The 56,777-nt window shown below is 67.5% G+C and carries 54 protein-coding genes (2 of these 54 cut by a window edge); 28 read left to right on the forward strand and 26 right to left on the reverse strand.

Features of this window, described 5'->3' with window-relative positions; translation table 11 throughout:
• Window positions 1-183, forward strand: partial view of a tRNA (adenine-N1)-methyltransferase gene (locus MJO54_RS10195; RefSeq protein ID WP_064889998.1) — the final stretch only. It extends 654 nt beyond the left edge of the window; the window shows 183 of its 837 coding nt (coding positions 655-837); its start codon lies off the left edge, out of view; the stop codon is at window positions 181-183.
• A gap of 20 nt (window positions 184-203) precedes the next feature.
• Here the strand turns inward: MJO54_RS10195 and MJO54_RS10200 are convergent, their stop codons facing one another.
• From MJO54_RS10200 to MJO54_RS10210, 3 genes are read right to left on the reverse strand one after another with little or no spacing between them, the layout of a single operon-like run.
• Window positions 204-497 (reverse strand): DUF503 domain-containing protein, encoded by a 294-nt coding sequence (locus MJO54_RS10200; protein ID WP_240175867.1) that lies wholly within the window; start codon window positions 495-497, stop codon window positions 204-206.
• A 2-nt stretch (window positions 498-499) separates the two neighbouring features.
• Entirely contained in the window at window positions 500-1,033 is a 534-nt protein-coding gene (gene lppK, locus MJO54_RS10205; RefSeq protein WP_064889994.1) for a lipoprotein LppK, read from the reverse strand.
• Window positions 1,034-1,044: 11 nt separating this feature from the next.
• Window positions 1,045-1,539, reverse strand: coding sequence for an MTB12 family secreted protein (locus MJO54_RS10210; protein WP_064889992.1), 495 nt, complete (start codon window positions 1,537-1,539; stop codon window positions 1,045-1,047).
• Window positions 1,540-1,704: 165 nt separating this feature from the next.
• Here MJO54_RS10210 and arc point away from each other — a divergent pair, with 165 nt between their 5' ends.
• Window positions 1,705-3,528: a proteasome ATPase gene (arc, locus tag MJO54_RS10215; RefSeq protein ID WP_240175963.1), complete on the forward strand. Its 1,824-nt coding sequence runs from the start codon at window positions 1,705-1,707 to the stop codon at window positions 3,526-3,528.
• Between the two features lie 6 nt (window positions 3,529-3,534).
• Here the strand turns inward: arc and MJO54_RS10220 are convergent, their stop codons facing one another.
• On the reverse strand, window positions 3,535-3,948 hold the full coding sequence (locus MJO54_RS10220) for a hypothetical protein (RefSeq protein WP_240175868.1): 414 nt from the start codon (window positions 3,946-3,948) through the stop codon (window positions 3,535-3,537).
• Between the two features lie 84 nt (window positions 3,949-4,032).
• Here MJO54_RS10220 and MJO54_RS10225 point away from each other — a divergent pair, with 84 nt between their 5' ends.
• From MJO54_RS10225 to MJO54_RS10250, 6 genes are all read left to right on the forward strand, one after another.
• Window positions 4,033-4,722: a TetR/AcrR family transcriptional regulator gene (locus tag MJO54_RS10225; protein ID WP_240175869.1), complete on the forward strand. Its 690-nt coding sequence runs from the start codon at window positions 4,033-4,035 to the stop codon at window positions 4,720-4,722.
• Between the two features lie 22 nt (window positions 4,723-4,744).
• Complete coding sequence (gene dop, locus MJO54_RS10230; protein ID WP_065042219.1) at window positions 4,745-6,253, forward strand: depupylase/deamidase Dop; 1,509 nt, start codon at window positions 4,745-4,747, stop codon at window positions 6,251-6,253.
• Between the two features lie 83 nt (window positions 6,254-6,336).
• Entirely contained in the window at window positions 6,337-6,531 is a 195-nt protein-coding gene (locus MJO54_RS10235) for a ubiquitin-like protein Pup (protein WP_024441366.1), read from the forward strand.
• Entirely contained in the window at window positions 6,528-7,415 is an 888-nt protein-coding gene (gene prcB / locus MJO54_RS10240; RefSeq protein ID WP_065042218.1) for a proteasome subunit beta, read from the forward strand. Before MJO54_RS10235 ends, prcB begins: the two co-directional genes overlap by 4 nt.
• Window positions 7,412-8,158, forward strand: a complete 747-nt coding sequence (prcA, locus tag MJO54_RS10245; protein WP_065042217.1) for a proteasome subunit alpha — start codon at window positions 7,412-7,414, stop codon at window positions 8,156-8,158. The genes prcB and prcA overlap by 4 nt, the downstream gene beginning before the upstream one ends.
• A gap of 8 nt (window positions 8,159-8,166) precedes the next feature.
• The gene (locus MJO54_RS10250; RefSeq protein ID WP_240175870.1) at window positions 8,167-8,832 is read left to right on the forward strand and encodes a GntR family transcriptional regulator; all 666 of its coding nucleotides are present in this window, start codon (window positions 8,167-8,169) and stop codon (window positions 8,830-8,832) included.
• Window positions 8,833-8,902: 70 nt separating this feature from the next.
• On the opposite strand, the gene MJO54_RS10255 is transcribed toward MJO54_RS10250, so the two are convergent.
• Together MJO54_RS10255 and MJO54_RS10260 are read right to left on the reverse strand one after the other, a co-directional pair.
• Entirely contained in the window at window positions 8,903-9,298 is a 396-nt protein-coding gene (locus MJO54_RS10255; protein ID WP_105295368.1) for a type II toxin-antitoxin system VapC family toxin, read from the reverse strand.
• 1 nt (window position 9,299) lies between these two features.
• Entirely contained in the window at window positions 9,300-9,548 is a 249-nt protein-coding gene (locus tag MJO54_RS10260) for a type II toxin-antitoxin system Phd/YefM family antitoxin (protein ID WP_046284085.1), read from the reverse strand.
• 121 nt (window positions 9,549-9,669) lie between these two features.
• On the opposite strand from MJO54_RS10260, the gene MJO54_RS10265 reads away from it, so the two are divergent.
• A complete protein-coding gene (locus MJO54_RS10265) occupies window positions 9,670-9,915 on the forward strand; it encodes a hypothetical protein (RefSeq protein ID WP_240175871.1) in 246 nt (81 codons plus the stop codon).
• 51 nt (window positions 9,916-9,966) lie between these two features.
• Here the strand turns inward: MJO54_RS10265 and MJO54_RS10270 are convergent, their stop codons facing one another.
• Window positions 9,967-12,198: a PGRS repeat-containing protein gene (locus tag MJO54_RS10270; protein ID WP_259602905.1), complete on the reverse strand. Its 2,232-nt coding sequence runs from the start codon at window positions 12,196-12,198 to the stop codon at window positions 9,967-9,969.
• A gap of 47 nt (window positions 12,199-12,245) precedes the next feature.
• Entirely contained in the window at window positions 12,246-13,337 is a 1,092-nt protein-coding gene (gjpA, locus tag MJO54_RS10275; RefSeq protein WP_133165009.1) for an outer membrane porin GjpA, read from the reverse strand.
• A 485-nt stretch (window positions 13,338-13,822) separates the two neighbouring features.
• Here gjpA and MJO54_RS10280 point away from each other — a divergent pair, with 485 nt between their 5' ends.
• Entirely contained in the window at window positions 13,823-16,129 is a 2,307-nt protein-coding gene (locus MJO54_RS10280) for a PEP/pyruvate-binding domain-containing protein (protein WP_046286375.1), read from the forward strand.
• Here MJO54_RS10280 and MJO54_RS10285 read toward each other — a convergent pair.
• Genes MJO54_RS10285 through MJO54_RS10300 form a run of 4 tightly spaced genes read right to left on the reverse strand, consistent with a single transcriptional unit; the run spans window position 16,104 to window position 19,179 of the window.
• Window positions 16,104-16,334: a DUF167 domain-containing protein gene (locus tag MJO54_RS10285; protein ID WP_024441357.1), complete on the reverse strand. Its 231-nt coding sequence runs from the start codon at window positions 16,332-16,334 to the stop codon at window positions 16,104-16,106. The two genes, MJO54_RS10280 and MJO54_RS10285, sit on opposite strands and share 26 nt — an antisense overlap.
• 10 nt (window positions 16,335-16,344) lie before the next feature.
• Window positions 16,345-17,547, reverse strand: a complete 1,203-nt coding sequence (locus MJO54_RS10290; protein ID WP_046286376.1) for a lipid-transfer protein — start codon at window positions 17,545-17,547, stop codon at window positions 16,345-16,347.
• Window positions 17,544-17,987, reverse strand: a complete 444-nt coding sequence (locus tag MJO54_RS10295) for a Zn-ribbon domain-containing OB-fold protein (protein WP_046286377.1) — start codon at window positions 17,985-17,987, stop codon at window positions 17,544-17,546. Before MJO54_RS10295 ends, MJO54_RS10290 begins: the two co-directional genes overlap by 4 nt.
• A 49-nt stretch (window positions 17,988-18,036) precedes the next feature.
• Window positions 18,037-19,179, reverse strand: coding sequence for an FAD-dependent monooxygenase (locus MJO54_RS10300; RefSeq protein WP_046286378.1), 1,143 nt, complete (start codon window positions 19,177-19,179; stop codon window positions 18,037-18,039).
• A gap of 70 nt (window positions 19,180-19,249) precedes the next feature.
• Between MJO54_RS10300 and MJO54_RS10305 the strand changes: the two genes are divergently transcribed.
• Genes MJO54_RS10305 through MJO54_RS10315 form a run of 3 tightly spaced genes read left to right on the forward strand, consistent with a single transcriptional unit; the run spans window position 19,250 to window position 24,422 of the window.
• Complete coding sequence (locus MJO54_RS10305; protein WP_046286379.1) at window positions 19,250-20,140, forward strand: LysR family transcriptional regulator; 891 nt, start codon at window positions 19,250-19,252, stop codon at window positions 20,138-20,140.
• Window positions 20,133-22,847 carry a DNA polymerase I gene (gene polA / locus MJO54_RS10310; RefSeq protein ID WP_046286381.1) on the forward strand — a complete coding sequence of 905 codons (2,715 nt, stop codon included), beginning with the start codon at window positions 20,133-20,135 and terminating at the stop codon, window positions 22,845-22,847. The genes MJO54_RS10305 and polA overlap by 8 nt, the downstream gene beginning before the upstream one ends.
• A gap of 54 nt (window positions 22,848-22,901) precedes the next feature.
• Window positions 22,902-24,422, forward strand: coding sequence for an HNH endonuclease signature motif containing protein (locus MJO54_RS10315; protein WP_240175872.1), 1,521 nt, complete (start codon window positions 22,902-22,904; stop codon window positions 24,420-24,422).
• Here MJO54_RS10315 and MJO54_RS10320 read toward each other — a convergent pair.
• From MJO54_RS10320 to MJO54_RS10330, 3 genes are all read right to left on the reverse strand, one after another.
• Complete coding sequence (locus MJO54_RS10320; RefSeq protein ID WP_240175873.1) at window positions 24,419-24,793, reverse strand: nuclear transport factor 2 family protein; 375 nt, start codon at window positions 24,791-24,793, stop codon at window positions 24,419-24,421. The two genes, MJO54_RS10315 and MJO54_RS10320, sit on opposite strands and share 4 nt — an antisense overlap.
• 63 nt (window positions 24,794-24,856) lie before the next feature.
• Window positions 24,857-25,822: an NAD(P)H-dependent flavin oxidoreductase gene (locus MJO54_RS10325; RefSeq protein ID WP_046285752.1), complete on the reverse strand. Its 966-nt coding sequence runs from the start codon at window positions 25,820-25,822 to the stop codon at window positions 24,857-24,859.
• Window positions 25,823-25,840: 18 nt separating this feature from the next.
• Complete coding sequence (locus tag MJO54_RS10330; RefSeq protein WP_046285751.1) at window positions 25,841-26,968, reverse strand: PrsW family intramembrane metalloprotease; 1,128 nt, start codon at window positions 26,966-26,968, stop codon at window positions 25,841-25,843.
• Between the two features lie 174 nt (window positions 26,969-27,142).
• Here MJO54_RS10330 and rpsA point away from each other — a divergent pair, with 174 nt between their 5' ends.
• Both rpsA and coaE read left to right on the forward strand, forming a co-directional pair.
• On the forward strand, window positions 27,143-28,582 hold the full coding sequence (rpsA, locus tag MJO54_RS10335) for a 30S ribosomal protein S1 (protein WP_046285750.1): 1,440 nt from the start codon (window positions 27,143-27,145) through the stop codon (window positions 28,580-28,582).
• Between the two features lie 30 nt (window positions 28,583-28,612).
• Window positions 28,613-29,830 carry a dephospho-CoA kinase gene (coaE, locus tag MJO54_RS10340; protein ID WP_105294371.1) on the forward strand — a complete coding sequence of 406 codons (1,218 nt, stop codon included), beginning with the start codon at window positions 28,613-28,615 and terminating at the stop codon, window positions 29,828-29,830.
• Between the two features lie 17 nt (window positions 29,831-29,847).
• Here coaE and MJO54_RS10345 read toward each other — a convergent pair whose 3' ends face one another.
• Window positions 29,848-30,273, reverse strand: a complete 426-nt coding sequence (locus MJO54_RS10345; protein WP_046285748.1) for a hypothetical protein — start codon at window positions 30,271-30,273, stop codon at window positions 29,848-29,850.
• A gap of 93 nt (window positions 30,274-30,366) precedes the next feature.
• Between MJO54_RS10345 and MJO54_RS10350 the strand changes: the two genes are divergently transcribed.
• From MJO54_RS10350 to MJO54_RS10360, 3 genes are all read left to right on the forward strand, one after another.
• Window positions 30,367-31,005, forward strand: coding sequence for a TetR family transcriptional regulator (locus MJO54_RS10350; RefSeq protein WP_240175874.1), 639 nt, complete (start codon window positions 30,367-30,369; stop codon window positions 31,003-31,005).
• Between the two features lie 72 nt (window positions 31,006-31,077).
• Window positions 31,078-31,467 carry an MmpS family transport accessory protein gene (locus tag MJO54_RS10355; protein WP_240175964.1) on the forward strand — a complete coding sequence of 130 codons (390 nt, stop codon included), beginning with the start codon at window positions 31,078-31,080 and terminating at the stop codon, window positions 31,465-31,467.
• A complete protein-coding gene (locus tag MJO54_RS10360) occupies window positions 31,464-34,361 on the forward strand; it encodes an MMPL/RND family transporter (protein ID WP_240175875.1) in 2,898 nt (965 codons plus the stop codon). The genes MJO54_RS10355 and MJO54_RS10360 overlap by 4 nt, the downstream gene beginning before the upstream one ends.
• On the opposite strand, the gene MJO54_RS10365 is transcribed toward MJO54_RS10360, so the two are convergent.
• Window positions 34,333-34,872 (reverse strand): ribonuclease FAU-1 family protein, encoded by a 540-nt coding sequence (locus tag MJO54_RS10365; RefSeq protein ID WP_046285746.1) that lies wholly within the window; start codon window positions 34,870-34,872, stop codon window positions 34,333-34,335. The two genes, MJO54_RS10360 and MJO54_RS10365, sit on opposite strands and share 29 nt — an antisense overlap.
• Before the next feature lie 103 nt (window positions 34,873-34,975).
• Between MJO54_RS10365 and uvrB the strand changes: the two genes are divergently transcribed.
• Both uvrB and MJO54_RS10375 read left to right on the forward strand, forming a co-directional pair.
• Window positions 34,976-37,156: an excinuclease ABC subunit UvrB gene (gene uvrB, locus MJO54_RS10370; RefSeq protein WP_046285745.1), complete on the forward strand. Its 2,181-nt coding sequence runs from the start codon at window positions 34,976-34,978 to the stop codon at window positions 37,154-37,156.
• A gap of 68 nt (window positions 37,157-37,224) precedes the next feature.
• A complete protein-coding gene (locus tag MJO54_RS10375) occupies window positions 37,225-38,655 on the forward strand; it encodes an MFS transporter (protein WP_046285755.1) in 1,431 nt (476 codons plus the stop codon).
• Here MJO54_RS10375 and arsB read toward each other — a convergent pair.
• Both arsB and MJO54_RS10385 read right to left on the reverse strand, forming a co-directional pair.
• Window positions 38,607-40,109, reverse strand: a complete 1,503-nt coding sequence (arsB, locus tag MJO54_RS10380; RefSeq protein WP_046285754.1) for an ACR3 family arsenite efflux transporter — start codon at window positions 40,107-40,109, stop codon at window positions 38,607-38,609. The genes MJO54_RS10375 and arsB overlap by 49 nt on opposite strands.
• Complete coding sequence (locus tag MJO54_RS10385) at window positions 40,109-40,504, reverse strand: ArsI/CadI family heavy metal resistance metalloenzyme (protein WP_046285744.1); 396 nt, start codon at window positions 40,502-40,504, stop codon at window positions 40,109-40,111. Before MJO54_RS10385 ends, arsB begins: the two co-directional genes overlap by 1 nt.
• A gap of 101 nt (window positions 40,505-40,605) precedes the next feature.
• On the opposite strand from MJO54_RS10385, the gene MJO54_RS10390 reads away from it, so the two are divergent.
• Window positions 40,606-40,965, forward strand: coding sequence for an Rv2640c family ArsR-like transcriptional regulator (locus MJO54_RS10390; protein ID WP_046285743.1), 360 nt, complete (start codon window positions 40,606-40,608; stop codon window positions 40,963-40,965).
• Here the strand turns inward: MJO54_RS10390 and MJO54_RS10395 are convergent.
• Window positions 40,962-42,530 (reverse strand): glycosyltransferase family 39 protein, encoded by a 1,569-nt coding sequence (locus tag MJO54_RS10395; RefSeq protein WP_240175876.1) that lies wholly within the window; start codon window positions 42,528-42,530, stop codon window positions 40,962-40,964. The two genes, MJO54_RS10390 and MJO54_RS10395, sit on opposite strands and share 4 nt — an antisense overlap.
• A 235-nt stretch (window positions 42,531-42,765) precedes the next feature.
• Here MJO54_RS10395 and MJO54_RS10400 point away from each other — a divergent pair, with 235 nt between their 5' ends.
• Window positions 42,766-43,212 (forward strand): universal stress protein, encoded by a 447-nt coding sequence (locus MJO54_RS10400; RefSeq protein WP_240175877.1) that lies wholly within the window; start codon window positions 42,766-42,768, stop codon window positions 43,210-43,212.
• A 12-nt stretch (window positions 43,213-43,224) separates the two neighbouring features.
• Here the strand turns inward: MJO54_RS10400 and MJO54_RS10405 are convergent, their stop codons facing one another.
• Window positions 43,225-43,911 carry an MBL fold metallo-hydrolase gene (locus tag MJO54_RS10405; RefSeq protein WP_240175878.1) on the reverse strand — a complete coding sequence of 229 codons (687 nt, stop codon included), beginning with the start codon at window positions 43,909-43,911 and terminating at the stop codon, window positions 43,225-43,227.
• 57 nt (window positions 43,912-43,968) lie between these two features.
• Here MJO54_RS10405 and uvrA point away from each other — a divergent pair, with 57 nt between their 5' ends.
• A complete protein-coding gene (uvrA, locus tag MJO54_RS10410; RefSeq protein WP_240175879.1) occupies window positions 43,969-46,875 on the forward strand; it encodes an excinuclease ABC subunit UvrA in 2,907 nt (968 codons plus the stop codon).
• A 14-nt stretch (window positions 46,876-46,889) separates the two neighbouring features.
• Here uvrA and MJO54_RS10415 read toward each other — a convergent pair whose 3' ends face one another.
• Window positions 46,890-47,522 carry a TetR/AcrR family transcriptional regulator gene (locus MJO54_RS10415; RefSeq protein ID WP_233428732.1) on the reverse strand — a complete coding sequence of 211 codons (633 nt, stop codon included), beginning with the start codon at window positions 47,520-47,522 and terminating at the stop codon, window positions 46,890-46,892.
• Window positions 47,523-47,611: 89 nt separating this feature from the next.
• Between MJO54_RS10415 and MJO54_RS10420 the strand changes: the two genes are divergently transcribed.
• Window positions 47,612-48,454, forward strand: a complete 843-nt coding sequence (locus MJO54_RS10420; protein WP_082108350.1) for a hypothetical protein — start codon at window positions 47,612-47,614, stop codon at window positions 48,452-48,454.
• Here MJO54_RS10420 and MJO54_RS10425 read toward each other — a convergent pair.
• From MJO54_RS10425 to lysX, 4 genes are all read right to left on the reverse strand, one after another.
• Entirely contained in the window at window positions 48,381-49,556 is a 1,176-nt protein-coding gene (locus MJO54_RS10425; RefSeq protein ID WP_240175880.1) for a winged helix DNA-binding domain-containing protein, read from the reverse strand. The genes MJO54_RS10420 and MJO54_RS10425 overlap by 74 nt on opposite strands.
• Before the next feature lie 3 nt (window positions 49,557-49,559).
• Window positions 49,560-49,799, reverse strand: a complete 240-nt coding sequence (locus tag MJO54_RS10430; protein WP_064888553.1) for a PspA/IM30 family protein — start codon at window positions 49,797-49,799, stop codon at window positions 49,560-49,562.
• Between the two features lie 145 nt (window positions 49,800-49,944).
• Window positions 49,945-51,228, reverse strand: a complete 1,284-nt coding sequence (locus MJO54_RS10435; protein WP_240175965.1) for an alpha/beta hydrolase — start codon at window positions 51,226-51,228, stop codon at window positions 49,945-49,947.
• A 59-nt stretch (window positions 51,229-51,287) separates the two neighbouring features.
• Window positions 51,288-54,635 (reverse strand): bifunctional lysylphosphatidylglycerol synthetase/lysine--tRNA ligase LysX, encoded by a 3,348-nt coding sequence (gene lysX / locus MJO54_RS10440; RefSeq protein WP_240175881.1) that lies wholly within the window; start codon window positions 54,633-54,635, stop codon window positions 51,288-51,290.
• A 345-nt stretch (window positions 54,636-54,980) separates the two neighbouring features.
• Here lysX and infC point away from each other — a divergent pair, with 345 nt between their 5' ends.
• The 4 genes in view from infC to MJO54_RS10460 are tightly spaced (at most 57 nt apart) and all read left to right on the forward strand, a layout consistent with a single transcriptional unit that may run on beyond the window.
• Entirely contained in the window at window positions 54,981-55,643 is a 663-nt protein-coding gene (infC, locus tag MJO54_RS10445) for a translation initiation factor IF-3 (protein ID WP_275564503.1), read from the forward strand.
• 26 nt (window positions 55,644-55,669) lie between these two features.
• On the forward strand, window positions 55,670-55,864 hold the full coding sequence (rpmI, locus tag MJO54_RS10450) for a 50S ribosomal protein L35 (protein ID WP_240175882.1): 195 nt from the start codon (window positions 55,670-55,672) through the stop codon (window positions 55,862-55,864).
• A gap of 57 nt (window positions 55,865-55,921) precedes the next feature.
• Window positions 55,922-56,311: a 50S ribosomal protein L20 gene (rplT, locus tag MJO54_RS10455; RefSeq protein WP_024442881.1), complete on the forward strand. Its 390-nt coding sequence runs from the start codon at window positions 55,922-55,924 to the stop codon at window positions 56,309-56,311.
• A gap of 14 nt (window positions 56,312-56,325) precedes the next feature.
• A protein-coding gene (locus tag MJO54_RS10460) for a TrmH family RNA methyltransferase (protein ID WP_240175883.1) crosses the window boundary here: on the forward strand, window positions 56,326-56,777 show its 5' portion. It continues 331 nt past the right edge of the window; only the first 452 of its 783 coding nucleotides appear in the window; it begins with the start codon at window positions 56,326-56,328; its stop codon lies off the right edge, out of view.

Raw genomic sequence — 56,777 nt, forward strand, 5'->3', positions numbered from 1 at the left:
CAGCAGTGCTGGACCGAGCCGCGGTCCTGGGAGACCATGCAGCGCGGCTGGAACGTCGTCGGCCTGGCGGTGCGGCCCCAGCACGCGATGCGTGGCCACACCGCGTTCCTGGTCTGCGCTCGCCGGCTGGCGCCGGACACCGTCACCCCGACTCGGTTGGGGCGCAAGCGGGGCCGTCCGTAGTAGGTCGAGTGCGAGCCGAATCAGTCCTCGCTGCGGCTCAACCCTCGACGCACCGACAGCAGCTCGATCTCTGGCCGGTCGGCCACCAGCCGCTCGGCCGCGTCCAGGATCTGCACCAGATGCCCGCGGTCACCGGATACCGCCGACACCCCAATTCCGCTGCGCCGGTGCAGATCCGGCGACCCCGTTTCAGCGGCGGACACATCGAACTTGCGACGTAACTCGGCGACGATCGGTCGCACCACCGACCGCTTCTGCTTGAGCGAGTGCACGTCACCGAGCAGCAGATCGAATTCGAGCCAGCCGATCCACATCGTTAGGGCGTCGGTGGCGCCGGCTCAGTGCTGCTGGTCCGGGCGTTGCCGAATGCCAGCAGGCTCTTGGCGGTGGCCTGCGACAGCTGCCAGTCGCCGTGCTTGGGAGTGAACTCCATCGGGAAGAAGAACGTGCCGGTGGCGGGATTGGCCGTGTTGACCGTGACGTCGGCGGTCACGTTGCCTGGGGAGCGGTCTGACCAGCCGAGTGCGGCGGCTTCGAGGCTCAGCGGCAGATAGCCGCCGTCTTTGAGTGCGGTGGCGAACTTGTCGATGGTTGCGGCGTCGGCGGGTTTGGCGCCCTCGATGAGTGCCAGCTTGTCTGCGCCGGGCACCTCGGGGTCCGACAGCCGGTACAGCACATCGGTCAACGCCTCGGGAGCCGGCAAGGCCGACGACGGCACCTGGACCGGCACCGTCGTCGACGTCACCGGAACCTCGGCCACCGGCTCTGCCGGCTGGTGCCCGTTACAGCCCGACAGCATCACCGTTGCCGCCGCGAGCGCGGCGGCAACGGTGATGCGATGCCGGTACATCAGATCCGTGATCAGTTCGACGTCAGCTGCGACAACGACAACAGCGAGGACCGGGAGAGTTTCCAGCCACCCTGGTCGACGAATGTGAGATTCACCGAGTGCGGCTCCAGCTTGGGCCCCGACGCGGTGACGTCGGCGCTGGCCGCTCCGGGGCCGGCCGGTACGACGTTGGACACGCTGATCGACAGCGGGAGGGCGCCCTTCTTGAGCGCCTTCTGCAGTCGGTGGTCGATGGCACCGGTCTCGACCGGGCCCAGGCCGCCCTCGACGAGGTCCGACTTGCCGGCGGCCGGGACACCGGGGTCGGCCAGCGTGTTGAGCACGCTGGCCAGCTGCTCGGGGGCCGGTACGGCGGCGGCCGGGTCCAACGGCAGCGGGGCGAAGAACACCGTCGTGGGTGCCTCGGCGGCGGCGGGCGCCGGCGTTGCCAGGTAGCTCACAGTGGAAACGGCCGCGCTGATGGCCGCGACGGCCGCCATCCCCGTGGCGAGGGATTTCACGTTCATTCGGTTCCTTTCTAGGCCCTGTTGGTCACCCGATTTGAGAGCGAGGCTAGCAGCGGAGCCGGTGTGTCGGATTGCCACAGAGCACGCGAATGCACAATGGCCGGTAGCGTTGAGGTATCCGTCGCTTCAACTTCCAGTTCGGGAAAGGAGCGCACCATGAGCAACATGGAAGATTCGCCGCGTCCTGAGACATTCGACGCGTCCGGGGGGCCGGGCACGCCCGGTGATGACTTCGCCGAGTTGGAAGAACTGCGCCGCGAAGCCGCGGTGTTGCGCGCGCAACTCGACAACACCCCGCAGGACACCACTCGCGTGGGCCGCGATGTGCGCCAGCTCGAAGCGCATATTGACTCGCTGACCGCGCGAAACTCCAAGCTGATGGACACCCTCAAAGAGGCGCGTCAGCAGTTGCTGGCGTTGCGTGAGGAGGTCGATCGACTCGGTCAGCCGCCAAGCGGTTACGGCGTGCTGCTGGGCAGTCACGAGGACGACACCGTCGACGTGTTCACCTCGGGGCGCCGGATGCGGCTGAACATCTCGCCCAACATCGACGTAGAAACCCTGAGGAAGGGCCAGACGGTCCGCCTCAACGAGGCGCTGACGGTCGTCGAGGCCGGCAATTTCGAGTCGGTCGGCGAAATATCCACGTTGCGCGAAATTCTGTCCGACGGGCACCGGGCGCTGGTGGTGGGCCACGCCGACGAGGAGCGCATCGTCTGGCTGGCCGAGCCGCTGGTCGCAGCGGATCTTCCCGAGAGCAACCCGGACGCGCTCTCGGATGACCGGCGTCCCCGCAAGCTGCGCCCCGGCGACTCGCTGCTGGTCGACACCAAGGCCGGTTACGCCTTCGAGCGCATCCCCAAGGCGGAGGTCGAAGACCTCGTGCTCGAGGAGGTGCCCGACGTCAGCTACGGCGACATCGGCGGCCTGACTCGCCAGATCGAGCAGATCCGCGACGCCGTGGAGCTGCCGTTCCTGCACAAGGATCTCTACCGCGAATACGCGCTGCGTCCGCCCAAAGGCGTGTTGCTCTACGGCCCGCCCGGCTGCGGCAAGACGCTGATCGCCAAGGCGGTGGCCAACTCGCTGGCCAAGAAGATGGCCGAGGTGCGCGGCGACGACGCCCATGAGGCCAAGTCGTACTTCCTCAACATCAAGGGCCCTGAGCTGCTGAACAAGTTCGTGGGGGAGACCGAACGCCACATCCGGCTGATCTTCCAGCGGGCGCGGGAGAAGGCCTCCGAGGGCACCCCGGTGATCGTGTTCTTCGACGAGATGGACTCGATCTTCCGCACCCGTGGCACCGGTGTCTCCTCGGATGTGGAGACCACCGTCGTGCCTCAGCTGCTGAGCGAGATCGACGGCGTGGAGGGGCTGGAGAACGTCATCGTGATCGGCGCCTCCAACCGCGAGGACATGATCGACCCGGCGATCCTGCGGCCCGGCCGCCTGGACGTCAAGATCAAGATCGAGCGCCCGGATGCCGAAGCCGCCCAGGACATCTTCTCGAAGTACCTGGTCGAGACGCTGCCGGTGCACGCCGACGATCTCGCCGAGTTCGGCGGGGACCGCGCGGCCTGCATCAAGGCGATGATCGAGAAGGTCGTCGACCGGATGTATGCCGAGATCGACGACAACCGGTTCCTGGAGGTCACCTACGCCAACGGTGACAAAGAGGTCATGTACTTCAAGGACTTCAACTCCGGGGCGATGATCCAGAACGTGGTCGACCGGGCGAAGAAGAACGCCATCAAGTCGGTTCTGGAGACCGGCCAGCCGGGTCTGCGCATCCAGCACCTGCTGGACTCGATCGTCGACGAGTTCGCCGAGAACGAGGACCTGCCCAACACGACCAACCCCGATGACTGGGCGCGGATCTCGGGCAAGAAGGGCGAGCGGATCGTCTACATCCGCACCCTGGTCACTGGCAAGAGCTCCAGCGCCAGCCGGGCCATCGACACCGAGTCCAACCTGGGCCAGTATCTGTAGTCGGAGCTATCCGAACCGTTCGGTGGCGACTCTGGTCGCGCCGATGGCCGCATACGAGCCGGTGAGACCGACCATGGTCACGGCCGCGCGCAGCGGCAGGTCGCGGCGTGCGAGGTGGCCGACGCCGTTGATGGTGTCGATGGTGTCCACCATCAGCGAGAGCCGCTTCCAGCGGTGGCGTTCCGCGGTGCCGCTGGTGAGATAGCCCAGGCCCATCGCAAATGCTCGGGCTCCGTAGATCCTGGTCATGTAGGTGAGTTCTGCCGACGGCGTGACTCCGACGAGCTTGGCGAATTGCCTCGGTGCGCCCAGTGAGAGCACGGCAAGGATCATCCGACCGATGGCCATCACGCTCAATGCGCTGTTCAGATTCTTCGCCACCGGCAGGTCCACACCGGTAGCCGTGTCAGTTGTTGCCATACGAGCCTCCTCCGCGTGTCCGGTTGGATAACTGACTGACCGTCAGTCATATACGGTAGGGTGGAATTTCCGCGGCTGTCAATCGTGTCCGGCACCGTCCACGGCGGTACCGACTCGGGAAAGGACGACGAAGTGGCGCAGCAAGGGTCTGGGCGCCGGCGCACGACGCTGCCGGCGGCGGAACGGGAAAGCCAATTGCTCGAGGTGGCCCGGGATTTGCTCTTGGCAGACGGACCTACCGAGCTGACGGTGGAAAAAGTCACGGCCGCGGCCCAGGTCGCCAAGGGCACCTTCTACCTGTACTTCGAGTCCAAGGATCACCTGCTGGCCCGGTTGTGGGCCGACTACCTCGATACCTTTCTGGACACCGTGCAGGAGCAGCTCGCCGCCGCGCGGCCCTCGGCGCCCGCTTGGCCGGCAGCGCTCGATGCGCTGATCGAGCAGATGATCCGCTATGACATGGCGAATGCCGCCCTACACCGAGCGGTGTTCTCCCAGGCGTCCGGCGACGGGCTGCGCCAATTGCGCCAATCCGACGCCAAAGTCGTCACGCTGCTCGTCGAGGCCGTCGGCTCGGCCGTGGCCGCCGGAGTGGCCACGGTGGCCGACCCGCCCACCACCGCCGCGCTGTTGTACTACGCCGTGGACGGCCTGTTGAACGCCGCCTACCTGGCGGACGCCGAGCCCGACGAAGCCGCCGTCATCGCCGCGGCCAAGGAGATGGTCCACCGGACCTTGGGTACCGCCAAAGCGACGGTGACGCCGGGGAGTTAGGGCCCTCGCCTAGGCTCTAGCCATGCAGCGGATCATCGGGACCGAAGTCGAATACGGCATCGCTTCGCCATCAGATCCCACCGCCAACCCGATCCTCACCTCCACCCAGGCGGTGCTGGCCTACGCCGCCGCCGCGGGCATTCCGCGCGCCAAGCGCACCCGCTGGGACTACGAGGTGGAATCGCCGTTGCGCGACGCCCGCGGCTTCGACCTGAGCCGCTCAAGCGGCCCGCCGCCGATCATCGACGCCGACGAGGTCGGCGCGGCCAACATGATCCTCACCAACGGGGCACGGCTCTACGTCGATCACGCCCACCCCGAGTACTCCGCGCCCGAGGTCACCGACCCGCTGGACGCGGTCATCTGGGACAAGGCCGGCGAGCGCGTGATGGAGGCCGCGGCGCGCTACGTGGCCAGCGTCCCCGGCGCGGCCAAGCTGCAGCTGTACAAGAACAACATCGACAACAAGGGCGCCTCCTACGGCACCCACGAGAACTACCTGATGAGCCGGCAGACGCCGTTCTCGGCGATCATCGCCGGCCTGACCCCGTTTCTGGTGTCGCGGCAGGTGGTCACCGGTTCCGGGCGCGTCGGGCTGGGCGCCGCGGGCGATGAACCGGGCTTCCAGCTCTCGCAGCGCGCCGACTACATCGAGGTCGAAGTCGGCCTGGAGACCACGCTCAAGCGCGGCATCATCAACACCCGCGACGAGCCGCACGCCGATGCCGACAAGTACCGCCGGCTGCACGTGATCATCGGCGACGCCAACCTCGCCGAGACGTCGACGTATCTGAAAGTGGGCACCACCGCGCTGGTCCTCGACCTGATCGAGGAGGGCCCCGAGCACGGGATCGACCTGAGCGATCTGGTGTTGGCCCGGCCGGTGCGCGCGGTGCACGTCATCAGCCGTGACCCGACCCTGCGGGCCACCGTCGCACTGTCCGACGGCCGCGAGATGACCGGCCTTGCGTTGCAACGGATCTACCTCGAGCGGGTGGCCAAGCTGGTGGAGAGCCGCGATCCGGATCCGCGCGCCACCGACATCATCGAGACCTGGGCCCGGGTGCTCGACCAGCTCGAGCGTGACCCGATGGAGTGCGCCGACCTGCTGGACTGGCCGGCCAAGCTGCGGCTGCTGGAGGGCTTCCGGCAGCGGGAGAACCTGAGCTGGTCGGCGCCCCGGCTGCACCTGATCGATCTGCAGTACTCCGACGTCCGGCTGGACAAGGGCCTGTACAACCGGCTGGTGGCCCGCGGCTCGATGCGCCGTCTGATCACCGAACAGCAGGTGCTGGCCGCAGTCGACAACCCGCCGACCGACACCCGGGCCTACTTCCGCGGCGAGTGCCTGCGCCGGTTCGGGGCCGACATTGCCGCCGCGAGCTGGGACTCGGTCATCTTCGACCTGGGCGGGGACTCGCTGGTGCGGATCCCCACGCTGGAGCCGCTGCGCGGCAGCAAGGCGCACGTCGGAGCCTTGCTGGAGTCGGTGGACAGTGCCGCCGAACTGGTCCAACAACTCACCACCTAGACCCCGAGCAACATCGGCGCCGACCGGTAGGGTGGAGAAACCGGCCGCGGTGATGCGCGGCCGATGAGATTCAGGAGGCAGCAATGGCTCAGGAGCAGACCAAGCGCGGCGGGGGCGGCGGAGACGACGACGATCTCACCGGCAGCACTGCGGCGGGCCAGGAACGCCGAGAGAAGCTCACCGAGGACACCGATGACCTGCTCGACGAGATCGACGACGTGCTGGAAGAGAACGCCGAGGACTTCGTGCGCGCGTACGTGCAAAAGGGCGGCCAGTGACCTGGTTGTCGCGTGATCGTCTGCCCCTCAACTCAGCAACCCCAGGAATCGCGCTCACCGGCGTAGGCCTGTCATCGTTTTCGGAGTTCCTCCGCCTGCAGGCACCGGAGCTGTTGCCGACCGGCGCGGGCGCCGCGTACACCGGTGGGGTGGGTGACCAACTGCCACACGGCACCACCATCGTCGCGTTGAAGTACCCCGGCGGGGTCCTGATCGCCGGTGACCGCCGTTCGACGCAGGGCAATATGATCGCCGGCCGCGACGTGCAGAAGGTGTACGTCACCGACGAGTACACCGCGACCGGCATTGCCGGCACCGCGGCGATCGCCGTCGAGTTCGCCCGGCTGTACGCGGTGGAACTGGAGCACTACGAGAAGCTCGAAGGCGTGCCGCTGACGTTCGCCGGCAAGGTCAACCGGTTGTCGACGATGGTGCGCGGCAACCTGGGGGCCGCGATGCAGGGCCTGGTGGCGCTGCCCCTGTTGGCCGGCTATGACATCGACGCCGACGACCCGCAGACCGCGGGGCGCATCGTGTCGTTCGACGCCGCCGGCGGCTGGAACGTCGAGAGCGAGGGCTACCAGGCGGTGGGCTCGGGTTCACTGTTCGCCAAGTCGTCGATCAAGAAGCTCTATAACCAGATCAGCGACGCCGACACCGCGCTGCGGGTCGCCATCGAGGCGCTCTATGACGCCGCCGATGACGACTCCGCCACCGGCGGCCCGGATCTGGTCCGGGGCATCTACCCGACCGCGGTCACCATCGACGCCGACGGCGCCGTCGACATCGCCGAGGAGCGGATCGCCGAACTGGCCCGTGTGGTGGTCGAGAGTCGAACTCGTGGTGGGGATTCGGGGTCGGAGACCAAGCGGGGTAAGAAATGAGCTTCCCGTACTTCATCTCGCCCGAGCAGGCGATGCGCGAGCGCAGCGAGCTCGCCCGCAAGGGCATTGCCCGCGGTCGCAGCGTGGTGGCGTTGGCCTATGCCGACGGCGTGTTGTTCGTCGCGGAAAACCCTTCGCGCTCACTGCAGAAGATCAGCGAACTCTATGACCGGGTGGGCTTCGCCGCGGCGGGCCGGATCAACGAGTTCGAGAATCTGCGCCGCGGTGGCATTCAGTTCGCCGACACCCGCGGCTACGCCTATGACCGCCGTGACGTCACCGCACGACAGTTGGCCAACGTCTACGCCCAGACCCTGGGCACCATCTTCACCGAGCAGGCCAAGCCCTACGAGGTGGAGCTGTGTGTTGCCGGCGTCGCCTACCAGGGTCAGACGAAGGCACCTGAGCTGTATCGGGTCACCTACGACGGCTCGATCACCGATGAGCCGCACTTCGTGGTGATGGGCGGCACCACCGAGCCGGTCACCAACGCGCTCAAGGAGTCTTACGCGGAGAACGCGGAGCTGGCTGACGCACTGCACATCGCGGTCAACGCGCTGAAACAAACCGATACCGGCAATGGCGCCGAACCACGTGAGCTGGGGCCGGGCACCCTGGAGGTGGCCATTTTGGATGCCAACCGGCCCAAGCGCGCGTTTCGGCGGATCAACCGTGCCGCGCTGGAATCACTGTTACCGCAAGCAGGTTCGTCGGGGGAGGCGTCAGCCGAGGCTTCTGGCTAGGCCCGCCTATGCCCAAGAAATACGGGGTCAAAGAGAAGGACCTGGTCGTCAACCACATTGTCGACCTGGTGCTGGCCGGGGAGCTGCGCACCGGCGACCGCATCAACCGTGACGCGATCGCGGCTGCTCTGGGGGTCAGTCGGCTTCCGGTTCAGCAGGGTATCGACCAACTCGAGCATGACGGATTGTTGGCCAGCCGTTACCACCGCGGTGTCTTTGTTGAGCGGTTCGATGAGGCGGCCGTTCTCGAACAGCACGAGCTGCACGGTGTGCTGAACGGCATCGCCTCAGCACGTGCGGCGACCAATCCGACACCGCGGGTGCTCGCCGAACTCGACGCGGCGTTGCGGACGTTGCGAGCCAGTAAGGAACCCAAGGCGTTTCAAGAGGCGGCGTACGCGTACCGGCGCATCATCGTCGAGGAGTACGCGGGTCCCCGGCTGCAGGCGGCGATCGTCGCGGCACGCGTCTTCGCTCCGCGCGGATTCTGGGGGAGCTATCCGCGGGGCAACGAGGAGTTCTTGCACACCTACGAAGCCGAGACCGCGGCGATTCGCGGACAGGACCCTGAAGCAGCGCGCGCCGCGAATATGGAGCGGGCGGACTTGCGGGCCAAGGTGGTGATCGCGGAGTTGACCTCGCGTGGGGTGCTGGACGACGCGTCGGCCGGCTGACGCGTGACGTTCGCCGTTACCCGATGTCCTGTCGGGTGAGAGCGACAGGCGGAGTCGGCAACGTTAATGCTCACACTGCGACGACGCGGATCAGTGTTTCGAGGCCGGAAAAGTCCCTGGGGTTGCGACTGTAGAGATCCAGACGATTGGCGTGCGCCGTCGCCGCGATCAACAGGTCGGCAAACCTGCTCCGGGGCTGTCGCCCTTGGCGTACCACCGCGGCGACGACGAGTCCGTAACTGCGTACGGCGGCTTCGTCGAACGGGATCGGCTCCAGTCGCGATTCCACCTCCTGCAATCGGGCCTGACGCTTGGCCGCCTCGATGGGCGTCGCAGCCAACAGGGGGCCGGCGGCCAACTCGGCCGCGGTGATAGCCGAGATCGCCACTTCGTCGGGCAGGGCGGCGACGACCGCTGGGTCGTGCCAGTCGATGACGACGGACGTATCCACCAGGCCGGCCGTCACTTCACAGGCCCTGGTCGATCAACCGGTCGAGGTCGGCGCGGAACTGACGATGATCAATGCGGACGGCTGTGGCGGCCAGTGCGGCGACTTCGCTACGAGGGATGAAGGTGCGGCGAACGGCACGCACCGGGCGCAGTTCGGCCACTGGCTCGCCGTTGCGTGTCACCACGAACGTCTCACCGGCCACTACCGCATCGATCACCTTCGCATTGTCATTGCGCAGCTCCCGCTGAGCGATGGTCCTTGTCATGACTGCAATCGTAGCGAGAGATGCTACACCCAGCTACGCCACGCGGGGAGAGAGCGGACGACTTCGGGCCGGCGCGGCAACGCGGTCACGGCCGCCGAGCCCGCTGTGGGACCCGACGGCCGTGGCCGATCTCGCTGACGTATCAGCCGGGCTGCCCGTCGTTGCCGGCGGTGCCGGGCTGTCCCGCGGGGTTTCCGGTGCCGCCGTTGCCTGCGGCGCCGCCTGCACCGGCCGCACCGCCAGCGCCCTGAGTGCCATTGCTGCCGCCGGTGCTGGTGCCGCGCGGGCCGCGAGCATGACACACGCGCAGATGCGCGCGGAGATCGTGGTCGCCGAGTTGACCAGACGCGGCGTGCTGAGCGGCTGAGTGCGGGAAGGCCCGGCGCGCTGCCCCGCGCCGGGCCTTCTTGTCCGTCGGCTACCCGGCGGGTGCCGGGTGAGCGCCGGTGCCGCCGGTGCCGCCGGTGCCACCGGTCGTCCCGGTGGGCGCCGTGCCGGGCTGGCCGGGCCCGCCGGGGGTCTCGCCGACCGCACCGCCGGTACCGCCGCTGCCGCCGGTGCCGCCGTTGACGGCGCCGGCGCCGTTGCCGCCGTTGCCACCGGTTCCGCCGTTGCCGCCGACCGGATCGGTGGAGGGGGAACCGCCGTCGACGTAACCACCGCCGGCCCCGCCGGCGCCCCCGTTGCCGCCGTTGCCGGCGTGGCTGGGCCCGATACCCAGGTCGTTGGCCGGCGTTTCGACGCCGCCACTAGTACCCCCGATGCCGCCATTGCCGCCGTTGCCGGCTGTTGTTGCTCCGGCTCCGCCGTTGCCGCCGGTGCCGCCGTTGCCGCCGGAGGCAGTGCCGGAGCCGCCGGCCCCGCCTGCCCCACCGTCGCCGCCGGCGCCACCACCCGACAGGGCGCTGCCCACGTTGGCCCCGCCGTTGCCGCCGTTGCCGCCGTTGCCGCCGACGCTGACCACACCGGGTCCCGGGGCGCCGTTGCCGCCGGCACCACCCGCCCCACCAGTCCCCGCGGCGACAGTGCCGGCGCCGCCGCCGCCACTGCCGCCGTTGCCGCCGTTGCCGCCGATGCTGTAAGTGTTGCCGTCGTGCTGCCAGCCGGTGCTGGTACCGCCGTCACCACCCTTACCGCCGGCATGGCCGCCGCCACTGCCGCCGCTACCGCCGTTGCCGCCGTTGCCGCCGGCATAGGTACCGGTGCCGCCCTTGCCGCCGTCGCCGCCAGGGCCACCGGTAAAGCCGGAACCCCCGGTGCCGCCGTTGCCACCAATGGTCTGGACGGTAGGGTCATCGGTGGCGGCGTTGCCACCATCGCCGCCAAGCCCCCCGCCTTCGCCGCGGCCCGAGCCGCCGTTGCCGCCGTTGCCGCCCTTGCCGGCGCCGGCGAAGCCGCCGTCGCCGCCGTCGCCGCCTCTGCCGCCGGTCACTGCGCCACTGTCCCTGGCTCCAGCCGAAGACAGGCCAGCGGACCCACCGCTACCGCCGTTGCCGCCGTTGGCCCCGGCGCCACCATTGCCGCCATTGCCGCCGTCGGCGCCGATGCCGGTCCCGAACGAGTAGCCACCGGCGTTGGCTCCGTTGCCGCCAGCGCCGCCGTTGCCGAGGTAGATGCCGTTGGCGTCCTGGTAGGCGTTGCCGCCGTTGCCGCCGTTGCCGCCGACTGCGTTGGCACCGTACTGCCCGGCACGTCCGAAGGACGGGTCGCTGTAGATGGTGGAGCCGCGGGCCCCGGCCGCACCACCCGTGCCGGCTCTAAGGTCGACCTGGGCATTTGCGCCGTTGCCGCCGTTGACGTGCTCGGCGGTGCCGTTGGCGCCGTCCCCGCCGTTGCCGCCGCGGCCACCATCGCCACCATTGCCGCCGTTTCCGAACATGAAGCTGCTGCGGCCGCCGCCCCCGCCGTTGCCCCCGGCACTGGGGCGTCCGCCGTTACCGTCGCCGCCGTTGGCCCACGTGCCTGCGGCACCGTTGGCGCCGGTACCGCCGTTGCCGCCGTTGCCGCCGTTGCCGAAGAACCATCCAGACGCGTTGCCGCCAGCACCGGCGTTGCCGCCTGCGATAGTCGGGTCGAGGGAGGCGCCGCCGTTGCCGCCGTTGCCGCCGTTGCCCATCCAGTTGCCGCCGGCTCCGCCGTCACCGCCGTTGGCGCCGGCTCCGCCGTCACCGCCGGTCCCACCGTCGCCGAGCCAGCCGGCCGCGTTGCCGCCGTTGCCGCCTGCGACCCCGGCTTCGGTGCTGTCCCAGCCGTCGCCGCCGTCGCCGAACCACAGGCCGCCGTTGCCGCCGTCGGGGTTGGCTTCGGTTCCGTCGACGCCGTTGCCGATCAGGTATTGCCCGGCGGCGGTGTTGATCCAGCCGTTGACCAATTCACCGAAGTCACTGGTGATCCAGGCCTGCAGGCCGTCATGGATGGGGTCGTAGAACCACTGATCGATCGTGGTGGTCCAGTCGAAGGCGCCCACCTCGGCCGGTTCGGGGGTCAGCCATGCCGTGGTATCGAAAAGATCAGTGATCCAATCGAATTCGTCGGCCTGTGCTGGGGGTGCCAGGGTCAGCGGGGCCATGCCGAATGTCAGGAATGCGCCGACCGCGCTGGCGGCGCCGACCGCCCGGGAGGCGCGGGGTGCATTGATGTGGTGACTCATGTGCAGGGATACCTCTCTCAAGGAATGGGGGTAAAGGGTTTTGGGGCTCAGAAGCCGAACAGGTCGCCCAGCCAGCCGAATGCGTCGGTGGCCGCACCGGAGCCGCCGTCATCGAGCGCGTCGGCGGCGATGATGGGCAACTCAGCTCCCGCCAGCGGCGGAGTGACCACCACCGGGCCCTTGCCGTCCCAGCCCGAGCCCAGCAGGGCGCCGACGGTCTGTCCCCAGGCCTGCCAGGCAGCGATCGGCCCGATGGCGGCACTGTTCAGGTCTAGGCTGCCAATCACCGGGACCCCGCTGAATTCGAGGCCCACGCTTTGGAACAGCGAGCCACCGACCGACGGCACTTCGGCCGCGATTTCACCGCCCGGGCCCAGCACCTGGTAGCTCACCGCGGCCGCACCCGTAGAGAGCAAACCAGCGAAGGCAAAGTCCAGATGGTCCATGTTCATGCCGGCCGGGAAATAACCGGAAGCGTTGATCATCGGCAACAGCGCGTCCAGGTTCAGCGTGGCGCCGTTGAAGAACGCGCCGCCCATATTGGCCAGGATGTCGAACGGGTTGTCACCGTCGGTGATGCCGTTGAGCAACGCGATCCACGGGCTGATCATCGGCCCGATCGACGCCATGAGCAGGGCACTGGATGGCGACCCCAGGTAGTCGATGATCGGCATGATCGAGTCCTTGTCCACATCCGGTGGGATGTAGCCGGCGATCTGGCCGAACATCAGTTGGTGCGTGCCGTCCATGGTGTGGTTGAGCACCGTGGCCCGGGTTTCGTCGGTGGCGTTCTGCAGCGCCCAGCCGGAGATCACCGCATTCAAGTGCAGTTGGATCTGCTCGTTGATCGCGTTGACCGAACCCGCCGGGTCATTGGCCAACTGGTCGGCGTAGCTCATCTGGTTGGCCCAGAACTGCTGCATTCCCACAGCCGGGGCCAGATACCAGTTGTTCAGCATCGTGGTGACGTTCGCCGACGTTGCATTGAGCACGTCGTCCCACGCACTGGTCAACGCCACCGGGCGTGACTGGACATCAGGCAGAGCGGGCAGTGGGGCGGCCGCCGGTGTCACCGCGACAAGACTGGCCCCCACCAGTGCCACACCTGCGGTGGCGTAGGGGCGAACTGTGGCGTGCAAAGGGGTCTCCTTCAGGTATCTGGGGCACAGCGCGACATGGAACGGCGCGACAGTAGCTGAGAGTTAGATGATTTGTATACAAAAAATCAGAACAAGTTTCAGATACATGAAGTTATCGCTGGTAACGGGATTGCGGCACGTGCTCCTACGCTCTGGCCGCCTAGGCGAAGCGCTAGCAAAGACGCAGGTATTACAACTTTTGTGGCAGTTGTCGACGGCGTGGTCATGTGTCGGGCGGTTTCCCAGTTCACGGGGATTGGCCCCGTCAAAATATGAATGTAAGTAGCGGCTCAGCGGCTTCTGTGGGGTAGTGTTTGCGGCAGTAGTTCGACCGGAGTCGTACCCAGGTCTCAGCTTCTAGGCGGGTTTCTATGAACGTGGACTTCACCCTGCTGTGCGGGGCGCGAAACCCTCCCCGAGACCGCCTCGCAGCAGATAGATTTGCATTTCATGGCGCTCGTGGACCGCAACACCTTTCCGGGTGCATGAGCGCGGTCATCAAGCGACTGCGTGACATCCGCGCAACCGATATCGCGTTCAGTGGCGGCAAGGGCGCCAACCTCGGCGAACTGCTGGCGGCCGGGCTGCCCGTACCCGACGGATTCGTCATCGGCGTCCCGGGGCATGCGGTCCCAGCGGACGTATTACGCGAGGCGATCGCCGCGCACTACCAGGTCATGGGCGATGACGTCGCCGTGGCGGTGCGCTCCTCGGCTGTGTCCGAGGACGGCGACAGTGCGTCGCATGCCGGAATCTACGAGACGGTTCTCAACGTACGGGGCATGACGCAACTGCTTGCCGCCGTGGACCATTGCTGGACGTCGACCTCGTCCTCGCGGGCTCGCCGATACCGTGGAGCGCGGGGGCTGGAGCTCGATGTCGACATGGCCGTCGTCGTTCAGCAGCAGATCGATCCGGCCTGTGGAGGCGTCGCCTTCACCGCGGACCCCCTGAGCGGCCGTACGGACCGGGTGGTCATCGAGTTTGCGCACGGAGATGGCGGAAATGTGACCGATGGCTTGGTCACGCCCGAGCGCACGGTGGTGGACAAGAGCGGCTTGCATGTCGTCGACACCGGGGTATTGATGCAGAAATACCCGTTGTCCCACAACCAGATTCGAAACATTGCCGAGTGTGCAGTGCGGATCGAACGGTGGTACGACTGCCCGCAGGACATCGAGTGGGTCGTCGATGAACAAGGTCAGGTCTGGGTTCTGCAGGCGCGGCCGGTCACCGGGGCCGACGTGGTGGCGGCCCAGGCGAGAAGCATCGAGCTATATGACCCGCCGCGAGCGCCCGAAAGTCGTTGGACCCGAGTGAACATCGGTGAAGCCGTGCCTGGCGTGCCGACGCCGCTTTCCTGGTCGATGTGGAGTGTTGGCCTCACCGAGGCGCAGCGACAAACCCAGACCCACCTCGGCGTCGTGACACAGCGCGAGAGCCGACAGGGGCAGCTTCTGACCCTCGCACGGGGCTGGCCGGTGCTGTCGGTCGACTTGCTGTTGAGCCAAGTCGCTCGGATCCCCGGCGTGGATCCGAGCGCGTTCAGCCAGCAGCTTCTCGGCGAGGCGGAACACGTCGATGCGGCACCGACACACGCGCGCGTCGCGACGGCATGCCGGATGGCCCTCCGCGCACCGGTCACCCTTGCGTTGCTGAATCGGCGCCTGCGCGCCGCCAGTGCGACTTCACGGCAAGCGTGGCAGCGGGATGCGTGGCGACCGGCCGACGATCCTCTGGCGCTGCTGGTCGGGGCCGCCAGGCGCTTCGAGGAGACCTTGACCATTCACACCATGCAGACGTACCTGTGCCAAAGCCTGTACCAGGCAGTCGAGCGCGTGGCCGGCGATCTGGCGATCGACCTGCTCTCCGGCGATGGTGACCTCCCCGAAGCGCAGCTGGCCAGGGATCTCGGTCTGCTTGCCGGCGGCGCGATCGCGCTCGACCAGTTCCTTCGCGAACACGGATTCCACGGACCCGACGAGGGCGAGATCGCGTCCGCGTCGTGGCGGCAGAACCCGGAACCGGTGCTGCAGGCAGCACACACCTGGGCCGATGGCGGCGGTGTACGCGATCCGCGTGTCGCGTTGGACCGCCGGCGCGATGAACGACGTCAGGCAGAGTCGGACCTGCGTGCTCTTTTGCCGCGCGCGCGGCGCGGTGCCGTCACCGGCCTGATCGCGATGGCGCGTCGAGCCCTGGTCGGTCGGGAGATCGGGAAGACCGCCTTCCTACAAGATCTTGACGTTGCCCGCCATGCGGTGTCCTTCATGGATGCGGATGCGGTCTGGTGCACACTCGACGAACTCCGGGGGAACGTCGCGCTGTCTTCGGCGGATATCCTTGCTCGCCAACGGATTCGGTCACGATTCGCCACACAGGAACCCCCGCTGTCGTTTGCCGGCGATCCGGGCAACCCGCCGGTCGCGGTCGGGGGACAGTCACTCATCACCGGTGCCGCTGCGAGCCCGGGCCGTGCCCGGGGACGGGCGCGGGTGGTGACCGATCCCAGCGCGTCCGTCGACCTCGGCGCTGGCGATGTACTGATCGCACGAACCACCGACCCGTCGTGGGTGGTGCGGTTCATGGCGGTGGCCGGGATGGCCATCGATGTGGGCGGCACGTTGTCGCACGCCGCGATCATCGCGCGTGAACTCGGCATACCGTGCGTCATCGGGACAGGCAACGGCACCCACGTCATCCCCGACGGCGCGTGGGTGGACATCGACGGCTCGCAGGGGACCGTGCGAATTCTCGACGTACCGCCTACCGATCGATCCGGAAACGCTTGACGCGCGCGCCCGCACCGGACACCAGCTCGACCCGGCTGCGCGGAACGTCGAAATGCTCTGCCAGCACCCGGATGACGGCGGCGTTCGCCTTGCCGTCCACCGCGGGCTCGCGCACGTAGACGGTCAGCTGCCCGTCGTCGTCGGTCTCGACCAGGGGGCCTTTGCGGCTGCCCGGCTTGACCTTGACGACGACGGATTCTGCCATCGCGGAGAAACTACCGGGCGACGATCACCGACGAGCCGTGCCCGAACAGACCCTGGTTGGCGGTGACGCCCACCGTGGCGCCCTCGACCTGCCGGCCGGTGGCCTGACCGCGCAGCTGCCAGGTCAGCTCGCACACCTGGGCGATGGCCTGCGCCGGGATCGCCTCGCCGAAGCAGGCAAGCCCACCGGACGGGTTCACCGGCACCCGGCCGCCGATGGTGGTGGCGCCGCTGCGCAGCAGCTGCTCGCCTTCACCCTTGGCGCACAGGCCCAGGTGCTCGTACCAGTCGATCTCCAGCGCGGTGGACAGGTCGTAGACCTCGGCGAGGCTGACGTCCTCGGGGCCGATCCCGGCCTCGGCGTAGGCCGCATCCAGGATCTGGTCCTTGAACACCCGCTCCGGGGCCGCCACCACGGCGGTGGAATCGGTTGCGATGTCCGGCAATTCGGGCAGGTGCTGCGGGTAGCGGGGGGTCACGGTGGACACCGCCCGCACCGACGGCACACCGTCGAGCGAACCCAGGTGCTTGCGGGCGAATTCCGCGCTGGCCACGATCAACGCGGCCGCACCGTCGGAGGTGGCGCAGATGTCGAGCTGGCGCAGCGGGTCGGAGACCACCGGGCTGGCCAGCACGTCGGCAACCGCGGATTCCTTGCGGTAGCGGGCATTCGGGTTGCTCAGGCCGTGGCGAGAGTTCTTCACCTTCACCTGCGCGAAGTCCTCGGAGGTGGCGCCGTAGAGGTCCATCCGGCGGCGCGCCAGCAGCGCGAAGTACACCGGGTTCATCGCGCCGATCAGGTGGAACCGCTGCCAGTCCGGGTCGTTCTTGCGCTCGCCGCCGACCGGGGCGAAGGCGCCCTTGGGGGTGGTGTCGGCGCCGATCACCAGCGCCACGTCGCAGAAGCCGGCCAGGATCTGGGCCCGGGCGCTCTGCAGGGCCTGCGAACCGGAGGCGCAGGCGGCGTAGGACGACGACACCGGAACCCCGTTCCAGCCCAGCTTCTGGGCGAACGTCGAACCGGCGATGAAGCCCGGGTAGCCGTTGCGGATGGTGTCCGCGCCGGCGATGAACTGGATCTGCTGCGCGTTCAGGCCGGCGTCGGCCAGCGCGGCACGGGCGGCGACCACCCCGTACTCGGTGAAGTCGCGGCCCCACTTGCCCCACGGGTGCATTCCCGCACCCAGGATGTACAGCGGCTCAGGAGCACTCATGCGTCCACCTTCTTCCACGCGTAGACGGTGCGCGTCACGCCGTTGTCGTCGGTGTAGAGCGGCATGGTGGTCAGTTCCATCTCCATGCCGACCTTCAAGTCCGCGGCCAGGGTGCCTTCGACGACCTTGCCCAGCACGATCAGGCCCTCGTCGGCCAGTTCCACCGCGGCGATCGCGAACGGCTCGAACGGGTCGCTCGGCGGGTAAGGAGACGGCGGGAGGTACCGGTTCTCGGTGTAGCTCCAGATCTTGCCGCGCCGCGACAGCGCGACCGGCTCCAACACGTCGCCGTCGCAGGCGGGGTTGGGGCAGTTGTTCTCACGCGGCGGGAACACATAGGTGCCGCACTGCGGACACTTGGCGCCGGTCAGGTGGGGGAGGCCGGCGTCGTCGGTGGCGAACCACCCGTCGATGGCCGGCTGCGAGGCTACATCTGGCACCCGGTCAGCGTACCCAACCCGAACGGCGAAACTGAAACGTGTTCTAAGTTCAGACCCGCGCCCGGTCGGCTCCGGTGTCGCGCCGGTAGGCGGCGGCCACCCGGGCCAGGCTGTCCGACCGCAGGATGGCCCCACTGCGGTGCATCTCGCGGTTGGCGGCCACCACCGCTGCGGTCGCTTCCCGGCGGTGCTCCTCATAGACCCGCAGGCCGGTGTCCGGATGCGCTGCCAGGCTGTCTGCCAGGGCGCGCGCGTCCAAGATGGCCTGCGATCCGCCGTTGGCGCCCACCGGATACATCGGGTGCGCCGCGTCGCCCAGCAGGGTTACCCGACCACGGCCCCACCACGGCAGCGGATCGCGATCGACCATCGGGTATTCCAGCGGGTCAGCGGTGCGTCCCACCAGGTCGACGACGTCGAGCCACCCCACCTTCCAGCCGTCCAGGTAGGCCAACACCTGATCGGCGTCGCACCGCTGGTTCCAGCGTGCAGTGCCCGGCAGTGGCCCGGGTGGGGCTTCGGGCACCAGCAGCACCCAGTTGATCAGGCCGGAGCCGATCCGGTAGATCACCAACTCGATGCCGTCGTCGGCCTTGACGATCGCCATGGTCCGCCCGTCCAGGTACGGCTCGCCCGGTGCGGCGCCGCGCCACATCCGCACCCCCGACCACCGCAGTTCGTCGCCGGCGGGGTGCAACTGGGCGCGCACCGCCGAATGAATCCCGTCGGCACCCACCAGGACGGAACCCGCCAGCTCGTCATCACCCAGCTGCACCCGCACCGCGTCGCCGTCGTCGACGAACCCGGTGACCCGGGATCCGGTGCGTATTGCGCCCGCCCCCAACCGCTCCCGCACGGCGTCGAGCAACAACAGCTGCAGGTCCCCGCGATGCACCGAGTACTGCGGGAATTCGTAGCCGCCCGCCAACCCTCGCGGTTCACGGAACAGTTCCCGGCCGCGAGTGTCGAAGTACGCCAGCGATGTCGGCGCCACCGCCAGCGCCGACAGCCGCTCGCCCAGCCCCAGCGCGAACACCTCGCGGACGGCGTGCGGCAGCAGGTTGATGCCGACGCCCAGCGGTCGCAGCTCCCGAGCGCTTTCGACGACGGTCGCGGGGATCGCACAGGCGTGCAGGGTCAGTGCGGTGGTCAATCCGCCGATGCCGGCTCCGGCGATCACAACGTCTGTCATGACTTCAGCGTCCTGGCCCGGAAACTATAAGTCCAATATCTGTTTAGTCCAGAAACTATATTCATCGCTTATGGAACTGCGACAGCTCGAATACTTCGTGGCGGTGGTCGAGGAAGCCAACTTCACCCGCGCGGCGCAACGGGTGCATGTGGCGCAGCCGGCGGTCAGCGCCCAGATCGGGCGGCTGGAGCGAGAACTCGGCCAGCGGCTGCTGGACCGCTCCCGCCGGGAGGTCCGCCCGACGGCGGCCGGCGCGGCGGTGCTCCCGTACGCCAAGGCCGCGTTGGCGGCGGTGGATGACGTGCGGCTGGCCGTCGACGAGCTCAGCCGGCTGGTGCGCGGCACGGTTACGATCGGCACCGTCACCGCCCATCCCGTCGACGTGCCCGGGCTGCTCGCCGAGTTTCACGCCGAGTATCCGAACGTCGAAATCACCCTCAGCACAGCTAATTCCGATGAGCTGATCGAGGCGGTTCGCGGCGGCGACTTGGACGTGGCGATCGTCTCGGTCGGTCCCGGCGAGCAACCCGCCGGGCTGGACATCGAGGTGGTCACCGACGAGCCCGTCGATGCCGCGGTGAGCCCGGCCGACGAGCTGGCCGGACATGCCACGGTCAGCCTCGCGCAGTTGGCGCGGCGGCCGCTGATCACCCTGCCGGTCGGCACCGGCATCCGCCGCCAGCTCGATCAGGCCTGCGCTGCGGTCGGCGTCTCGCCCCGGATCGCGTTTGAGGCCAGCACCCCGCAGGCGCTGGCCGAGCTCGCCGAGCGTGGGCTCGGGGTCGCGATCCTGCCGCGCTCGATGGCTCGCTGCCGCCCGGGCCTGCACCCACTGCGGCTGACACCGGAGCTGCGGGGCCGGCTGGTGTTGGCCTGGCGTGCGTCGGGACCGCGCAGCCCCGCCGCCCGGGTGCTCGTCGACAGGGCGCGGCAGTTACTGGGTGTCGGGGCGGGTGCCTAGAGTTGGGTCCGTGAGTCAGACCAAACCCACGCTGCTGCTTCTGGACGGAAACTCGCTGGCGTATCGCGCGTTCTATGCCCTGCCCGCGGAGAACTTCAAGACACGCAGCGGCCTGACGACCAACGCGGTCTACGGGTTCACCGCGATGCTGATCAACCTGCTGCGCGACGAGAATCCCACCCACATTGCTGCCGCGTTCGACGTGTCGCGGCAGACGTTCCGCTCCGAGCGCTTCCCGGAATACAAGGCCACCCGCTCGTCGACCCCCGATGAGTTCCGCGGCCAGATCGATATCACCAAGGAGGTGCTGGCCGCGCTGGGCATCACCACGCTGTCTGAACCCGGCTTTGAAGCCGACGACCTGATCGCCACCCTGGCCACCCAAGCCGACGCCGAGGGCTACCGGGTGCTGGTGGTCACCGGCGACCGCGACGCTCTGCAGCTGGTCAACGAGAACGTCACCGTGCTCTACCCCCGCAAGGGCGTCAGCGACCTGACCCGCTTCACCCCGGACGCCGTCGTCGAGAAGTACGGCCTGACCCCGGCGCAGTACCCCGACTTCGCCGCGCTGCGCGGCGACCCCAGCGACAACCTGCCGGGCATCCCCGGGGTGGGGGAGAAGACCGCGTCGAAGTGGATCACCGAATACGGCTCCCTGCAGGGGCTGGTGGACCAGGTCGACACCGTCAAGGGCAAGGTCGGAGATGCGTTGCGCGCCAACCTGTCCACCGTGATCCTCAACCGCGAGCTGACCGATCTGGTCCGCAACGTGCCGCTTGCCCAGACGCCGGACACCCTGCGACTGGTGCCGTGGGACCGTGAGCAGATCCATCAGCTCTTCGACGACCTCGAGTTCCGGGTGCTGCGTGACCGGCTGTTCGAGACGCTCTCCACCGCCGGTGGTGCGGTGCCCGAAGCCGAGGAGGGCTTCGAGGTGCGCGGCGGTGCCCTGGAGCCGGGGACGGTCGGCTCGTGGCTGGCCGAACACGCCGCCGATGGCCGGCGCACCGGGCTGGCCGTGATCGGCACCCACCGCAGCTTCGACAGCGACGCGACCGCGCTGGCCCTGGCCTCGGCGGACGGCGAAGGCGGCTACATCGACACCGCGGCGCTGACCGCCGAGGACGACGCCGCACTGGGCGCCTGGCTGGCCGACCCGGCCAAGCCCAAGGCGCTGCACGAGGCCAAGCTGGCCATCCACGACCTGGCCGGGCGCGGCTGGACCCTGGACGGCGTCACCTCTGACACCGCCCTGGCCGCTTACCTGGTGCGGCCCGGCCAGCGCAGCTTCAGCCTCGACGACCTCTCGGTGCGTTACCTGCGCCGGGAATTGCGTGCCGAATCCGATGAACAGCAACAGCTTTCGCTCCTGGATGACACCGAGGGTGTCGACGATCAGGCCGTGCAGACCGCGATCCTGCGGGCCCGGGCCGTCAATGACCTGGCCGACGCGCTGGATCTTGAGCTGGCCCGTATCGACTCGTCCGGACTGCTCGCCGACATCGAGCTGCCCCTGCAGCGGGTGCTTGCCGAGCTGGAGACCGCCGGGATCGGTGTGGACCTCGATCACCTGAGCCAGCTGCAGAGCCGGTTCGGTGACCAGATTCGCGACGCGGCCGAGGCCGCGTACGCGGTGATCGGCAAGCAGATCAATCTCGGATCGCCCAAGCAGCTGCAGGTGGTGCTCTTCGACGAATTGGGCATGCCCAAGACCAAGAAGACCAAGACCGGTTACACCACCGACGCCGACGCGCTGCAGACCCTGTTCGACAAGACCGGTCATCCGTTCCTGGAGCACCTGCTGACCCACCGCGACGTCACCCGGCTGAAGGTGACGGTCGACGGATTGCTGAAATCGGTTGCCTCCGATGGCCGGATCCACACGACGCTGAATCAGACGATCGCGGCGACCGGCAGGCTGTCGTCCACCGACCCCAACCTGCAGAACATCCCGATCCGCACCGATGCCGGCCGCCAGATCCGCGACGGCTTCGTGGTGGGCGAGGGTTACCCCGAGCTGATGACGGTCGACTACAGCCAGATCGAGATGCGCATCATGGCGCACCTGTCGGCCGACGAGGGCCTTATCGAGGCGTTCAACACCGGCGAAGACCTGCACTCGTTCGTCGGGTCGCGGGCGTTCTCGGTGCCCATCGACGAGGTGACCCCGGACATGCGCCGCCGCGTCAAGGCAATGTCCTACGGCCTGGCCTACGGGTTGAGTGCCTACGGGCTGGCCTCCCAGCTCAAGATCTCCACCGAAGAGGCCAAAGAGCAGATGGACGCCTACTTCGACCGGTTCGGCCGGGTCCGCGACTATCTGCACGAGGTGGTCGAGCAGGCCCGCAAGGACGGCTACACCTCCACCGTGCTGGGCCGGCGGCGCTACCTGCCGGAACTGGACAGCAGCAACCGCCAGGTCCGGGAGTCCGCCGAGCGGGCCGCGCTCAACGCCCCGATCCAGGGCAGTGCGGCCGACATCATCAAGGTCGCGATGATCAACGTCGATCAGGCCCTCAAGGCCTCCACCCTGCGGTCGCGAATGCTGCTACAGGTGCATGACGAATTGCTGTTCGAGGTGGCCGACGGCGAACGTGAGCCGCTGGAGGCGCTGGTGCGCGACAAGATGGGCAGCGCCTATCCGCTCAGCGTTCCGCTGGAGGTCGCGGTGGGGTACGGGCGATCCTGGGACGCCGCCGCGCACTAGGCGTCGCCTCATCGGCGGTGGCCGGTGTCAGCCCCGAACGCTATAATCGAACGTATGTTCGAACGGTCGTCGCGGGTTCCGTCTCCGGAGTCGGTGGCGCGGCTTCGTGAGCGGTTCCAGCGGCGGTACCCCTCGGTGACGCCGGAGTCGGCGGTGTTGGTGGATCGGGTTTGTGTGTCGGCGCGGGCGGAGAATCGGGCGGCGGCGGCGCAGTTGGTGGCGATCGGGGAGTTGTTCGCGCTGCGGTTGAGCTGCTGTGGTGAGACCAAAGAGTGGGCGGTCGATACCGAGGCGGCGGTGGCTGCGGAGGTGGCGGCGGCGTTGCGGATCAGCCAGGGGCTGGCGGCTAGTCGGTTGCACTATGCCCGGGTCATGCGTGAGGAGTTGCCGCAGGTGGCCGAGGTGTTCAAGGCCGGCGATATCGATATGCGGTTGTTTCAGACGATCGTGTATCGCACCGGGTTGATCACCGACCGGGAGTTGCTGGGGGTCGTTGATGGGCAGTTGGCGGCGCAGGTGGGTCGGTGGCCGTCGCTGACCAAGAGTCGGTTGGCGGCCAAGATCGACAAGATCGTGGCCCAGGCCGACGCTGATGCGGTGCGCCGCCGCAAAGAACGCCAAGCCGAGCGTGAGGTCGGCTTCAGTGATCAGGAGGGCGGGATCACCGAGATCTATGGCAGCCTGTTCACCACCGATGCCCGTGCCCTGGACAAGGCCTTGGATGCGTTGGCGGCCACGGTGTGTGAGCACGATCCCCGCACGCGTGTTCAGCGGCGTGCCGATGCGATGGGGGCGTTGGCGGCCCGCGCCGATCGGCTGGGTTGCCGCTGCGGGCGCCCGGACTGCGCGGCGGGCGGTCGGGCGGCGGCCTCGCCGGTGCTGATTCATGTGATCGCCGAGCGGGCCACCGTCGACGGGACCGGTGATGCACCGGGTTCGTTGGTCGGGGCCGATGGGCTGATCCCGCCGGAGTTGATCGCCGAGCTCGCCCGGTCGGCCCGGTTGGTGTCGTTGGTGCATCCCGGCGATGCTCCACCGGAGCCCGGTTATGTGCCGTCGAAGGCGTTGGCGGATTTTGTGCGGTGCCGGGATATGACGTGTCGCTGGCCCGGTTGTGACTGCCCGGCGCTCGACTGCGATCTGGACCATACGATTGCCTACGGTGACGGTGGGCCCACGCATGCGTCGAATCTCAAATGTTATTGCCGTACCCATCATTTGGTGAAGACGTTTTGGGGGTGGCGGGATCAGCAGCTGCCTGATGGCACGGTGATCCTGACTTCGCCGGCGGGGTGCACGTACGTCAGCACCCCGGGCAGTTCGTGGCTGTTCCCGCACTTGTGCGCACCCACCGGGGAGCTGCCAGCACCCAAGCCACGTGTCGATGACCGCTGTGGGGATCGGACCGCGATGATGCCCCGCCGACGGCGTACCCGTGCCCAACACCGCGCGGCCCGTATCGCTACCGAACGCAACCAGAACCGCAAAGCCCGCCAAGCCCGACGCGCCGCATTCGACGCCGTCTGGTTCCCCAAACTCGCCCCCGCCGCAGACGACGACCCACCACCCTTCTAACGGTGGTCAGGCGGCAGTCTGTTGGTGCAACGTAAGTCGCCAGGCGTCGCCCGCCGGGTGTACACGCTGGTGACCAGGGCAACGTAAGTGGGCTGATCTCCGCGTTGCGACGTCGAGCGATAGGTGACGATGCCAACGTCGGGCACCGGCATGAGCACGTGGATATCGCTGAGCTCAAAGGATGACCACGGCTCGCCGCCCATGGACGCGATGACGGCATCGCGGTCAAAAATCGACATGCCGCCTGGGAACACCATCGCGATGTCATCGTCGAGGACCTCCCGGTAGAAGTCCGCGGCGGCTTCACCGCGCGTCGCGAGCGCCTCCCACCCGCGTTGCTCCAGCGCAATCAGTTCTTCCGAAGTCGTCATCGACCGGCCTCCTCGCCGGTATCGACGGTACTGAAAATCCGGGTCGGCCAGCCATCAAGGCCGTCACGAGCCGCGGTTCAGGATCCTGGTCGCGTCCTGAACCATCTGCGCCACGATGGCACCCGCGGGCACCACGTCGTGGATGAGGCCGACGGCCTCGCCGATCAGGATGTGCGCGATGTCGAAGTCCGCCGCGGCGAGTCCGGCCTCAAAGGCGGCGATGGCCTCGGGCAGGCTGGCCAGCAAGCGGCTGTCGTCGCCGTGCCAGCTCTGCAGGAACGTGTTGACCAGCGCCCGCTCGTCGTAGTGGGCAGGCCAATCGAGTTGTCGCACAAGGTCGTAGACGCGGGTGCGGATGGTGTCCTCGCCGCTGGCTCGGATGGCGCGCTCGTGTGCACCGGGCGACACGAGTGCCTCGGTGGCGGCCCAGAACCGCGTGCCGACCAGGACACCGTCGGCGCCCAGGGCCAGCGCCGCGGCCACCCCACGGCCGTCGGCGATACCACCGGCGGCCAGTACGAATGTTTCCGGCGAGTGCTCGGCCACCAGGTCTACGACGGCCGGGACAAACGTCATAGTCGAGCCGCCCGACATTCCGTGGCCACCGGCCTCGGCGCCTTGGGCCACGATGGCCTTCGCGCCCGCCCGCAGCGCAGCCTGCGCCTGGTCCAGGGTCTGCACCTGGCAGATCAGCGGAACGCCCGCGTCGCGGATGTCTGCGGCGAACGCCTCGGGATCACCGAAGGACAGCATGATCGCCGCCGGGTTCCGGTTGAGTGCGACGTCGAGGACCTCCGGTGCGCGGGCCAGGCTCCAGGTGATGAATCCGCAGCCGACGCGAGCGTCGCCGGCGGCATCGAACTCGCGCTGCACCCAGTCAGGGTCGCCGTAACCCCCGCCGAGCAGACCGAGCCCACCGGCATGGGTGACCGCCGCCGCGAGCCGGCCACCGGCCGCCTGCGCCATGGGCGCCAGCATGATCGGGTGTTCGATACCGAAGAAGTCGGTGAGGCGGTTGCGCAGCGACATCGCGAGGCCTCCTTCGGATCAGCGCCGCGCCGGCAGGGGAGAGTGATACCCGGCCATCGTGTAGAGCACGGGCGCAGCCGTGCGGGCGGCCACCACCCCGTAGGCGTCCTCCTGCTGCACCTCGAACACCTCGGGATCTCCGAAGCCCCGGTCGATGCGGTCCCGGATGAACGCCAGCCGAACCACCTGGACGGCGAACTTCTTAACCGCCTTGCCCGCGGGCCGCCCACCGATGCGGGTGGCCTCGCGGATCGCGAGCTTGCGCGTGCGGATCGATCCCAGCCAGGTCGCCTCGTTGGCGCTGATCAGGCCGCCGGCCACCATGCCGGGCAGCTTGCTGGCTACCAGCTGCTGCTCATGCCGACGGCTCAGCATGCCCAGCAGCACCATCAGCAGGAACACCGGAACCAACCAGAACACGTAGGTCACCAGGAAGAGCTGCCCGCCTCCCATGGCCAGTGAGGCGTTCCACGAGGCGTGCATCGCCACCGCGGCCAGGTAGCCGATCAGGATCACGATGGCCTTCGACCAGAATCCGTGACGGCGCAGCGCGAAGAACACCCCGATTCCGGTCATCGTGGTGAACAGCGGGTGGGCGAACGGACCGAAGATCAGCCGGGCGATGGCCACCGCGGCCATCTTTGCCGGTGACTCGGCCGGCGCGATGTAGACGATGTCCTCCATCCAGGCGAAACCCACCGCCACGACGCCCGCATAGACCATGCAGTCGGTCAGCGAGTTCAGCGCCAGCCGTCGGCGCCCGGTCAGCATGACCAGCAGAAACAGGCCCTTCGCGGCCTCCTCGATGAACGGCGCCTGGATGGCCGCCATGTCGAAGGCCTTCGACACCAGAGGCCGTACCGTGGCGACCGAGGACCCGAAGGTCTCCAGCCCGACCGCCAGCACCACGGCCACCGATGCGCCCCACAAGAACGCCAGTTGCAACAGCCGGCGCGGCTCGGGCTCCCAGCGGTCCAGCCAGCGATAGCACAACAGCACCACCAGCATCGACATGCTCGCCAGTACCAGCGCTGTCAGAGTTCCGCCCGGGTTTGCCGCGGTGAACAGCAGCAACAGGAACACGGTGAGGACGGCGAGCAGGACGATCACGATGAGCGGCGCTCCGACCCTTCGCCGGTTCCGCATCTGAGGCATAGCGAGGGAGCGTAGTCACCGGTTTGTCCAGCGTGCAACGCGTCGAGTAGCCTCAACAGGTAGTCCTCGACTAGTCCTAGACCAGATCGCGGGCGACCGCATGCGCAGCATGCGTGATAACACCTGAGTCCCTACTACGCCAAAATGTCCGGAGCAACCCAACACATGCCAAGTCCCACCGTCACCTCGCCGCAAGTAGCCGTCAACGACATCGGCTCGGCCGAGGACTTTCTCGCCGCCATCGACAAAACGATCAAGTACTTCAACGATGGCGACATCGTCGAGGGGACGATCGTCAAGGTTGACCGGGACGAGGTCCTGCTCGACATCGGTTACAAGACCGAAGGGGTCATCCCCTCCCGCGAACTGTCCATCAAGCACGACGTCGACCCCCACGAGGTGGTGTCCGTCGGTGATGAGGTCGAGGCCCTGGTCCTGACCAAAGAGGACAAAGAGGGTCGTCTGATCCTGTCCAAGAAGCGCGCCCAGTACGAGCGCGCCTGGGGCACGATCGAAGAGCTCAAGGAGAAGGACGAGGCCGTCAAGGGCACCGTCATCGAGGTCGTCAAGGGCGGCCTGATCCTCGACATCGGCCTGCGCGGCTTCCTGCCGGCCTCGCTGGTGGAGATGCGCCGGGTCCGCGACCTGCAGCCCTACATCGGCAAAGAGATCGAAGCCAAGATCATCGAGCTGGACAAGAACCGCAACAACGTGGTGCTGTCCCGTCGTGCCTGGCTGGAGCAGACCCAGTCCGAGGTGCGCAGCGAGTTCCTCAACCAGCTGCAGAAGGGCGCCGTCCGCAAGGGTGTCGTCTCCTCGATCGTCAACTTCGGCGCGTTCGTCGACCTGGGCGGTGTGGACGGCCTGGTGCACGTCTCCGAGCTGTCCTGGAAGCACATCGACCACCCGTCCGAGGTTGTTCAGGTGGGCGACGAGGTCACCGTCGAGGTGCTCGACGTCGACATGGACCGCGAGCGGGTTTCGCTGTCGCTCAAGGCCACTCAGGAAGACCCGTGGCGCCACTTCGCCCGCACCCACGCGATCGGTCAGATCGTCCCGGGCAAGGTCACCAAGCTGGTGCCGTTCGGTGCGTTCGTCCGCGTCGAGGAGGGCATCGAGGGTCTGGTGCACATCTCCGAGCTGGCTGAGCACCACGTCGAGGTCCCGGACCAGGTTGTTGCCGTCGGCGACGACGCCATGGTCAAGGTCATCGACATCGACCTGGACCGCCGCCGGATCTCGCTGAGCCTCAAGCAGGCCAACGAGGACTACACCGAGGAGTTCGACCCCTCGAAGTACGGCATGGCCGACAGCTACGACGAGCAGGGCAACTACATCTTCCCCGAGGGCTTCGACGCCGAGACCAACGAGTGGATCGAAGGTTTCGACAAGCAGCGCACCGAGTGGGAGGCCCGCTACGCCGAGGCCGAGCGTCGTCACAAGATGCACACCGCGCAGATGGAGAAGTTCGCCGCTGCCGAGCACGCCGAGCCGCGCTCGGGTGCCAACGGTTCGCACCGCGACGAGGCTCCGGCCGGCGGTTCGCTGGCCAGCGACGAGCAGCTCGCCGCACTGCGGGAGAAGCTCGCCGGTAACAGCGCTTAAGTCGCGCCCAAGCGTGCTGAAGGGGCGCAGATGCTGCGTATCGGTCTGACCGGCGGTATCGGCGCCGGTAAGTCGACGGTGTCGGCTACCTTCAGCCGCCACGGCGGCGTCATCGTTGACGGTGACGTCATCGCCCGTGAAGTCGTGGAGCCCGGTACCGAAGGCCTCGCCAAATTGGTCGAGGCCTTCGGGCCGGGCATCCTGCTTCCGGACGGAGCTTTGGACCGTCCGGCGCTGGCCGCGATCGCGTTCAGTGACGACGACAAGCGGGCCACCCTCAACGGCATCGTGCATCCGCTGGTGGCGCAACGCCGTTCGGAGCTGATCGCCGCAGCCGGCACGGATGCCGTGATCGTCGAGGACATTCCGCTGCTGGTCGAGTCGCAGATGGCCCCGCTTTTCCCGCTGGTGGTCGTGGTGCACGCCGAGGTAGAGACTCGGGTGGCCCGGCTGACCGAGATCCGCGGCATGTCGGAGGACGACGCGCGGGCCCGGATTGCCGCGCAGGCCACCGAGCCGCAGCGGCGCGACGTCGCCGACGTCTGGCTGGACAACTCCGGCAGCCCGGAAGATTTGGCCGCCAAAGCACTTGAGTTGTGGGAGCAGCGCATCCTGCCGTTCGCACACAACCTCACCACCCGACAGACGGTGCCGTCCCCGACACAGCTGATGCCGGCCGACCCGACCTGGCCGGATCAGGCGCAGCGCATCTTGGCCCGGCTGCGCACCACCTGTGGTCACCGGGCGCTCCGCGTCGATCACATCGGATCCACCGCGGTTGCCGGACTGGACGCCAAAGACGTCATCGACGTGCAGGTCACGGTCGAATCCCTGGCGGTGGCCGACGAACTGGCCGAGGCATTGCTGGCCGCCGGATACCCACGGCGCGAAGCGATCACCGCCGACAACGGCAAGCCCGACGCCCGCAGCACCGTCGCGGAGTTCGATCACACCGATGACCCGGCCTTGTGGCAGAAGCGGTTTCACGCCTCTGCCGACCCGGGTCGGGCCACCAATGTGCACATCCGGGTCGCGGGCTGGCCCAATCAGCAGTTCGCCCTGCTGTTTCCGGCCTGGCTGTCCGCCGACGCCGAGGCTCGGGCCGACTATCTGGCGATCAAGCGCGAGGCCGAACGCGCGGCGGTCGACGGCGACATCGACGCGTACTGCGACGTCAAGGAACCGTGGTTCGACACCGCCTACCGGCGGGCGTGGGCCTGGGCCGACGACACCGGGTGGCGGCCCTAGAAGGGTTTACCGGCGCCCTAGGCCATGCTGCTGATCAGCGCGCCGCACAGCATCGCGCCGGTGTGGGGGTCGTTGGTGTTGCCCCAGGTGTTGACGAAGCGCTCGCTCTTGACCGTGGTGACGTCGTCGACCTTGATCTCGCAATGCACGGTCGCGGTGGTCGGGAAGCGCAGCCGGATCACCATGCCGGCCTTGCTGGGGTCGCTCATCACGGTGTTGGCCTCGAACGGGGTTCCGAACGCATCCAGGTCCGCGCTGGAGGTCTCGGTGTCGTTGCGCATGAACGTGACCACGTTGCCGCTGGACCAGGCGTCGACCTTCGCGATGTAGGTGACATTGTGCAGCTCGTCTTCGGCGGCGGCCGGCGCTGGGATCAGCTGACCACACCCCAGCACGGCTGCGGTGGTGGCAACGACGACACCGATTCGCAGTTTGGCGTTCATATCAGCGGAGTTTAGCGCGGTCGGGGCAATGGCCCTCGGGCATAGTGCGCGTCACAGTCCGTGCGCCGGAGAGATCGGAATCACAAAATTTGCATGGCGCGCAAAGTTTGCATTGTGTGCAATGATTTCCGGGTGGATGCGCCGCAGGTCAGCTCGCTGAGAGAACGCCGGCGGCGCGAAACCGAGGCGGCCATCCACCGCGCGGCGGTCGAGTTGATCGCCGAGCAGGGCTACGACGCGGTGACCGTCCCGATGATCAGCGAGCGGGCCGGCGTCTGTGTACGCACCTTCTTCAACTATTTCCCGAACAAGGAAACGTCGGTGGTGCTGCCGTTTCCGCCGTTCGACCCGGCGCTCAGCGCCGTGGTGCGGAGTGGTCCGGGCGCAGAACGTCTGATGGCCGACGTGGCCGAACTGGTGATCAATCACATCGAGGTCCATACCTCGAACTCGGTGGGCCTCGCGACGCTGCTGCGGATGATCTGCGAGATCCCGGAGCTGCTCCGGTTACACACCGCCGAATTGGCCGAGCTGGAAACGCAGCTCGTCGAGCTGATCGCCCAGCGACTCCAGTTGCCCAGCGACGATCGGCGCGTCGAAGTCGTCGCCAGCGCGGTGATGGCGACGGCGAACACCGGCATCCAGCGCTGGTCGCGCGACCCGGAGGCCGGCTCGTTGTCGGACGAGGTCCGGCGCTGTGTGAGCTTGCTGGAACCCCTGCAACACCTTTAGAGCCCCCTGGGCCAACCGCGAAAGCGAAAGGGAAAGAACATTTTTGACTTCGTGAAGCGCGCCTGGATTCCGATGGTCGTGGTCCTGGTGGGCACGCTGGCAGCTTTTGCGGGTTTTCGTATCCATGCGGTGATGGCGCCCAAACCCGCGTCGACCGCCTTCATCGACGAGTCCAGACCCGTGATCCCCAAAGACGTCATCTACGAAGTGTTCGGACCCGAGGGGACGGTTGGCCAGGTGAACTACCTCGACGAGAACTCGCAGCCGCAGCGCGCCGATTTCACGACCTTGCCGTGGTCGTTCACGATCTCCACCAAGCTGACGTCCATCTTCGCCAACGTGGTCGCCCAGGGCGACAGCAGCTCGATCGGCTGCCGGATCACCGTCAACGGCGAGGTGCGCGACGAGCAGACGATCGACACCCATAACGCTCAGGTCTTCTGTCTGGTGAAGTCGGCATGAGCGACACCGACACCGTCACCCATTCCCGCGTCGCGCGGTTCATTCACCGCGTGCCGCTCCTGGTCGTGGTGGCGTGGCTGGCGCTCACCGTCGTCGTCAACGTCGTTGTGCCGCAGCTCGAAGAGGTCGGCAAGGCACATTCGGTGTCCTTGGCGGCCAAGGACGCCCAGTCCTACCAGGCGATCAAGAAGCAGGGCGCCAACTTCGAGCAGTTCGACTCCGACAGCATGGTGATGGTCCTGCTGGAGGGCGACGAACCGCTCGGCGAGCAGGCGCGCACCTACTACCACGGCTTGGTGGAGAAGCTGCGGGCCGACACCGAGCACGTCGAGTACGTGCAGGACTTCTGGGGTGACCGGATCACCGCCGGAGGCGCCCAGAGCATGGATGACAAGGCCGCCTACGTGCAGCTGAACCTGGTCGGCGACCAGGGCACCACCACCGGCAAGGAATCGGTGCAGTCGGTGCGCGACATCGTCGACGGCAGTTCGCCGCCGCCCGGCCTGCACGTCTATGTGACCGGTCAGGCCGCGCTGACGATGGACATGAACGACGCCGGCGACGAGAGCATGCTCAAGATGACGGCGATCACCTTCGTGGTGATCACGGTCATGCTGCTGCTGATCTACCGCTCGATCGCGACGGTGCTGCTGATCTTGTTCACCGTCTTCGTCGAGCTGGGAGCGGCGCGCGGGATCGTGGCCGTTCTGGGCCACTTCGAGATCATGGGGCTGTCCACGTTCGCGGTGAGCCTGTTGACTTCGCTGGCGATCGCGGCCGGTACCGACTACGCGATCTTCTTCATCGGCCGCTATCAGGAGGCCAGGGCGGCGGGCCAAGACCGCATCACCGCGTACTTCACCACCTACCACAGTGTTTCGCATGTGGTGCTGGGCTCGGGTCTGACGATTGCCGGCGCCACGTTCTGCCTGAAGTTCACCCGGCTGCCGTACTTCGCATCCATGGGTGTGCCGTGTGCGGTCGGCATGCTGGTCGTGGTTGCCGCGGCAATGACGATCACCCCCGCGGTTCTGTTGCTGGGCACTCGATTCGGCCTGCTGGAGTCCAAGCGGAAACTCTCGGCGCGGGGCTGGCGCCGGATCGGGACCGCGATCGTGCGGTGGCCCGGGCCGATCTTCGTGGTGACCATGATCGTCGCCCTGATCGGGATCGGCGTGCTGCCGTCGTACTCCGTGAACTACAACGACCAGTACTACATCCCCAAGAGCCTGCCGTCGATTCAGGGCTACGAGGCGTCGTATCGACACTTCTCCAAGGCCCGGATGAACCCCGACATCGTGCTCGTCGAGACCGACCAGGACCTGCGGACGCCGGGCAACATGCTGGTACTGGATCGGATCGCGAAGAACATCTTCCGCCTCGACGGAATCGACAAGGTACAGAGCATCACTCGGCCGCTGGGGGCGCCGATCGACCACAGCTCGGTGCCGTTTCAGCTGAGCATGCAGTCGGTGCCCATCACCGAGAACCTCGACTACCTCAAGGGCCGGATGGCCGACATGCTGCACATGACCGATCAACTCGGTTCGATGATCGAGATCATGGAGCGCATGCACGCTCTGATGTCGGAGCAGGCCGGAGTCACCCACGACATGGTGGGCCACACCACCGAGATGAAGCAGGTCACCGATGAAATGCGGGACCACATGGCTGATTTCGACGACTTCTGGCGTCCGATGCGCAACTACTTCTACTGGGAGCCGCACTGCTCGGGTATCCCGATGTGCTGGTCATTGCGGTCGATCTTCGACGGGCTCGACGGTGTCGACAATCTCAGCGACAAGATGACGGCGATGCTGGGCGACCTGGAGCACATGGACACCCTGATGCCGCAGATGGTGTCGCAGCTGCCGCCGATGATCGCCATTTCCAAGGACATCCGCGAAACGATGCTGACGATGTACAGCACTTTCAACGGGATGATCAACCAGATGGCGCGGATGACCGACACCGCGACCGTCATGGGGCAGGCCTTCGACGCGGCGAAGAACGACGACTTCTTCTATCTGCCGCCGGAAGCCTTCGACAACGCCGACTTCCAGAAGGGCCTCAAGTTGATGGTCTCGCCGGACGGGAAGTCCGCGCAGATCATCGTCACCCACGAGGGCGACCCGGCCGGCAACGCGGCGCTTTCCAAGACCGAGGAGGAGCTGACCGCGGCCAAGGCGGCGATCAAGGGCACTCCGCTGCAGGGAGCCCGGGTCTACATCGGCGGCACGGCGCCGACCTATCACGACATCGGCGAGTTCTTGCGATACGACATGATGCTGGCGGTGATGGCATCGCTGTGCCTGATCATGATCATCATGCTGGTGCTGACCCGCAGCCTCGTCGCGGCCGCGGTGATCGTCGGAACGATCGCAGTCTCCCTGGGCTCGTCGTTCGGGCTGTCGGTCCTGATCTGGCAACACATCCTCGGCCTGCAGCTGCACTGGTTCGTGCTGCCGTTCACCGTGATCATCCTGTTGGCGGTGGGATCGGACTACAACCTGCTACTGGTGTCCCGCTTCAAGGAAGAACTCGGCGCCGGGATGAATACCGCGATCATCCGCGGCGTCGGGGGATCGGGCAGCGTGGCCACCCAGGCGGGTCTGGTGTTCGCGTTCACCATGGGCGCAATGATCAGCAGTGACCTGGTCTCGATCGGACAGTCCGGGACCGCGATCTGCCTGGGCCTGCTGTTCGACACCTTCATCATCCGGGCGTTCATGACGCCGTCGATCGCGGCGCTGCTGGGCCGCTGGTTCTGGTGGCCGATCAAGGTGCTGCCCACCTCGTCGCTCACCCGCAATCGGCCGGCCGTGACCGGCCGCGGGGCCGGCCCCGCGGCCGACGACCCGGCGACTACCGAGATCCCGGTGGTGACCCCCTAAGCCCGTCGCTGACCGGCCAGGTCACCGGCATGCCCTGGCCGGCCAGCCATCGGTGCAGGTCGTAGCCGTGGCGGGCCAGGCCGTCGACGGCGGCCACCGCGCGTAGCACCGCGTGTTCGGCGTCGTGCTGACTCAGCAGGCCCTCGGCGACGGCGGCCATCAGCTCGTCGGTGTCGGCGAGCTCGACGCCGGATGCGGTGCGGACCACCAGATCCAGGTAGTGGTCCCGGGAGTGCCAGCGTTCCGGTCCGGCGGTGTACTCGCCGACGTCGAGGTAGAAGTCCTGGTCGCGTTCATAACCGGGGCTGAAATGGAAGACGGTCGCACGCAGACCCAGCGACGGCAGCAGCCAGGACTCCAGGTAGTGGAATTGGGCCCGGCCCGGGGTGGGGCGGGCCAGGTAGAGGCCCCACGGGTGCACCGTGTAGACGTCGACGGCGCGCACCACCCCTTTCGGGTCGGTGTTGGTGTAGCCGCGCAGGTCGAAGGTCTCTTCCTTGGGTGGATGCACCGCTGGCCGCCTCTCGCAGTCGGAGGCCCAGCCTATTGCCCGGCTCCTCCTCATCGCGCTGGCGCGCTCTGCATTGTCGCCGGGCGGGCCTACTCTGGCTTTCGTGGCCTTCGCAACCGAACACCCTATCGTCGCGCATTCGGAGTACCGGCCCGCCGCAGACGCCGTGGAAGGCATCGTCCGCGCCGGCGGCCGGTTCGATGTCGTCAGCGAGTTCCAGCCGGCCGGTGACCAGCCGGCCGCCATTGCCGACCTGGAACGTCGTATCACCTCGGGGGAGAAGGACGTGGTGCTGCTGGGCGCCACCGGCACCGGCAAATCGGCCACCGCGGCCTGGCTGATCGAGCGGCTGCAGCGTCCCACCCTGCTGATGGCGCCCAACAAGACGCTGGCTGCGCAGCTCGCTAACGAGCTACGAGAGATGTTGCCGCACAACGCTGTCGAGTACTTCGTCTCGTACTACGACTACTACCAGCCGGAGGCCTATATCGCGCAGACCGACACCTACATCGAGAAGGACAGCTCGATCAACGACGACGTCGAGCGGCTGCGCCACTCGGCGACCTCCAGCCTGCTGTCCCGGCGTGACGTGGTGGTGGTCGCCTCGGTGTCCTGCATCTACGGCCTGGGCACCCCGCAGTCCTACCTGGACCGCTCGGTGGAGCTGCAGGTCGGTGCGGAGGTGCCGCGCGACGGCCTGCTGCGGCTGCTGGTCGACGTGCAGTACACCCGCAACGACATGGCGTTCACCCGGGGCTCCTTTCGGGTGCGCGGCGACACCGTCGAGATCATCCCCTCCTACGAGGAGCTGGCGGTCCGCATCGAGTACTTCGGCGACGAGATCGAGGCGCTGTACTACCTGCATCCGCTCACCGGAGACGTGGTGCGCAAGGTCGATTCGCTGCGCATCTTCCCGGCCACCCACTACGTCGCCGGCCCGGAACGGATGTCGCAGGCCATCTCCACCATCGAGGAGGAGCTGGCCGGCCGGCTCGAAGAACTGGAGAACCACGGCAAACTGCTGGAGGCCCAGCGGCTGCGGATGCGCACCAACTACGACATCGAGATGATGCGCCAGGTCGGCTTCTGTTCGGGCATCGAGAACTATTCGCGCCACATCGACGGTCGCGGCGCCGGCACGCCCCCGGCCACCCTGCTCGATTACTTCCCCGAGGACTTCCTGCTCATCATCGACGAGTCGCACGTCACCGTGCCGCAGATCGGCGGCATGTACGAGGGCGACATGTCGCGCAAGCGCAACCTGGTGGAGTTCGGGTTCCGGTTACCGTCGGCGTGCGACAACCGGCCGCTGACCTGGGAGGAGTTCGCCGACCGGATCGGCCAGACGGTCTACATGTCGGCCACCCCGGGCCCCTATGAGCTCAGCCAGGCCGGCGGCGAGTTCGTCGAGCAGGTGATCCGCCCGACGGGCCTGGTGGACCCCAAGGTCGTGGTGAAACCGACCAAGGGCCAGATCGACGACCTGATCGCCGAGATCCGGCAGCGCACCGAGGCCGACGAGCGGGTGCTGGTCACCACGCTCACCAAGAAGATGGCCGAAGACCTCACCGATTACCTGCTGGAGATGGGGATCCGGGTGCGCTACCTGCACTCCGAGGTCGACACGCTGCGCCGGGTGGAGCTGCTGCGGCAGCTGCGGCTCGGCGACTACGACGTGCTGATCGGCATCAACCTGCTCCGCGAGGGGCTGGACCTGCCGGAGGTTTCGCTGGTGTCGATCCTCGACGCCGACAAGGAGGGCTTCCTGCGCTCCACCCGCAGCCTGATCCAGACCATCGGCCGCGCCGCCCGCAACGTCTCCGGCGAAGTGCACATGTACGCCGACAAGATCACCGACTCGATGCGGGAGGCCATCGACGAGACCGAGCGTCGCCGGGCCAAGCAGGTCGCCTACAACGAGGCCAACGGCATCGACCCCCAGCCGCTGCGCAAGAAGATCGCCGACATCCTCGACCAGGTGTACCGGGAGGTGGAGGACACCGAGTCCATCGAGATCGCCGGGTCGGGCCGCAACTCCTCACGCGGGCGGCGCGCCCAGGGCGAGCCCGGCCGGGCCGGCCAATACGTTTCTGCCGGGGTCTTCGAAGGCCGCGACACCAGCAACATGCCACGGGCCGAACTGGCCGATCTGGTCAAGGACCTCACCGAGCAGATGATGAACGCGGCGCGTGATCTGCAGTTCGAGTTGGCGGCCCGGATCCGCGACGAGATCGCCGACCTCAAGAAGGAACTGCGGGGGATGGACGCGGCCGGCATCAAGTGACGCGCCAGGCGGGCGATCCATTTTCGCGTGTGATGGTGATCCGTGATTGACTGCAAGCGGTGGTGGAACTGACTGAAACAGTGGTGCATGACTCCGCTGTAAGCGCTGGCAGCTGGCGTGAGCTGCTCGGTAGGCGCTATCTAGGCACCGCGGCCGTGCTGGCCGGCGGTGTGGCGCTGTACGCCACCAACGAGTTCCTGACGATCAGCCTGCTGCCGAACACGATCAAGGACATCGGCGGTGAGCGGTTCTACGCCTGGGTGACCACCCTGTACCTGGTCGGATCGGTGATCGCCGCAGCCGCGGCCAACGCGGTGCTGGTCCGAGTGGGTTCCCGCTCGGCCTACCTGCTGGGCCTGCTGTCGTTCGGCCTGGGCACAGTGCTCTGTGCGCTGGCGCCCCAGATGGAGGTCCTGCTGGTCGGTCGCACCCTGCAGGGCATGGGCGGCGGCCTGTTGGCCGGGCTGGGGTGGGCGCTGATCAACGCCGTCCTGCCCAGCTGGCTGTGGACCCGGGCCTCGGGGCTGGTGTCCGCCATGTGGGGTGTCGGCACCCTGGTCGGGCCGGCGGCCGGCGGCCTCTTCGCCCAGTTCGGCATCTGGCGGTGGGCGTTCGGCCTCATGGCGATACTGACGGTCGCGATGGGCGTGGCGGTCAGTGTGGTGCTGCCGGCCGGGAGTACCGGGCACCGCGGCGAGTCGGTGAAGTTCCCGGTGCGGTCGCTGCTGTTGCTGGGCGGCGCCGCGTTGGCGGTCAGTGTCGCGCAGTTGCCGCGCAGCCTGATCGGTGCGATGGGGCTGTTGCTGGTCGGTGGGGCCCTGCTGGTCGTGTTTCTGGTGGTGGACCGGCGTTCGTCGTCGGCGGTACTGCCGTCCAGCGCGTTCCAGCCTGGCCGGGAGAAGTGGATCTACCTGACGTTGGGCCTGCTGATGGCCACCACGAAAGCCAACCTGTACATCCCGCTGCTCGGGCAGCGGCTGGCCCACCTGCCGCCGGTGATGGCCGGCTTCCTGGGCGCCGCGCTGTCGACCGGTTGGACGTTCAGCGAGATCGCCAGCGCGTCGGTGAGCAAGGTGCGGGTGGTCATCGGCCTGGTGATCAGCGCGCCGCTGGTGATGTCGGGGGGTTTGGCGGTGGTCGCGTTCGCCCGGATGAGCCATTACAACCCGACCGCGGTCGGCGCGATCTGGGCGCTGGCACTGCTGGTCGTGGGCATCGGCGTCGGCGCCGGCTGGCCGCACCTGTCGGCGTGGGCGATGAGCTGCGTCGACGACCCGGCCGAGGGTGGAACCGCCGCCGCCGCCGTCAACACCGTCACGCTGATCGGCGGGGCGTTCGGCGCGGGCATCGCCGGCCTGGTGGTCAACACCGCGATGAGCGCCGGCCAGCCCGCGGCACGCTGGCTGTTCGCGATCTTCGCCGTGCTCGCCGCAATGGGATTCGTGGTCGCTTATCGGGCCAGCCGGGGTGCCGGCGAACTCGTCGGAGGCACCGCCTGACGCGGTGCGCCACCTGGCAAGAGTTCGGCGATGAGCGCGGTGACATGGTTGGTTATGTCGTCACGGATGGCGCGGACGGCGTCGAGGGGCTGATCGGCCGGATCATCGAGTTTCCAGTCGCGGTAGGACACGCCCGGGAAGTGGGGACAGGTGTCGCCGCAGCCCATGGTGATGACGACGTCGCTGGACGCGACGGCGTCTGCGGTGAGGACCTTGGGTGTGCTGGCGGTGAGGTCGATGCCGATTTCGGCCATGGCAGCAACGGCGCGGGGGTTGATCTGGGCGGCGGGTTGAGTGCCGGCCGAGCGCACCTCAACGCGGTCACCGGCAAGGTGGTGCAGCAGTGCTGCGGCCATCTGCGACCGGCCGGCGTTGTGCACGCAGACGAACAGCACACTCGGTTTGGTGGGTGCGGTGAAGCGGTTCCGAAGAGCCAGCGACGCATAGACCAGACCCACCAGGACCGGCACTTCGATCAGCGGCCCGACCACCCCGGCCAGGGCCTGCCCGCTGGCGGCGCCCCAGGTGGCGATCGCCACGGCGATCGCGAGTTCGAAATTGTTGCCGGCGGCGGTGAACGCCAAGGTGGTGGTGCGTGCATAGCCCAGGCCGAGCGCGGCCCCGACTACGTAGCCGCCGCCCCACATGATCGCGAAGTAGGCCAGCAGTGGAATCGCGATACGGACCACGTCAACGGGCTGGTGAGTGATCTGATCGCCTTGCAGTGCGAAGAGGATGACGATCGTGAAGAGCAGCCCGTACAGCGCCCAAGGCCCGATTCGCGGCAGAAACCGGCTCTCATACCAGCTACGACCCTTGGTGCGTTCGGCTACCCGGCGGCTCAGGTAGCCGGCGGCCAGCGGGATGCCCAGGAAGATGGTCACAGACTTGGCGATCTGCCAGGTAGAGACCTGGATGCTCGTTTGGGGCAGTCCGAGCCAGCCGGGGAGCACGGCCAGGTAGAACCAGCCCAGCACGGCGAACATGACGACTTGGAAGATCGAGTTGAGCGCAACGAGGACGGCGGCGGCTTCGCGGTCCCCGCAGGCTAGGTCGTTCCAGATGATCACCATGGCGATGCAGCGGGCCAACCCGACCACGATGAGCCCGGTGCGGTATTCGGGCAGATCGGCCAGCAGCAGCCACGCCAGGGCGAACATCACCGCCGGACCGAGGACCCAGTTGAGCAGCAGCGAGCTGAGCAGCAGGCGACGATCAGAGGTGACGGTGTCGAGCCGGTCATAGCGGACCTTAGCCAGCACCGGATACATCATGATCAGCAGTCCGGCGGCGATCGGTAGTGAGATCCCGTCGATCTGCACCGCACTGAGACCGTCACCCAGACCCGGGATCATCCGTCCCAGGGTCAGGCCGGCGGCCATGGCCAGGCCTATCCAGACCGGCAGGAGTCGGTCCAGGGTGGACAGTCTTGTAGATGTTGCGCCGTCGCCCATCAGCAGCACTCTGCCGGCGCTGCGGCGGACTCGGTATCGCCGAGCTTGGTGTAGACCTCCCAGCGTTCTTCGTCGGGGCCGCTGACCCAGACCTTGTCCTGGGTGGCGTAGCAGCAGGTGGTGCCCAGTTCCTCGTCGGTCAACAGGCCCGCTTTGCCGAGCCGGGCGATCTCGGAGTGGACGATCTCGCTCGAGGCCACCTCGACGCCGAGGTGGTTCAGCGTCCCGCCGTGGCCCGGGTTCTCCAGCAGTACCAGCTTCAGCGGCGGGTCGGCGATCGCGAAATTGGCGTAGCCGGGCTTGACCTTGGCCGGCTCGGTGGCGAACAGCGTGGAATAGAACGCGATTGCGGCGTCGAGGTCATCGACGTTGAGCGCGAGTTGGATGCGGGACATGGCAGTCACCTCCAGCTGTGAGACATATGTCGAACTAACGATCTGGCGTCAGCATGCCCACCTTTTCGATATATGTCAATGAAATGTGTCAGGATGGATCCATGCCGAAAGCGTTGCCGGTGATCGACACGACCGCGCCGGTGTGTTGCGCCCCGGTGGCCTCCGGGCCCATGAATGACGCCGACGCATTGCAGATCGCGTTGCGACTCAAAGCGCTGGCGGATCCGGTGCGGGTCAAGATCGTGTCGCATCTGTTCAGCTCGACCGCCGGAGAGGAGAATTCCGGCGACCTGGCCGCGGTCCTGGGCTTGAGCGAATCCACCGTCAGCCACCACCTGAGCCAGCTGCGCAAGGCCGGTTTGGTGGTGTCGGATCGGCGGGGGATGAACATGTTCCACCGGGTGCGTCCGGATGCCTTGCAAGCCTTGTGCGCGGCACTGGATCCCAACTGCTGTACCTAGGTTGTTCGGCGGGTCGCCTTGATGACCTGAGCGAAGGTGAACTGCCAGCGTTCGACGACGTAGAAGCGCAGCGCGTGCAGCATCCGGCCGTCGGGTGTGCGGGCGAACCGGGTGCCCGCCGGTAGCGCTGCGGCCGCCTGATGGAGTGGCAGGCTGCGGTCGTGATCGGTGATCGCCCAGATCGTCGGGCATCGGTCGAACTGGTCCTTCAATGCCCCCACCCCGAGGTGCCCGTCCCAGAGCCGCCCCAGGGTTTGGCGGTGTGGTCCCAGGCCGGGGTCGGTCAGCTTCGCGAACGCCTCGGGGCGCGCGGCGGTCAGCGCCCGGATCGGGCCGGGTAGCCACCTGGTGGTGTTGTCGATCAGCAGGCAGTCCCCGGGTTGGGCGTGCGCGACGATCACGTCGGCGACCGCGCTGTAGTCCCAGCCCTTCTCTTTGGTATAGCGATCACGTTGATTGGCAACGTAATTGGGCAACGCTGCGATCGCCAACAGTGCGACGACGCCGATCACCACGCGGCGCGAAGTGGCGAGTGTGGTGACCGCGATCGCCAGGGCGATCGCCATCGCCGGAGCCGTACTGATCAAATACCGCGGGTAGTAAACAGGTTTCACCACCAGTGAATAGGCCAGCGTGGCCACGGTCGGGATGAGTATCCAGGCCACGCACAGCGCCGCGAGCCGTCGGGTATCGGCATCGGGGGACCGGCGGGCGCCGTTTCGAACGGCGACGATGGCGCCCGCGAGCATCAGCCACGCCAGGATCGCGAACGGCGCACTGTTGTCGAAGTACTGCTGCTGGAGGATCTCGATGACGGTGTGCGGATTCAGCGACTGAATCCAGGCGACCTGGCGGATCTGCCCCTGGCTGAACCAGAGGAACGGGGCCAGCGCGGCCAGTCCGATACCGGCCGCCGCAGCCCATCTCCGCCTCGCGGAATCGTCGGCGCCCACCTGCCGCAGCGCCACCGCGTGTACCGCCACCATCAGCACGGTGAAGGTGTTCAGTAGTGTCGCCGCCACGACTGCCACGCCGTAGCCCACCCACAGTCGCACGGTGTTGCGCCGGGCCGCGGTCACCCACAGCACGGTGAGCCAGACCGCGGCCATCGCCGAGAACGCATACGGGCGCGCCTCGACCCCCGCCCATGTCATCCGCGGCAATATCGCGTAAAGCGCACCGGCGCACACCGATACCTGCCGGCCGGTGAACCTGCGGGACAGCACCACCACGCCGGCGGCCCCTAGTCCGACCGCCAGACTGCTCGGCACCCGGGCCCAGAATTCGGTCGCGGGAAAGACCGCGAACCAGCCATGCATGACCAGGTAGTACAGCCCGTGTACCGCGTCGATGTGAGTGAGCAATCGCCACAGTTCCGGAAGTGAGCGGTGCGTCGCCGCCGAGATGGTGGCTGCTTCGTCGAACCACAGCGACGGCCGGCTCGCGCCGATGACGCTGATCACCGTTGTCGCGACGGCGATTACGGCCGCATCCGGCGAGCGTGGTTGGCGCAGTGGCGGACCCGCCTCAGTATGCACCGGGGCCGGGCTCAATACCTGGCTCAACGGCGTGCGCTATCGGTGGCGGTGACGGTGATGACATTCCACGTTACCGTTGGACACGGCATGTCAGCTACGTCACGGGGCTTGCCAAATGGGGCTTTCTGGCCGGTCAGGCGGCTGGGCGCGCCGCGCCGCAAACGACATGTGACGCCAATCGCCCCCATCGGGGCCGTCGACGCGTTAATGTCGCCATGGCTTAATTTGCGAACACGCGACCAATGCACCGGGAGGGTTACCAATGAGCGGCTACAAGACCGTAGTGGTCGGTACGGACGGCTCGGACTCGTCGCTGCGCGCCGTCGACCGCGCGGCTCACCTGGCATCCGGTGAGGGCGCCAAGGTCATCATCGCGACCGCCTACCTGCCGCACGCCGACGACCCCCGCGCCGCCGACGCCCTCAAGGACGAGGGCTACAAGGCTTCGGGCAACGCCCCGATCTACGCCATCCTCAAGGAGGCCAAGGAGCGGGCGATCAACGCCGGGGCCTACGAGGTCGAGGAGAAGGCCATCGTCGGCGCTCCGGTCGACGCGCTGGTGGAGCTGGCGGAGTCGGTCAAGGCCGACCTGCTGGTGGTCGGCAACGTCGGCCTGAGCACCATCGCCGGGCGGCTGCTCGGTTCGGTGCCGGCCAACGTGTCACGGCGCTCCAAGATCGACGTGCTGATCGTTCACACCACCGGCTAGCCGGAGGGGAGTTCACCAACCCCGTTCGCGCCACTCCGCCAGGTGCGGGCGCTCGACCCCTAGGACGGTGTCATCGCCGTGCCCGGGGTAGACGACGGTGTCGTCGTCGAAGCGGTCGAACACCTTGCGGCTCACGTCACCCAGTAGGCGCTCGAAATCCCCTGGCTGCCAAGTCTTTCCAATGCCGCCGGGGAAAAGGCAGTCGCCGGTGAACAGCTGCGTCACGCCGCCGGTGGCCGCGCCGTCGAGGGCCAGCGCCACCGATCCCTCGGTGTGGCCCTGCAGGTGGATCACATCGAAGCTCAGGTCGCCGACGGTTACGGTGTCGCCGTCGGCCAGGATGCGATCGGGGGTGACCGGCAGCGGCTCGGCGTCCAGGGCGTGTGCGGCCGTCGGCGCCCCGGTGGCCTCGGCCAGCGCGGCCAGCGCCTGCCAGTGATCGAAGTGCTGGTGGCTGGTGACGATCAGCGCCACGTCCGGGGCGTGCTCGCGTACCAGTGCCACCAGGTTCTCGGCGTCGTTGGCCGCGTCGATCAGCAGCGTCTTGCCGGTTGTGGTGCAGGTCACCAGGTAAGCGTTGTTGTCCATCGGGCCCACCGACGCCTTGATGATGGTGGCCCCGGGCAGGGTGCGCCGCGCCGCGGTTCCGGGTTCGACGTGTCCGGTGTAGTTGTCGTCCACCGCGATCTGGGAGGTCATGACCGTCACGGTACTGGCCCTGAGCTGGTTGTCGGTAGCGCCACCTAGCATGGACCCGTGGCTGACCGGCTGATCGTCAAGGGTGCGCGGGAACACAACCTGCGCAGTGTGGATCTGGACCTGCCGCGTGACGCGTTGATCGTGTTCACGGGGCTGTCCGGTTCGGGTAAATCCTCGCTGGCCTTCGACACCATCTTCGCCGAGGGCCAGCGCCGCTATGTCGAATCCCTGTCGGCCTACGCCCGCCAGTTCCTGGGCCAGATGGAAAAGCCCGACGTCGACTTCATCGAGGGCCTGTCGCCGGCGGTGTCCATCGACCAGAAGTCCACCAACCGCAACCCGCGCTCGACGGTCGGCACCATCACCGAGGTCTATGACTACCTGCGGCTGCTCTACGCCCGCGCCGGCACCCCGCACTGCCCGGTCTGTGGCGAACGGATCGCCCGCCAGACCCCGCAGCAGATCGTCGACCAGGTGCTGGCCATGGACGAGGGCCTGCGGTTCCAGGTGCTGGCACCGGTGGTGCGCACCCGCAAGGGGGAGTTCGCCGATCTCTTCGAGAAGCTGAACACCCAGGGCTACAGCCGGGTGCGGGTGGACGGCGTGGTGCATTCACTGACCGATCCGCCCAAGCTCAAGAAGCAGGAGAAACACGACATCGAGGTGGTCGTCGACCGCCTCACTGTCAAGGAGTCGGCCAAACAGCGGCTCACCGACTCGGTGGAGACCGCGCTGGGCCTGGCCGACGGCATCGTGGTGCTGGAGTTTGTCGACCGGGACGATGATCACCCACACCGCGAGCAGCGGTTCTCCGAGAAGCTGGCCTGCCCCAACGGGCACGCGCTGTCGGTCGACGACCTGGAGCCGCGGTCGTTCTCGTTCAACTCGCCCTACGGGGCCTGCCCGGAGTGCGCGGGCCTGGGCATCCGCAAGGAGGTCGACGCCGACCTGGTGGTGCCCGACCCGGATCGCACCCTGGCCGAGGGCGCGGTGGTGCCCTGGTCGATGGGCCCCACCAGCGAGTACTTCACCCGGATGATGGCCAGCCTCGGTGAGGCGATGGGCTTCGACGTCGACACCCCGTGGCGCAAACTGCCGGCCAAGGCCCGCAAGGCGATCCTGGAGGGCTCCGACGAGCAGGTGCACGTGCGCTACCGCAACCGCTACGGCCGGACGCGCTCGTACTACACCGATTTCGAAGGTGTGATGGCGTTCCTGCAACGCAAGATGGAGCAGACCGAATCCGAGCAGATGAAGGAACGCTACGCCGGGTTCATGCGTGACGTGCCGTGCCCGGAGTGCGCCGGCACCCGGCTCAAGCCGGAGATCCTGGCGGTGACGCTGGCCGCGGGCGATTACGGCAGCAAATCCATTGCGCAGGTCAGTGAGCTGTCGATCGCGGACTGCGCGGACTTCCTCAACGCCCTGACCCTGGGCCCGCGCGAGCAGGCCATCGCCGGCCAGGTGCTCAAAGAGATCCAGTCCCGGCTGAGCTTCCTGCTCGACGTCGGACTGGAGTACTTGACGCTGTCTCGGGCCGCCGGAACCCTGTCCGGAGGTGAGGCGCAACGCATTCGGCTAGCCACCCAGATCGGGTCGGGCCTGGTCGGCGTGCTCTACGTGCTCGACGAGCCGTCGATCGGGCTGCATCAGCGTGACAACCGGCGACTGATCGAAACCCTGGTGCGGCTGCGCGATCTGGGCAACACCCTGATCGTCGTCGAGCACGACCTGGACACCATCGCGCACGCCGACTGGATCGTCGACATCGGCCCGGCGGCCGGCGAGCACGGCGGCAAGATCGTGCACAGCGGTCCCTACAGCGACCTGCTGGCCAACACCGACTCGATCACCGGCGCCTACCTGTCCGGCGCGAAAAGCATTGCGGTTCCGGAGAACCGCCGGCCGGTGGATGCCAAGCGTCAACTCGGGGTGGTCGGCGCGCGCGAGCACAACCTGTCCGGTGTCGACGTAGCGTTTCCGCTCGGCGTGCTCACCGCGGTCACCGGGGTGTCCGGCTCGGGCAAGTCGACCCTGGTCAACGACATTCTGGCGACGGTGCTCGCCAACAAACTCAACGGCGCCCGGCTGGTGCCCGGCCGGCACACCCGGATCACCGGACTCGATCACCTGGACAAGCTGGTGCGGGTGGACCAGTCACCGATCGGACGCACGCCGCGGTCCAACCCGGCCACCTACACCGGGGTGTTCGACAAGATCCGCACCCTGTTCGCGGCCACCACCGAAGCCAAGGTCCGCGGCTATCAGCCCGGCCGGTTCTCGTTCAACGTAAAGGGCGGCCGCTGCGAGGCGTGCACCGGCGACGGCACCATCAAGATCGAGATGAACTTCCTGCCGGATGTCTATGTGCCCTGCGAGGTCTGCCACGGTGCCCGCTACAACCGGGAGACCCTGGAGGTGCACTACAAGGGCAAGACCATCGCCGAAGTCCTGGACATGTCCATCGAGGAGGCCGCGGAGTTCTTCGAGCCGATCACCGGAATCCACCGCTACCTGCGCACCCTGGTCGACGTCGGGCTGGGATATGTGCGGCTGGGGCAGCCGGCGCCAACGCTGTCCGGGGGAGAGGCGCAGCGGGTGAAGCTGGCCTCCGAGCTTCAGAAGCGTTCCACCGGCCGGACGGTCTACATCCTCGACGAGCCCACCACCGGCCTGCATTTCGAGGACATCGCCAAACTGCTGGTCGTCATCAACGGTCTGGTCGACAAGGGAAACACGGTGATCGTCATCGAGCACAACCTGGACGTGATCAAGACCGCGGACTGGATTATCGACATGGGCCCCGAGGGTGGCTCCGGGGGTGGCACGGTGGTGGCCACCGGCACACCCGAGGACGTGGTGGCCGTGCCGGAGAGCTACACCGGCAAGTTCCTCGCCGAGATCCTGGACGCACCAGCCAAACCCGCCAAAGCCGTCAAACGGCGGCGTAAGGCCAGCGCGTAGGGTTCCGTGTTTGGCTAAGCCGGCCCAGCGCCGAGGCTGACTCGCAGGTGCCGTACGACTGCGTCGGCGACAGCCTCGATCGGCTCGGTCTTGCCCGCCGAGACCCAGTCGGTGAGCCAAATCTGCAACGCCGAGATGACCAGTGCCGCAGCGATTCGCGGCGGCAGGTGGGTGATTTGGCCTGCGTCCACCGCGACCTCGGCCGCACGGGTGATCATGTCCATGCCCGTTCGCCACGCGGCCCGCTGACCGCCGCGGCCCAAGTCGGCTGACGCCGATGCCCAGCTCAGGCCCTCATTGATGTGCAGCTGCAGAAAGTGGGGATGTGCTGCGAAGAACTCAACCTCGGCACGCGCTGCGACCAGGATCGCCTCGAGCGGGGAGTCGATTTCGGCTGTGCGTACGCGCACGGCGGCGACGAACTCCTGCATGCGCGCGGCGTTGAGGGCATCCCAGATTTCGTCCTTGCCGCCGAAATACTTGTAGACCGTCGCCAGTGACACCCCGGCGGTCTTGGCGATGTCGCTCACCCGTGCGTCGGCGAAGCCGGTGCGGCTGAACTCGTACTCGGCTGCCGCCACGATCTGCTGTTGGTACATGGCCCTGCGTGCGTCGGCCATGTCGGCGACCGGGGGCTCAGTGTCCACGAGGTGCTAGGGTGCCACAGTAATCATGATTCTGTGTAACAGAATTGAGATTACTCCAAGTGGTTGGGCGAGACGGGAGAGGTGCGCCGATGGCGACCGCAGAGCTGAGCCGGGAAAACTCACCCCAGATTTCGGCGACACTTCCGCGGTCGCGCGGACTGCGCATCGTATGGATCGTGGCGTTCGGTTCGCTGGCCTTGGCGTTTCCGACGTACAGCTACCTGGCATTTCACAGCAGCGTCGACCGTCCCTTCATCGCCGATGCCATGGTGGTGCAGGCGACCGCTGCCTACTTCCTGGGCATTTTTGCGGCGTTCCTGCCGATACCGTCGCTTCGGACCTGGACCCGATTCCAACGCCTCCAGGCGGTGGTTCTGCCGTTCGTGATCTGCTCCTACATCACGCATCTGACCTGGGAACTCGGCTGGCTGATCCTGCACAAGGCCATCGCCGGGGCCCGCGATGCGGCGTGGGCGTATCCCTGGTGGAACTACATCGACGGCGGCGACCTGCGCTATCTGGACGCCGAACCCAACTTCTTGATGATCGAAGTGCTGTCGGTGATCAACGCCTGCGTCGGCGTCACCGGACTCGTCCTGCTGTTCCGGTCCAAGTTCACCGACTACCGGGGAACCCTGCTGGTGATGTCGACAGCCGTCACGCACACCGTCCTGACCTGGTATTACTACGGCACCGAGATCATCGCCGGCTTCCCGTCGATCAATACCGACAGCTTCATGGATCTGGGCGTCAAGTTCATTCTGCTGAACGGCCCGTGGTTGATCGCGCCGTGGCTGGTACTGGCTTGGGGGTACACGATGCTCAAGAGGCAGTTCACCGGTTCGGGAAACTACGCCGTCAGCGCTGTGCCGCCTTCACCAGCGGCGACGGGAACCGCGGCGGCACCCGCACCCCATCCAGCCATGCGGTGAGTTGCTGCGCCCGCTTGCTCAGCGCGGCACGGGCCTGGGCGCCCGGGTCTTCGAGCAGCTGCAGCTGCACTTGGGCGGCCGCATCCTGATACCAGCCGCCGATGATCCGGCCGTTCCACCACACGGTGGGCCCGGCGTTGCCGTTGTTGTCGAAGAGCTGGCCACGGTGCTCGCCGAGGTACCAGTCGCGCTGGTACCAGCCCATCGTGGTGACGTCGAGGCCCGGCAGCAGCGCACCCCACGGCTCGGGCTCGGGTTCGGGCTCCAGGTCGTCGGCCAGGGCGTAGCCGGGCGTGCCGTGCAGGTCGACGTCGACGGCGCCGATCTCACTCAACGCCTTGCGGACCACCGTCTTGGTGGTACCGAACCACCACTTGATGTCCTCGGCGGTGGCCGGGCCGAACGCCCGCAGCCAGGTTCGGATCAGCTGGGTCTGCGCCGGTTCGGCGGTCATCGGGGCGCCAAGGTCACCGAGCCAGCTCGTCGCGGTCGTCCACTGCGGCCGCGACGAGGTCCAGCCGCCGTCGTTGGGACCCCGCACGATGTGGCCCTGCGCGCCCAGCACGGTCAGCGCGCGCGGTGCCAGATGGGTCTGGCCGCCGTAGGACTTGCCGGGCGCGGGATCGTAGGTGCCGGCCAGCTCAGGCAGGGCCGCGCGCAGCGCGATGCTGTTGGCCGGGCCGTTCTCCTCGAGGTGCCGCAGCACCGCGGCAGCGGCCTGGGTCAGCCACTTTTCGCCGTCATCGGCGACGCCCGCTTTGGCCACATCGGCGATCAGCTTGCGTCGTTCGGTGTCGGCTACCCGGTCGCTGGCCGCGGCCTGCACGGCGGGTAGGTCGGCGGGATCGAACACCCACAGCGTGCGCCGCATCGCCAGATGTTTGACCAGCGAACGCTTTTCATACAGGGCGTCGTTCAGGTCGGCCACCGCGAAGCCCGGGCGCCGCGCCCACAGCGACAGGTACGGGGTTGCCGGATCGGTGGAGTGCAGCCCGACCAGCGTTGCCGCGATCCGGTCGATCGGCTCGTCGGCGGTGCCGGGGGCAAGAAAGTGTCTGCGCGCCAAACGGTTTCGCCGCTCGGCGATGGTGAAGGTCCGCACCGGTCAGTGCTCACCCTCGTGCATCGACTTGCGGATCTGCTCCAGCCGGTCGGCGGCCGCGCGCTGGCGGTCCTCGAATTGCTTCTCGACGGTGCGGCCCTCGGGTGTCTCGGAATCCAGCTCCTGAGCGCCGATCGAGGTCTCATAGCGGCGCTCGATCTTCTCGCGCACCGAATCGAACGTCGGCACGCCGGTGGCGTCGTAGCCGGTGTCGGTTTGCGGGTCGGTCGGATCGTCACCCATGGTCGCCACGTTACCGCCGGCGGTCGAAGTAGCGGACCATCAACGCTCAGTACTGGCCGAGTGGGAATCTGACGACGTGACACGCCGATGCTGCGTCGTCAGATTCCCACTCGCGGCTGGCGAGAGCACACCCGCGACCGCCGCGTCACACGCTCGGGAACCCCACCGGCGCCACCCCCGGGGTGCTCAGCCGCGCGGCCAGCCACGGCAACGCGTGGGTGAACACCCTTCCGGCGAACGGCCAGTCGTGTTGGCCCGGTTCGGAGATCACGGCGCAGTCGATGCCGTTGGCCTGTCCCAGCGCGCACAGCGACTTCGCGGCGGCGAGCTGGCCACCGGCATCGGCCTTGGTGGCGCTGCCGTCGACCGCGAACCACCCCGACACCCCGGAATACCGGCCATGCTTGGCGATCACCGTCGACGGGTCGAACTCCGCCCAGGCGTCGACGCTGCCGCCGAACAGCCGGCTGATGGTCTGCGAGCGGGTTCCCGCGTTGGGGCTCAGATCGCCGGCGATGTCGACAAAGGCGCTGAACTTGTCGGGGTGCATCGCGGTCAGGTCGACCGCGCAGGTGCCGCCCATGGACCAGCCGACCACCCCCCACTGCGATGCTTTGGGGCTGACCCCGAAGTGCGAGATCACGTACGGCACCACGTCTTCGGTCAGATGGTCGGCAGCGTTGCCACGCGGGCCGTTGACGCATTCGGTGTCGTTGTTGAAGGAACCACCCGAGTCGACGAACACCAGCACCGGTGCATTGCCGTGGTGGGCGGCCGCGAAGTCGTCGACGGCCTTGATGGCGCCCCCGGAGCGCAGCCAGTCGGCAGGCGTGTTGAACTCGCCGCCGATCATCATCACGGCCGGCAGCGGCGGCGGCGGATTCTGGGCGAACCACGCCGGAGGCAGGTACACCAGTTCGCCGCGATGTTTGAAATGCGAAGCGTCGGCGGGGATCGTCACCTGCAGCACGTGGCCGCGCTCGGGCAGGGTGCCCGAGCCGGCTATCGCATCCACCGCAGCTATGTCGCTCTGGTCGGGCAGCGGCCCCGACGTCAGGTTGCCCCAGGCGCTCTGCACGGTCGGGAAGTAACCGACCCAGGCATTGAGGGTCAAACCCGCACTGATCAGACACAGTGGCACCGCCAGAATGGCGATGCCGCGTCGCCACCAGGCCGCACCCCGCCAGCCCAAGACCAGTAGCGCCGCGGCGGCGCCGGTCAGCGCGATCCACAGCCACAGGGTTATCGGCGGCGGCTGACCGGACAGGCCGTCGTCGGTGGCGAACCAGTAGGCGCATCCCGCCGCGGCGAGCCCCAGGGCACCGATCAACGGCAGCCGCCACAGCCAGCGGCGCGACCGCCAGCCCACGGCCAGAACCAGCGCCAACACCGCCGCCGCCTGCACCGTGACCGGGATCCAGCCATGCATCAGCGAGGTGTGTTCGCCACTCGCCAGAATCACCCCTCCATGATGGACCGGAATGCGGCTCAACGTGGCTTGGCCAGCGGGAACGGCAACGTGTCCCGGATGCTGTGGCCGGTGATGAGCATGACGACGCGGTCCACGCCCATGCCCAGTCCGCCCGTGGGCGGCATCGCGTACTCCATGGCCTGCAGGAAGTCCTCGTCGAGTTCCATGGCCTCGGGGTCCCCGCCGGCGGCCAGCAGCGACTGCTGGTGCAAACGGCGGCGCTGCTCCACCGGATCGGTGAGTTCGCTGTAGGCGGTGCCCAGCTCCACACCCCACGCCACCAGGTCCCACCGTTCGGCCACTCCCGGCTTGCTGCGGTGCGGCCGGGTCAGCGGCGAGACCGAGGTGGGGAAGTCGGTGTAGAACGTGGGCTGCTCGGTGCGGGCCTCGACCAGGTGCTCGTAGAGTTCGAGCACCACCGCCCCGGCATCCCATTGCCGCAGGTAGTGGACGCCGGCACCGTCGCACAACCGGCGCAGCGTGGCCACATCGGTGCCGGCATCGATCTGCTCACCGAGCGCATCGGACACCGCGTCGTGCACGGTGCGCACCGGCCACTGCCCGGAGATGTCGACCGCTTCGAGCTTGTCGCCGGCGCCCGGTCGCATCACCACCGGGGCACCGTTGGCCGCCACCGCGGCGTTCTGAATCAGCTCGCGCGCCCCGTCGATCCAGGCCAGGTAGTCGCCGTGGGCCTGGTAGGCCTCCAGCAGGGTGAACTCCGGGTTGTGGCTGTAGTCGACGCCCTCGTTGCGAAACGCCCGGCCCAGCTCGAACACCCGCTCCACCCCACCCACGCACAGCCGCTTGAGATAGAGCTCCGGGGCGATCCGCAGATACAGGTCCAGGTCGTAGGCGTTGATGTGGGTGACGAACGGGCGCGCGTTGGCCCCACCGTGCAGCTGCTGCAGGATCGGGGTCTCGACCTCCAGAAACCCCTTGGCGAACAAGGTGTCCCGGATGGAGCGCAGCACATTGCTGCGTGCTGCGATCAGCTCACGCGCTTCGGTGTTGATCGCCAGGTCCACGTAGCGGGTCCGCAGCCGGGCCTCGGGGTCGGTCAGGCCCTTCCATTTGTCGGGCAGCGGTCGCAGGCATTTGCCGACCAGCCGCCAGTGCGTCACCAGCAGCGACGGTGTCCCGTTGCGGCTCTGGCCCATCCGGCCGGTCGCCTCGACCAGGTCGCCGAGATCGACACCCGCGCTGAAGTCCGCGGCGCGCGCGTCACCATCGGCGTGCGCGAGCACCGAATCGTCGAGCAGCAACTGCATCTCACCGGACCAGTCACGCAGCTGGGCGAAGAGCACCCCGCCGTAGTCGCGCATCCGCAACACCCGCCCGGCCACCGACACGGTCTCTTCGGTGTCGCTGGCCAGGGCTTGGGTCACACTGTGGCTGGGCGCGGCGCCCACCGGGTAGGCATCGACGCCACTGTCCTGCAACGATTTCAGCTTGGCCATCCGGACCCGGACCTGTTCGGGAAGCCGGGGGCGCGTCTCGCCGGGCTCGGTGAAGTCGCCGACGGCACCGCCGTCGATGGTGTCGGGTGCGGTCCCGTCGCTGTGCAGCCGCCCGGCGGCGGCCACCGTCGCCGGCACGGCCGAGTGGTGTCCGGTGTGCTGCTCGTTGCGCCGCGAGAAGGGCAGCACCAGAAAGCCTTCGGCGATCACCGACGCCACCCCGACGCGGGGGATCAGCCGGGCGTCCTCGTAGCAGGCAAAGCGCGGCACCCATTCCGGCCGATACTTCATGTTCGACCGGTACAGCGTCTCCAGCTGCCACCAGCGGGAGAAGAACATCAGCAGCCGCCGCCACAGTCGCAGCACCGGGCCGGCGCCCAGCTGCGCACCCTGCTCGAAGGCGGCCCGGAACATCGCGAAGTTCAACGAGATCCGGCTGACGCCGATGGTGGTGGCCTGCAGTGCCAGTTCGCTGACCATCAGTTCGATGGTGCCGTTGGGGGATTGCGGGGAGCGGCGCATCAGATCCAGCGACACCCCGCTGTGCCCCCACGGCACCAGCGACAGCATCGCCACGACCTCCCCGGTGCGCGGATCTCCGCGTACCGCCTCGACCAGCAGGCAGTCGGCGTCGGCCGGATCGCCGAGCCGGCCCAGCGCCATGGAGAACCCGCGCTCGGATTCGGTATCGCGCCAGGCGTCGGCGTGTTTGATGACGCGGGCCATCTCGTCGGCGCCGATCTCGCCGTGCCGACGCATGCGCACCGTCAGGCCCGAGCGCCGGGCCCGGGTGACCGCCTGGCGTACCCCGCGCATGTCCGGGCCGGACAGTTTGAACTCCGAGGGTCGCAAGATTGCTTCGTCGCCCAATTCCAGAGCGCTCAGTCCGGCGTCGCGGTAGGCCTGCGCGCCGGCGAAGCTGGCACCCATCACGCCGGGCGCCCAGCCGTAGTCCTTGCAGACCCGCAACCAGGTGTTGATGGCCTGCGGCCACGACCGCGGGTCGCCCACCGGATCGCCACTGGCCAGGCAGACGCCCACCTCGACCCGGTAGGTGATGGCGGCGCGCCCGTTGGGGGCGAACACCACCGACTTGTCGCGGCGGGTGGCGAAGTAGCCCAGCGAGTCGTTCTGGCCGTACTGCTCGAGCAGCCCGCGGATCGCCGACTCGTCCTGGCCGGTGAGGGCATTGTCGGAGCGTTGCGAGAGAAACAGCACGATGGCCGCGATGATCAGGGCCAGCGCCCCGAGCAGCCCGCACAGGGCCTTGAGCCCAAAGTCCGGTTTGCCGGGGAAGAAGTCCGGTTCGAGCAGCCCGAAGCCGACCACCCGGTTCACCACGTAGGGCAGTCGCAACGGGCGTGTCACCGTGCCGGGGAACAGCTCGATGAGCCCCCAGCACAGCAGAATCGCCACTGCCCACCCGGCGATCAGCGTCGCGGCGGACTTGAGCAGCGCTCCGCGCCGTACCTTGGCCCAGAACTCGTCGCGGGCCAACACCAGGACCACGATCGCGACCACATGCAGGGCCAGGCCCGCGACACCGCTGATGACTTGGAAACGGTCGGAGGTGTCCGACACCAGCCGGCTGACGTTCCAGCCGCCGGCGACCACCAGGTTGGCGATCAGCAACCACCAGGCGATGCGCTTGTGCGCGCTGAGCGCGGCGGCCAGCAGGGCCAGTACGAACGCCCAGGCCAGGCTGGTGTCGGGGAAGTTGAACAGGTATTTGTCGATGAACTCGCGAGGCACCCGGATCGCCCACCGGATCACCGGTGACATGCTCGCCAGCAGTGACAATGTGGCGGCGATGCCGACGGCCCAGGCGGCCGCGGAGGGCACCCAGTGCAACCGGGTGTTCGAGCGGCTGCGCGAGCGCGGCACGGGCGGCACTGTCAGGGTCATAGCCCGCGAGAATAAGCAGGAAAACCGCGAAAAGGACGAAAAGGACGTGTGGAATCGCCGGTGGGGATGATCGCGGGGCGGAACAACTGCTGAACAGCTGCTAGACTCCCTAACGCGACCGTCCCGGCGTACGCCAGGACAGCAAGTGGAGTTCCCTCCCACCACTAGTCGAGGAGCAATCCTGGCGGCTCAGTGGTCCGGTCGCAGGCGGTGTGAACCGCCTGCTCTGCGCGATGCGCAGGCGGCTTGATGCTATTCAGGCCGTGATCGGTCGGTATGGGCCCTGCTTCGTGCAGGGCTTTTTTGCTGGTGGGTGGGGTCAACGCCGCTGCGTCCGGACGAGCACTGCGGCGGCCGCGACCGAAGACTACCCAAGGAGGTCCCATCAGCACTGAGATCCGCGTCAACGAGCGCATTCGTGTACCTGAGGTTCGTTTGATCGGCCCGGGCGGGGAGCAGGTAGGCATAGTGCGCATCGAAGATGCGCTTCGCGTCGCCGCGGATGCCGATCTCGACCTTGTCGAAGTCGCACCGACCGCCAAACCGCCGGTCTGCAAGATCATGGACTACGGCAAGTACAAGTACGAGGCGGCTCAGAAGGAGCGCGAGTCTCGCAAGAACCAGCAGCAGACCGTCGTCAAGGAACAGAAGCTGCGTCCCAAGATCGACGACCACGACTATGCGACGAAGAAGGGCCACGTGGTCCGCTTCCTCGAAGCCGGGGCCAAGGTCAAGGTGACGATCATGTTCCGCGGCCGTGAGCAGTCCCGGCCCGAGCTCGGCTACCGCCTGCTGCAGCGGCTGGGCGCCGACGTTGCCGAGTACGGCTTCGTCGAGACCTCCGCCAAGCAAGACGGACGCAACATGACGATGGTGCTGGCACCGCACCGCGGCGCGAAAACCCGTGCCAAGGCTGCCGAGGACGCCGGTGGAGGCGCGGTTCACCCCGCACCCGCCACCGCTCCCGCCCCCGCGGCGGACGCGGCCGAGCCGCAGCCCGAGAACTGAAAACCCGACACCAGAACTGAGGAAACATGCCTAAGGCGAAAACCCACAGCGGCGCTTCGAAGCGGTTCCGTCGCACCGGAACCGGCAAGATCGTGCGGCAGAAGGCCAATGCCCGCCACCTGCTCGAGCACAAGCCGAGCACGCGCATGCGCCGGTTGGCCGGCCGCGCCGACGTGGCTGCCAGCGACACCAAGCGCGTCAACGCGATGCTGAACGGCTAATTGCCGCTTTCTCCGCACCGCAATTCCCCTTACGCCCAACGAGAGTAGGAACACCCCATGGCACGCGTGAAGCGCGCAGTCAACGCCCAAAAGAAGCGCCGTACAGTCCTGAAGGCTTCGAAGGGTTACCGTGGCCAGCGGTCGCGGCTGTACCGCAAGGCCAAAGAGCAGCAGCTGCACTCAATGACCTACGCCTACCGGGACCGTCGTGCCCGCAAGGGTGAGTTCCGGAAGCTGTGGATCTCCCGCATCAACGCGGCGGCCCGCGCCAACGACATCACCTACAACCGGCTGATCCAGGGCCTCAAGGCCGCTGGTGTCGAGGTGGACCGCAAGAACCTCGCCGAGATCGCCGTGAGCGACGCGGCTGCGTTCACCGCGCTGGTCGAGGTCGCTCGGGCCGCGCTGCCCGAGGATGTCAACGCGCCTTCCGGCGAGGCTGCCTGACCCGAACCGAGCCGATGCTGACCGAACGTTCGGCCCGGGTGGTCGCGGCGGTCAAGCTGCATCGGCACGTGGCCAGGAAGCGCGAACAGCGCTTCCTGGCCGAGGGGCCCAATCTGATCGAGGCCGCGATCTCTCGCGGTCTGGTCCTCGAGGTCTTCGCCACCGAATCGGCGGCGCAACGTCACCACGATCTGCTGGCTTCAGCGCAGGTACCGGTCCAGCTGGTGACCGACCGCGCAGCAAAAGCCTTGTCGGACACCGTTACTCCGTCCGGATTGGTCGCCGTGTGCGCGCACGCCGAAGCGGAGCTGCACCCGTTGCTGGCCGAGGCGCCGCGACTGGTGGCGGTGGCCGTGGGCATCGGCGAGCCCGGTAACGCCGGCACTCTGATCCGCATCGCCGACGCCACCGGCGCCGATCTGGTGGTGCTGACCGGCAACAGCGTCGATCCCTATAACGGCAAGTG

It is taken from the genome of Mycolicibacter virginiensis (assembly GCF_022374935.2).
GTDB classification, from domain to species: domain Bacteria; phylum Actinomycetota; class Actinomycetes; order Mycobacteriales; family Mycobacteriaceae; genus Mycobacterium; species Mycobacterium virginiense.

Bases quoted from the DNA above. Each gene is read 5' to 3' on its own strand.
- lppK (WP_064889994.1), bottom strand. From the start codon at position 1,033: ATGTACCGGCATCGCATCACCGTTGCCGCCGCGCTCGCGGCGGCAACG.
- MJO54_RS10400 (WP_240175877.1), top strand. From the start codon at position 42,766: ATGAGCGGCTACAAGACCGTAGTGGTCGGTACGGACGGCTCGGACTCG.
- MJO54_RS10435 (WP_240175965.1), bottom strand. From the start codon at position 51,228: ATGCATGGCTGGATCCCGGTCACGGTGCAGGCGGCGGCGGTGTTGGCG.
- MJO54_RS10360 (WP_240175875.1), top strand. From the start codon at position 31,464: ATGAGCGACACCGACACCGTCACCCATTCCCGCGTCGCGCGGTTCATT.
- MJO54_RS10210 (WP_064889992.1), bottom strand. From the start codon at position 1,539: ATGAACGTGAAATCCCTCGCCACGGGGATGGCGGCCGTCGCGGCCATC.
- MJO54_RS10300 (WP_046286378.1), bottom strand. From the start codon at position 19,179: ATGACAGACGTTGTGATCGCCGGAGCCGGCATCGGCGGATTGACCACC.
- MJO54_RS10305 (WP_046286379.1), top strand. From the start codon at position 19,250: ATGGAACTGCGACAGCTCGAATACTTCGTGGCGGTGGTCGAGGAAGCC.
- MJO54_RS10285 (WP_024441357.1), bottom strand. From the start codon at position 16,334: ATGGCAGAATCCGTCGTCGTCAAGGTCAAGCCGGGCAGCCGCAAAGGC.
- MJO54_RS10350 (WP_240175874.1), top strand. From the start codon at position 30,367: ATGGCGCGCAAAGTTTGCATTGTGTGCAATGATTTCCGGGTGGATGCG.
- MJO54_RS10270 (WP_259602905.1), bottom strand. From the start codon at position 12,198: ATGAGTCACCACATCAATGCACCCCGCGCCTCCCGGGCGGTCGGCGCC.
- MJO54_RS10235 (WP_024441366.1), top strand. From the start codon at position 6,337: ATGGCTCAGGAGCAGACCAAGCGCGGCGGGGGCGGCGGAGACGACGAC.
- MJO54_RS10345 (WP_046285748.1), bottom strand. From the start codon at position 30,273: ATGAACGCCAAACTGCGAATCGGTGTCGTCGTTGCCACCACCGCAGCC.
- MJO54_RS10280 (WP_046286375.1), top strand. From the start codon at position 13,823: ATGAGCGCGGTCATCAAGCGACTGCGTGACATCCGCGCAACCGATATC.
- MJO54_RS10430 (WP_064888553.1), bottom strand. From the start codon at position 49,799: ATGGGTGACGATCCGACCGACCCGCAAACCGACACCGGCTACGACGCC.
- MJO54_RS10385 (WP_046285744.1), bottom strand. From the start codon at position 40,504: ATGTCCCGCATCCAACTCGCGCTCAACGTCGATGACCTCGACGCCGCA.
- MJO54_RS10315 (WP_240175872.1), top strand. From the start codon at position 22,902: ATGTTCGAACGGTCGTCGCGGGTTCCGTCTCCGGAGTCGGTGGCGCGG.
- MJO54_RS10260 (WP_046284085.1), bottom strand. From the start codon at position 9,548: ATGACAAGGACCATCGCTCAGCGGGAGCTGCGCAATGACAATGCGAAG.
- rplT (WP_024442881.1), top strand. From the start codon at position 55,922: ATGGCACGCGTGAAGCGCGCAGTCAACGCCCAAAAGAAGCGCCGTACA.
- MJO54_RS10250 (WP_240175870.1), top strand. From the start codon at position 8,167: ATGCCCAAGAAATACGGGGTCAAAGAGAAGGACCTGGTCGTCAACCAC.
- prcA (WP_065042217.1), top strand. From the start codon at position 7,412: ATGAGCTTCCCGTACTTCATCTCGCCCGAGCAGGCGATGCGCGAGCGC.
- rpsA (WP_046285750.1), top strand. From the start codon at position 27,143: ATGCCAAGTCCCACCGTCACCTCGCCGCAAGTAGCCGTCAACGACATC.
- MJO54_RS10200 (WP_240175867.1), bottom strand. From the start codon at position 497: ATGTGGATCGGCTGGCTCGAATTCGATCTGCTGCTCGGTGACGTGCAC.
- MJO54_RS10355 (WP_240175964.1), top strand. From the start codon at position 31,078: ATGGTCGTGGTCCTGGTGGGCACGCTGGCAGCTTTTGCGGGTTTTCGT.
- dop (WP_065042219.1), top strand. From the start codon at position 4,745: ATGCAGCGGATCATCGGGACCGAAGTCGAATACGGCATCGCTTCGCCA.
- MJO54_RS10405 (WP_240175878.1), bottom strand. From the start codon at position 43,911: ATGACCTCCCAGATCGCGGTGGACGACAACTACACCGGACACGTCGAA.
- MJO54_RS10290 (WP_046286376.1), bottom strand. From the start codon at position 17,547: ATGAGTGCTCCTGAGCCGCTGTACATCCTGGGTGCGGGAATGCACCCG.
- coaE (WP_105294371.1), top strand. From the start codon at position 28,613: ATGCTGCGTATCGGTCTGACCGGCGGTATCGGCGCCGGTAAGTCGACG.
- MJO54_RS10320 (WP_240175873.1), bottom strand. From the start codon at position 24,793: ATGACGACTTCGGAAGAACTGATTGCGCTGGAGCAACGCGGGTGGGAG.
- MJO54_RS10325 (WP_046285752.1), bottom strand. From the start codon at position 25,822: ATGTCGCTGCGCAACCGCCTCACCGACTTCTTCGGTATCGAACACCCG.
- MJO54_RS10330 (WP_046285751.1), bottom strand. From the start codon at position 26,968: ATGCGGAACCGGCGAAGGGTCGGAGCGCCGCTCATCGTGATCGTCCTG.
- rpmI (WP_240175882.1), top strand. From the start codon at position 55,670: ATGCCTAAGGCGAAAACCCACAGCGGCGCTTCGAAGCGGTTCCGTCGC.
- arsB (WP_046285754.1), bottom strand. From the start codon at position 40,109: ATGGGCGACGGCGCAACATCTACAAGACTGTCCACCCTGGACCGACTC.
- MJO54_RS10220 (WP_240175868.1), bottom strand. From the start codon at position 3,948: ATGGCAACAACTGACACGGCTACCGGTGTGGACCTGCCGGTGGCGAAG.
- MJO54_RS10420 (WP_082108350.1), top strand. From the start codon at position 47,612: ATGGCGACCGCAGAGCTGAGCCGGGAAAACTCACCCCAGATTTCGGCG.
- arc (WP_240175963.1), top strand. From the start codon at position 1,705: ATGGAAGATTCGCCGCGTCCTGAGACATTCGACGCGTCCGGGGGGCCG.
- MJO54_RS10390 (WP_046285743.1), top strand. From the start codon at position 40,606: ATGCCGAAAGCGTTGCCGGTGATCGACACGACCGCGCCGGTGTGTTGC.
- lysX (WP_240175881.1), bottom strand. From the start codon at position 54,635: ATGACCCTGACAGTGCCGCCCGTGCCGCGCTCGCGCAGCCGCTCGAAC.